The organism is Clostridium drakei (genome assembly GCF_000633595.2).
In the GTDB taxonomy this organism is placed as follows: domain Bacteria; phylum Bacillota; class Clostridia; order Clostridiales; family Clostridiaceae; genus Clostridium_AM; species Clostridium_AM drakei.
In genome coordinates this window covers 1-57,671 of the sequence record NZ_JIBU02000022.1, presented here as the reverse complement: position 1 = coordinate 57,671, position 57,671 = coordinate 1, and the positions used below count along the sequence as shown (strand labels likewise).

At 30.9% G+C, this 57,671-nt stretch carries 40 protein-coding genes and 2 riboswitches (1 of these 42 running past the window's edge); of the genes, 30 read left to right on the top strand and 10 right to left on the bottom strand.

Annotation, left to right across the window (positions count from 1 at the left end):
- From EG57_RS0211675 to EG57_RS0211660, 4 genes are all read left to right on the top strand, one after another.
- On the top strand, window positions 1-267 hold the 3' portion of the coding sequence (locus EG57_RS0211675) for a sigma-70 family RNA polymerase sigma factor (RefSeq protein ID WP_032077394.1). It extends 267 nt beyond the left edge of the window; 267 of the gene's 534 nt are visible here — the last part of the coding sequence; its start codon lies beyond the left edge, outside the window; its stop codon occupies window positions 265-267.
- The gene (locus EG57_RS0211670) at window positions 268-1,503 is read left to right on the top strand and encodes a DUF4179 domain-containing protein (protein ID WP_032077393.1); all 1,236 of its coding nucleotides are present in this window, start codon (window positions 268-270) and stop codon (window positions 1,501-1,503) included.
- Between the two features lie 18 nt (window positions 1,504-1,521).
- A complete protein-coding gene (locus EG57_RS0211665; RefSeq protein WP_029163396.1) occupies window positions 1,522-2,529 on the top strand; it encodes a phosphodiester glycosidase family protein in 1,008 nt (335 codons plus the stop codon).
- A 110-nt stretch (window positions 2,530-2,639) separates the two neighbouring features.
- The gene (locus EG57_RS0211660) at window positions 2,640-3,722 is read left to right on the top strand and encodes an eIF2A-related protein (RefSeq protein WP_032077392.1); all 1,083 of its coding nucleotides are present in this window, start codon (window positions 2,640-2,642) and stop codon (window positions 3,720-3,722) included.
- Between the two features lie 93 nt (window positions 3,723-3,815).
- Here EG57_RS0211660 and EG57_RS0211655 read toward each other — a convergent pair whose 3' ends face one another.
- On the bottom strand, window positions 3,816-5,141 hold the full coding sequence (locus EG57_RS0211655; protein WP_032077391.1) for a glycosyl hydrolase family 18 protein: 1,326 nt from the start codon (window positions 5,139-5,141) through the stop codon (window positions 3,816-3,818).
- Between the two features lie 851 nt (window positions 5,142-5,992).
- Here EG57_RS0211655 and EG57_RS0211650 point away from each other — a divergent pair.
- The gene (locus EG57_RS0211650) at window positions 5,993-7,126 is read left to right on the top strand and encodes an acyltransferase (RefSeq protein WP_032077390.1); all 1,134 of its coding nucleotides are present in this window, start codon (window positions 5,993-5,995) and stop codon (window positions 7,124-7,126) included.
- A 198-nt stretch (window positions 7,127-7,324) separates the two neighbouring features.
- Here EG57_RS0211650 and EG57_RS0211645 read toward each other — a convergent pair whose 3' ends face one another.
- Window positions 7,325-8,467: a toxic anion resistance protein gene (locus EG57_RS0211645; RefSeq protein ID WP_032077389.1), complete on the bottom strand. Its 1,143-nt coding sequence runs from the start codon at window positions 8,465-8,467 to the stop codon at window positions 7,325-7,327.
- 30 nt (window positions 8,468-8,497) lie between these two features.
- Complete coding sequence (locus tag EG57_RS0211640) at window positions 8,498-9,676, bottom strand: 5-bromo-4-chloroindolyl phosphate hydrolysis family protein (RefSeq protein ID WP_032077388.1); 1,179 nt, start codon at window positions 9,674-9,676, stop codon at window positions 8,498-8,500.
- A gap of 1,144 nt (window positions 9,677-10,820) precedes the next feature.
- On the opposite strand from EG57_RS0211640, the gene EG57_RS0211635 reads away from it, so the two are divergent.
- Window positions 10,821-12,203, top strand: coding sequence for a CCA tRNA nucleotidyltransferase (locus tag EG57_RS0211635; RefSeq protein WP_032077387.1), 1,383 nt, complete (start codon window positions 10,821-10,823; stop codon window positions 12,201-12,203).
- A gap of 947 nt (window positions 12,204-13,150) precedes the next feature.
- On the opposite strand, the gene EG57_RS0211630 is transcribed toward EG57_RS0211635, so the two are convergent.
- The gene (locus EG57_RS0211630; RefSeq protein ID WP_032077386.1) at window positions 13,151-14,491 is read right to left on the bottom strand and encodes an aminotransferase-like domain-containing protein; all 1,341 of its coding nucleotides are present in this window, start codon (window positions 14,489-14,491) and stop codon (window positions 13,151-13,153) included.
- Between the two features lie 136 nt (window positions 14,492-14,627).
- On the opposite strand from EG57_RS0211630, the gene EG57_RS0211625 reads away from it, so the two are divergent.
- Window positions 14,628-15,773, top strand: coding sequence for an MFS transporter (locus tag EG57_RS0211625; protein WP_032077385.1), 1,146 nt, complete (start codon window positions 14,628-14,630; stop codon window positions 15,771-15,773).
- A gap of 449 nt (window positions 15,774-16,222) precedes the next feature.
- Here the strand turns inward: EG57_RS0211625 and EG57_RS0211620 are convergent, their stop codons facing one another.
- Window positions 16,223-17,629 (bottom strand): amino acid permease, encoded by a 1,407-nt coding sequence (locus EG57_RS0211620; protein ID WP_032077384.1) that lies wholly within the window; start codon window positions 17,627-17,629, stop codon window positions 16,223-16,225.
- A 596-nt stretch (window positions 17,630-18,225) separates the two neighbouring features.
- Between EG57_RS0211620 and EG57_RS0211615 the strand changes: the two genes are divergently transcribed.
- The 14 genes from EG57_RS0211615 (at window position 18,226) to EG57_RS0211550 (ending at window position 36,507) form a co-directional block, all read left to right on the top strand.
- Complete coding sequence (locus tag EG57_RS0211615) at window positions 18,226-18,945, top strand: lysophospholipid acyltransferase family protein (RefSeq protein WP_032077383.1); 720 nt, start codon at window positions 18,226-18,228, stop codon at window positions 18,943-18,945.
- A 330-nt stretch (window positions 18,946-19,275) separates the two neighbouring features.
- The gene (guaD, locus tag EG57_RS0211610) at window positions 19,276-20,559 is read left to right on the top strand and encodes a guanine deaminase (RefSeq protein WP_032077382.1); all 1,284 of its coding nucleotides are present in this window, start codon (window positions 19,276-19,278) and stop codon (window positions 20,557-20,559) included.
- A 66-nt stretch (window positions 20,560-20,625) separates the two neighbouring features.
- Complete coding sequence (locus EG57_RS0211605) at window positions 20,626-22,050, top strand: NCS2 family permease (protein ID WP_032077381.1); 1,425 nt, start codon at window positions 20,626-20,628, stop codon at window positions 22,048-22,050.
- An 85-nt stretch (window positions 22,051-22,135) separates the two neighbouring features.
- A complete protein-coding gene (gene ade, locus EG57_RS0211600; RefSeq protein ID WP_032077380.1) occupies window positions 22,136-23,845 on the top strand; it encodes an adenine deaminase in 1,710 nt (569 codons plus the stop codon).
- 88 nt (window positions 23,846-23,933) lie between these two features.
- Window positions 23,934-24,521 (top strand): TetR/AcrR family transcriptional regulator, encoded by a 588-nt coding sequence (locus EG57_RS0211595; protein WP_032077379.1) that lies wholly within the window; start codon window positions 23,934-23,936, stop codon window positions 24,519-24,521.
- Between the two features lie 70 nt (window positions 24,522-24,591).
- On the top strand, window positions 24,592-25,524 hold the full coding sequence (locus EG57_RS0211590; protein ID WP_032077378.1) for an NTP transferase domain-containing protein: 933 nt from the start codon (window positions 24,592-24,594) through the stop codon (window positions 25,522-25,524).
- Between the two features lie 126 nt (window positions 25,525-25,650).
- On the top strand, window positions 25,651-28,215 hold the full coding sequence (xdh, locus tag EG57_RS0211585) for a selenium-dependent xanthine dehydrogenase (protein WP_032077377.1): 2,565 nt from the start codon (window positions 25,651-25,653) through the stop codon (window positions 28,213-28,215).
- A gap of 67 nt (window positions 28,216-28,282) precedes the next feature.
- Window positions 28,283-30,397, top strand: coding sequence for a xanthine dehydrogenase family protein molybdopterin-binding subunit (locus tag EG57_RS0211580; RefSeq protein ID WP_032077376.1), 2,115 nt, complete (start codon window positions 28,283-28,285; stop codon window positions 30,395-30,397).
- Between the two features lie 235 nt (window positions 30,398-30,632).
- The gene (locus EG57_RS0211575; RefSeq protein WP_032077375.1) at window positions 30,633-31,724 is read left to right on the top strand and encodes a tyrosine-type recombinase/integrase; all 1,092 of its coding nucleotides are present in this window, start codon (window positions 30,633-30,635) and stop codon (window positions 31,722-31,724) included.
- Entirely contained in the window at window positions 31,714-33,189 is a 1,476-nt protein-coding gene (locus EG57_RS0211570; RefSeq protein WP_032077374.1) for a tyrosine-type recombinase/integrase, read from the top strand. Before EG57_RS0211575 ends, EG57_RS0211570 begins: the two co-directional genes overlap by 11 nt.
- The gene (locus EG57_RS0211565) at window positions 33,176-34,702 is read left to right on the top strand and encodes a tyrosine-type recombinase/integrase (RefSeq protein ID WP_032077373.1); all 1,527 of its coding nucleotides are present in this window, start codon (window positions 33,176-33,178) and stop codon (window positions 34,700-34,702) included. The genes EG57_RS0211570 and EG57_RS0211565 overlap by 14 nt, the downstream gene beginning before the upstream one ends.
- Window positions 34,686-35,108: a DUF6262 family protein gene (locus EG57_RS0211560; protein WP_032077372.1), complete on the top strand. Its 423-nt coding sequence runs from the start codon at window positions 34,686-34,688 to the stop codon at window positions 35,106-35,108. The genes EG57_RS0211565 and EG57_RS0211560 overlap by 17 nt, the downstream gene beginning before the upstream one ends.
- A 119-nt stretch (window positions 35,109-35,227) precedes the next feature.
- Window positions 35,228-35,695, top strand: coding sequence for a (2Fe-2S)-binding protein (locus EG57_RS0211555; RefSeq protein WP_032077371.1), 468 nt, complete (start codon window positions 35,228-35,230; stop codon window positions 35,693-35,695).
- A complete protein-coding gene (locus tag EG57_RS0211550; protein WP_032077370.1) occupies window positions 35,689-36,507 on the top strand; it encodes an FAD binding domain-containing protein in 819 nt (272 codons plus the stop codon). Before EG57_RS0211555 ends, EG57_RS0211550 begins: the two co-directional genes overlap by 7 nt.
- Window positions 36,508-37,490: 983 nt before the next feature.
- On the opposite strand, the gene dpaL is transcribed toward EG57_RS0211550, so the two are convergent.
- Together dpaL and EG57_RS0211540 are read right to left on the bottom strand one after the other, a co-directional pair.
- Complete coding sequence (gene dpaL, locus EG57_RS0211545; protein WP_032077369.1) at window positions 37,491-38,669, bottom strand: diaminopropionate ammonia-lyase; 1,179 nt, start codon at window positions 38,667-38,669, stop codon at window positions 37,491-37,493.
- 173 nt (window positions 38,670-38,842) lie between these two features.
- Complete coding sequence (locus EG57_RS0211540) at window positions 38,843-40,177, bottom strand: nucleobase:cation symporter-2 family protein (RefSeq protein ID WP_032077368.1); 1,335 nt, start codon at window positions 40,175-40,177, stop codon at window positions 38,843-38,845.
- Window positions 40,178-40,486: 309 nt separating this feature from the next.
- Here EG57_RS0211540 and ygeW point away from each other — a divergent pair, with 309 nt between their 5' ends.
- The 6 genes from ygeW to hydA are packed head-to-tail and all read left to right on the top strand — an operon-like array spanning window position 40,487 to window position 49,700.
- Window positions 40,487-41,683, top strand: coding sequence for a knotted carbamoyltransferase YgeW (gene ygeW, locus EG57_RS0211535; protein WP_032077367.1), 1,197 nt, complete (start codon window positions 40,487-40,489; stop codon window positions 41,681-41,683).
- 26 nt (window positions 41,684-41,709) lie between these two features.
- Window positions 41,710-44,727 carry a putative selenate reductase subunit YgfK gene (ygfK, locus tag EG57_RS0211530; protein WP_032077366.1) on the top strand — a complete coding sequence of 1,006 codons (3,018 nt, stop codon included), beginning with the start codon at window positions 41,710-41,712 and terminating at the stop codon, window positions 44,725-44,727.
- Window positions 44,728-44,759: 32 nt separating this feature from the next.
- A complete protein-coding gene (gene ssnA / locus EG57_RS0211525) occupies window positions 44,760-46,088 on the top strand; it encodes a putative aminohydrolase SsnA (RefSeq protein ID WP_032077365.1) in 1,329 nt (442 codons plus the stop codon).
- A 26-nt stretch (window positions 46,089-46,114) separates the two neighbouring features.
- Window positions 46,115-47,335, top strand: coding sequence for a YgeY family selenium metabolism-linked hydrolase (locus tag EG57_RS0211520; RefSeq protein ID WP_032077364.1), 1,221 nt, complete (start codon window positions 46,115-46,117; stop codon window positions 47,333-47,335).
- A 2-nt stretch (window positions 47,336-47,337) separates the two neighbouring features.
- Window positions 47,338-48,288, top strand: a complete 951-nt coding sequence (gene arcC / locus EG57_RS0211515; RefSeq protein WP_032077363.1) for a carbamate kinase — start codon at window positions 47,338-47,340, stop codon at window positions 48,286-48,288.
- A 29-nt stretch (window positions 48,289-48,317) separates the two neighbouring features.
- On the top strand, window positions 48,318-49,700 hold the full coding sequence (gene hydA, locus EG57_RS0211510; RefSeq protein ID WP_032077362.1) for a dihydropyrimidinase: 1,383 nt from the start codon (window positions 48,318-48,320) through the stop codon (window positions 49,698-49,700).
- 425 nt (window positions 49,701-50,125) lie between these two features.
- On the opposite strand, the gene EG57_RS0211505 is transcribed toward hydA, so the two are convergent.
- Entirely contained in the window at window positions 50,126-51,097 is a 972-nt protein-coding gene (locus tag EG57_RS0211505; RefSeq protein WP_032077361.1) for a helix-turn-helix domain-containing protein, read from the bottom strand.
- A 414-nt stretch (window positions 51,098-51,511) separates the two neighbouring features.
- Here EG57_RS0211505 and EG57_RS0211500 point away from each other — a divergent pair, with 414 nt between their 5' ends.
- On the top strand, window positions 51,512-52,699 hold the full coding sequence (locus EG57_RS0211500) for an MFS transporter (RefSeq protein WP_032077360.1): 1,188 nt from the start codon (window positions 51,512-51,514) through the stop codon (window positions 52,697-52,699).
- Window positions 52,700-52,768: 69 nt separating this feature from the next.
- Here the strand turns inward: EG57_RS0211500 and EG57_RS26540 are convergent, their stop codons facing one another.
- Both EG57_RS26540 and EG57_RS0211495 read right to left on the bottom strand, forming a co-directional pair.
- A complete protein-coding gene (locus tag EG57_RS26540; RefSeq protein ID WP_161782711.1) occupies window positions 52,769-52,924 on the bottom strand; it encodes a hypothetical protein in 156 nt (51 codons plus the stop codon).
- 69 nt (window positions 52,925-52,993) lie between these two features.
- Window positions 52,994-54,277 (bottom strand): homocysteine synthase, encoded by a 1,284-nt coding sequence (locus tag EG57_RS0211495; RefSeq protein ID WP_032077359.1) that lies wholly within the window; start codon window positions 54,275-54,277, stop codon window positions 52,994-52,996.
- A gap of 109 nt (window positions 54,278-54,386) precedes the next feature.
- A riboswitch (SAM riboswitch) is annotated at window positions 54,387-54,494 on the bottom strand.
- A 188-nt stretch (window positions 54,495-54,682) separates the two neighbouring features.
- A riboswitch (SAM riboswitch) is annotated at window positions 54,683-54,788 on the top strand.
- Window positions 54,789-55,057: 269 nt separating this feature from the next.
- On the opposite strand from EG57_RS0211495, the gene metK reads away from it, so the two are divergent.
- Together metK and nifB are read left to right on the top strand one after the other, a co-directional pair.
- Window positions 55,058-56,254, top strand: coding sequence for a methionine adenosyltransferase (metK, locus tag EG57_RS0211490; protein ID WP_032077358.1), 1,197 nt, complete (start codon window positions 55,058-55,060; stop codon window positions 56,252-56,254).
- An 87-nt stretch (window positions 56,255-56,341) separates the two neighbouring features.
- A complete protein-coding gene (nifB, locus tag EG57_RS0211485) occupies window positions 56,342-57,619 on the top strand; it encodes a nitrogenase cofactor biosynthesis protein NifB (protein WP_032077357.1) in 1,278 nt (425 codons plus the stop codon).
- The last annotated feature ends 52 nt before the right edge of the window (window positions 57,620-57,671 follow it).

Genomic DNA, 57,671 nt, shown 5'->3' with positions numbered 1-57,671 from the left:
ATTTTAATTGATGAATACGAAAAAATTGAAAATTTTAGCATTAGTAATTTAGATCTAGAAACAGATATACCTAAATGTATTGATCTTTATAATGCTATTGATAGTTTAAATATAAAATCAAAAACTATAATTATTTTAAAGTATTTTCAAGATATGACTATTTCTGAAATATCTAATACGCTTGAAATTCCTGAGGGAACTGTAAAAGTCTATATACACAGAGCTTTAAAAAAATTAAGAATTCAGTTGAGGGAGGAGTTTGTTTAGATGGATTTTAAACCTAAGAATGGTTTTGAACAAATAAAAGTTTCAGAAAAACTTGATGATGTAGTAGCAAAAGCTATTAAAAAAGCGAAAAAAGATAAGAAAAAAAATATAATTAAAACAAAATTAATTAAATATACATTGGCAGCAGCATCAATATCTATTATATTTATGACTAGTGTTAAATTTATACCAGTTTTTGCTGAAGCTATAAATAATGTAACTATTGGACAAGCAATAACTCGCGAACTTCAGTATTACTATGATAAAAATATAGGGAATGCAGTAAAAGAAGGGGCATCTCAATGTATAGATGAATCAAAAATAAATAAAAATATAAAAGTTACTATAAACAATATAGTTGGTGATGATAAAAATTTGTTTATATTCTATACTTTAAATGGCAAAATAAATAAAGAAGAGCTTAAAAATCTTCTTTTACAAAATTTTAAAATAACTGATAATGATGATAATCTACTTTTAGATAGTACTTCTAATTATTATTCCAAACTTCCCGCTAAACTAGATCATAAGGATGGGGATTATTTATTGACATATAATAAGAAATATAGCTGTGTAGTTGCCTCACTTGGTAACAGTTTTAAAAATTATTCGAAAAGTGGAGAAAGCTATGGTTGCATAGAATTGTCAAGTATTAATGGAAGTAAGATACCAAATGAATTGAATTTAGAATTTTTAAGTTTAACTGAGGCTTATAAGATGAGTTATTCAAAAAATAAGTATGAAGATTTTTTTTCAAATTTTAAGAGAGAACCAATAAGTATATCTGGTCAGTGGAAATTTGATATAAATGCTTATCAAAGTTTAAAATATAAAAAACCTGAAGTGTATAACAATATTAAATTCAGGGAAAATAGCACAGATTTTAATATAAAAGCTTTAAAAATATATCCTACACATATTGAAATGAGAATAGAGTTGGGGAAAAATACCATAAATTCAGCACAGTGTTATTCAATAGGACGTCAAATAATAAAAAATGAAAAAATAGATAATAGTAAGTTACCTTATTTAATTGATGAGAAAGGTAATAAATATTTATTTGCAGATAATGATTTAGAAGAAATGGATTCTGATAACTGTTTAAATATGAATTTTCAAAGTTCTTATTTTAGAGATTCCAAGGAACTTTATTTAGTAATAAATCAGCTTAATTATGATAATGATTCACAACAATTTTCGAAAGATATAGAAAGCACAAAGATAAAAATAAAGTAGGAAATGAGGAATATTTTAATGGCAAAACATGAACGTAAACATAAGCATAATGAGCAAAAACATAAATTTTCATTTAAAAAATTTATAGCATTTATTCTCTATATAATCTTTTTTATAGCAATTACTTCACCATTTTACGTATTGTATGGGCCTTTTCAAAATGTAAAAAAGACTTTAGTGGGAATGGTATGGGGCTCAAGACATAGATACTTGGTGGAGATGGTTTTATCAAAGGATAAAATACAGTCGCTGGTTGGCAATACCAAAAGTACTGATACAAAAGCTGATGAAGATATTGATAAAATCAATGTACAGCATAAAAATGATACAGAGATAATTAAATATGAAATAAGTGATAAAAAATTTGATGGTTATCTTTTAGAAATAAAAGATCCTACTAGAATAAAAATTGCATATACTAAGTATTCAGATAGAGGACAAAAAACTAGTGAAATGGCTAAAGAAAGAAATGCTGTTGCTGCTGTTAATGGTGGTTCTTTTGTTGATAAAAATTATGCTGGAGTTGGTTCAACTCCAGGAGGTTTTGTTATTTCTAATGGACAAGTAATATATAAAGACTGCGATGAGGATACCCCATCAAATGTAATAGCTTTCACAAAAGAAGGAAAATTAATAGTAGGTGATCATAGTATAAATGAACTTAAAGCACATAATGTAACTGAGGCAGTATGTTTCTTAGCTCCTACGCTTATTATAGATGGTAAGAAGCAAATAGATGATCCTCAATGTGATGGAGCTAATCCAAGAACAGCAGTAGGTCAAAAAGCTGATGGTACAGTTTTGCTTTTAGTTACAGATGGTAGAAAAAGTTTAGTAAAGCTTGGAGCAAGTCTCTATGATTTACAGAGAATATTATATGATCATGGTGCAATTAATGCAGGAAGGTTAGATGGAGGATACTCAAGTACAATGTATTATGAAGGTGAGGTAATCAATAGTCCAAATGAATGGGATGGAGAAAGAACAGTTCCTACAGCTTTGTATGTGGAACCAGAAAAGCAATAAATTAAGTAAATCATTATTTGAAATATATATTGAATAATAAGAGAATTGAATATGAATTTTACTGTATATTAAAATATATAGTTATATGATTGTATAGGAGTTGTAATATTATGAATTTGTTAAAAAAACTGTTAATTTGGAGCATAATTGCAGCAATAATTGAATCAGGGATGTTCTTTTATTTGGATAAAGCTTATTCTAGAACATCCTCAGATTATAAGGAAACAAAAAGTACTACAAAATCAGAGAAAAAAACATATAATGAAGTCAAAATTCCTGAAAATGCAGAAGATATTCAAGTTTCATTTGATGGAAAGTATATATCATATTGTGAAAATAAGGAATTAAAGATAGTTAATACTCAGGATGAAAAAATTCAAAGTGTAGAGACTAAGGAAAATGCATCTATTTGTTATTTTAAATGGATGCCAGATAGTAATTGGATCTTAATTTGTGAAAAGGATAGTAGAGATAGAATAAATTTTTATAATTACAATCCTATTAAAAATAGTAAGAATCAATTAACAGATCACGATATGAAGCCACTTATAATTGAATTGGACAGCAAAAATGATAAAATAGAGAATATTACATTGTCTACAGCAAGTCATGTAATGTATACAAAAGTTTTACACAAAAGTGGTAAAAGTGATATTTACAGGAGCAATGTTATGAATCAGATTGAAAAAATTAAAACTCCTAATAATGAAATAGGTAATATTTCAATATTAAATCTTGCTTCTGATTTAGTTTATGAAGATAGGGAAGAAGAAGAAATTAAAAATGTAATTGTAACTATAGTTAAAAATAAAAAAGGTGATGAAAAAACATCAACTAATATTTCTAGTATGGATTTTGAGGATAATGGTAAGAAGGTTTTACTAGGTACTGATACTCAAGACAAAGTGTATATAGGAATTTCACAAAGTGGTAAGATAAGCAGTATATTGTTTGGAGATTTGAAAAACTCTACATCTGAGTGGAAAAATTTAAAGTTACCAGAGATAACAGACAAAAGCAATATAGTTATAACTAACAGTGGTAATATATATATAAAAAATCAATCGAAAAATTCTGTTAAAAATGCAGTAACTAATGCAGAAACACAATATACCGGAAACTTTATAGAAATACAAGATAAATATATATATGCACTTTCTAATGGTAAAGTAACTAGAATTGCACTTAAATAGTAATCTATAAAAAAACACTATCAACTTTATTGAATTCAATAAGTGTGATAGTGTTTTTGGCTATGTTTATTTAAACCAAAAATATTTTATTATCTAATTTACGAGTTTTGTTTTTATAGTTGTCCAATAATCCGTATTTTCTAAACCTAATCTCCAAATTGCAATACCTAAAATATTGCTACTATTTACTAAATCTAATTTGTATGAAAGGCTTGTACTATTTTCAAACCATACAACATGTTTTATACCACTAGCGTCTGTATAATTAAAGTAAGGACTTTGTGAAACTGAATCCCACAGTATTTGCGCACCATAATTTGAAGCTAGATTATAAACTCCATTAATACTATATGCTTTAGTTCCATTTGATGACCAATCGTAGCCATAAGCTGCACAACCAAGTAGAATTTTATTTGCAGGAATTACTGTGGATGCGTAGTTTATAACATTTTTAACCCAGTTTATTGAGGCAATTGCTCCTGGTGAGCCGCCTGGATAATGTTCATCGTATGCCATTAAAACTACCTGATCGGAGTAATTTGCTATTTTAGCGTAATCAAAAGCTCCAGTCCAGGAATCAGTAGTGCTGTCATAGGTTTTAGCTGGTACAGAAATTGTAACTGCAAAACCTTGTGGGTGTAGTGTATTATAAAGTTCACTCATAAAAGTAGTGAAGTAACTTCTATCATAGTAGTAAACTCCTTCTAAGTCCACATTAACTCCTTTGTATGAATTAGCTTTTAAAGCATTCAATATGTTATTAATCAAGGTTTGTCTATTAGTTGAACTTTCTAATAATGTTTTAGCTATACTGCCATCGAAATTATTTGTTATCATGGCATAAGGTTTAATGTTATTACTATTAGCATATGATGTTTGACTTGATGGAATTATACCGCTAATGTTTCCTAGGCCATCTGTAGTAAAGGTATCTGTTGCAATTTCATTTATCATAGTAGAATTATTTACCATAGAATTATAGGATGAGCTGTCACCAGAATAATAGTAAGTTGCAAAGCCTAAAACTATTTTACTAGAAGAAGGTACAACTATTTGACTAGTGGTAGCACTTACGTGAGTTGAATCAGCAGAAGTGCCATAAGAGTTATATGCTCTTACAAAATACCAGTACTTAGTTGAAGCACTTAATCCTGTATTTTTGTAAGTATTAGAAGTTAGTGTAGCTATTTGAGTATAATTAGAATCATAGTTAGTTGCTCTAAACAACTTATAGCCTGAAGCACCTGATACAGTATTCCAAGTTAAACTAATTTCAGAAGAAGTTATATTTGTTACTGCAAGACCAGTAGGTGCTGAAGGTGGTGGTTGTGATGATCGAGGCTTTGCTAAAACAATGCTGAAATTAAAAATTGTTAAGAATAGGGCTAAGACTAGTGAAAATACCTTTTTTTGTTTCATTTTCATATACCTCCATTGTTTTCTAATTTGTTATACTAATTTTATTATCGAAAAATGTAAAATTAAATTAAACGGTAATGTTTACCAAGGAAAACTTCTGGAGGTCAAAAGAATTTTAAAGCCTTTAGGAAAAATAATAATAAAAAAAGAGAAGGATCATCAATGTAGTATATTTACTATATTGATGATCCTTCAACTTTTTAGCTGAAATTCATTTTTAAAATTTCAGTGAATCAATAAAGAATATAACAATCTACCTTGCACAATTAGAGATAGTTTATCACCTTATTATGATATTGCCACCATAATAAAGCAAATCACAACCCATAATCATGGTTCGTTCAACCAAACAGAATACTTACTCAACCCTATACAACCTTTCGGCTGTATAGGATCGAAAGGAATAAAGTAAAATTTACAAACTATAGTTAACACCATAATAATGTTATTTTATTTAATCCATCGGCACCCTGAGTGATCTTAACTCGACCTTATAGAATAAATTGGAATCTCATTATAATCAATTGATCGATGTCGACTATAATAAAACTTTTCTCCACCCTATAAAATCTTCCCTCTGACTGTATAACAGCCATTTTGACCATTATATAATCGTTGGTCGACCTATATACACCCAGTTTAATGAGCATATATAAGTCTTCGCTCAACTGTTATGTCCCTTATGCTATTAATATGTGCAGTTTTTTTGAAAAAATACAAGGAAAAAAGAGGAAATTTATTAAATTAAATGTAAAAATTATTTTAAAAGTGCAATGTTTTATGATGCTTTTTAGAAGCTTGTGCTATAATGCAATATGGACAAACAGTTAAATTAGGCAGGGGGAAATGACTTGAAAAATGATAGATTAAAGGAATTAGATGTTTTAAGAGCTTTTGCTTTTATCTTTGTAGTAGAACAACATACTATGGGTGGGTATTTTAATATAAAAGGTATCAGTTATTTTTACTATGAAATATTTAAATTTATGTATACTTTAGCAAAGCCAGCAGTGGCAACTTTTCTTTGTATTAGTGGAATAGTAATTTCTTATTCATCTATAAAAAAATTTGTAATAAAAAAATATTATATAAAAAAAGCAGTATACATATTTATACCATATGTATTATGGTCAATTGTATATATGCACTATTTTAAGAAAAATATTAATATTCCTGATTTATGTATGCAGGTATTATCAGGAGATGCTGGTTATCATTTATGGTATATGGGAATGGCAGTGAGATTATTTATATACCTACCGTTGATTTTATGGATTTTAAAAAAAGTACATGTTCAAAATTTTATTTTAAGGTTTTTTGTTTTTGTTAGTATAACTTTATCATATTATGAAGTATCAAAATATGAAAATGTAATTTCAGATAAGGTAATACATTTTATATTCAATAATCCAACAGCAGTTCAAATGAAAATTATAAATATATCACCTTTTTTCTGGTTTTTATATTTTGTAATGGGAATATATATAGCATTGAATTATGAGGTTTTTAAAAGAACAGTTTTAAAATTTAAAGTTTTAATAATTATAATATACATAGGTTTATTTACATATGCATATTTAGATGAGATGAATATGGTACCATTTGTCAGATCAATATATTTGCTTTATTTTGTTTTTTCTATTTTGGCTTGGTATATAATTTCTGTTATGCTATCTAATAGAGCTGTAATATATAGTATATTTAATTTCTTTGGAAAGTATTCCTTTGGAAGCTATTTATCCCATGTTTTATTGATTCAATCAATCTTAAAGATAATAATGTTTAAATATGGCATAAGAGATTGGTTAGCCGTAGGAACAGTTTTATGGATTTCTTCCTGTATAGTAAATACTATTTTAATCAAAGCTATTAGTCATATTCCTTATGGATACTTTATAACAGGAAATAAAGAAAAATCTTATATAGAAATGATTAAAAGTATAAATATTAAAAGAGTGGTTCAAACTGTTAAAAGTAGTTTTTAGGATTTAGAGCTCAAATAATATCTAAAGATAAATTAAAAAAACTAAATATAAAAAAGGTCATTTTAATGGTATATTTACCATTAAGATGACCTCTTGATTTTAAATATGAGTATTTTGAGTAGAAAACAATCTTAGCCTTGCTAGTTATAATTTACAAATGTAAGCTAAAGTTAAACATATAAAAAGATGATTCATTATCTATCTAAGCTTTAAAAGCCTATTTTTTAATTGTTCTTCAATGCTTTGTAATTCTGCTTCAGCTTCTTTGCGCTTTTGGCGTCCTTCTGTTTGTATACGAAGTACTTCATCAAGAGTAGAAATTAATGATTCATTTGTTTGACGAAGAGTATCGATATCAACAATTCCACGTTCAGCTTCTTTGGCTACTTCTATAGTTGACATTTTAAGTGTTTCTGCATTCTTACGTAGAAGTTCATTTGTCATATTGGTTACTTCGTTTTGAACCTTAGCTGCATTACTAGAATGAGCAACTCCAAGAGCTAATACTATCTGACTCTTCCATAGTGGAATTGTATTAACAATGGTAGATTGTATTTTTTCAGACATTAAAGAATCATTATTTTGAACTAAGCGAATTTGTGGAGCCATTTGAAGAGAAATCATTCTGGTCAGTTCAAGATCATGAATCTTTTTCTCAAAGCGGTTACAAAGAGATACAAAATCATTTGTTGCTTGTGCATCTTCAGGAAGTCCGCTAATTCTTGCTCTTTCTGCTAGTATAGGAAGTTCTTCTTTTTCTAGCTTTGAAAGCTTCTTTCTTCCAGCTAAAATGTACATGCAAAGTTCCTTAAAGTATACCTTATTTATTTCATACATTTTATCAAGCATAGCAATGTCTTTTAAAAGTTGTATTTGATGTTTTTCAAGAGTATTACAAATTTTATTTATATTTCCCTCAACTTTGTCATATTTTGCTTTCATGTGATCAATTTTTTCTGAAGTTTTTTTGAAAAAACTAAAAAATCCTTTTTTTTCTTCTGAAGTATCGAAATTTTTTAGTTCAACTACCACATTAGAAAGCATGTCGCCTATTTCTCCTAAGTCCTTAGTTTTTACGTTATTTAAGGCAGTTTCAGAAAAATCTGCAATCTTTTTTTGAGCACCTACTCCATATTGAAGGATTGAATTTGTATTACTTATATCGATTTTATCAACAAATTCATCAACTAATTTTTTTTCTTCTTCTGTTAAATAGCTATCATCAAGAACATCTGGTTGATTATTTTCCTCTTTTACTTTAGTAATTGGAAGCTCATCTTGAAAAGGCTCAAAGTTTAAGCTTGGTTTCATATCAACATTTTCCTTAAATTCATTATTCAATTTTAATTTACCTCCTTTGTTTTTTAGCTGTTACTTTTTAAAATCCTCTTTAGTCAGTCCTTCCTGTGTAAATAGTGTTTCAAGTACAGAAATATCTGTAGAAATATCTAAAGCTACCTCACCAAATAGGTCATCTAACAGTTTTTCGAAGGCAGTATTTATAATATCTATACTTCTTTCAATTTCATTTTTTGCATTTTTTATGTTAGTACCTTGAACTGGCTGTTCATTTAGCTCTTTATAAGAATTAACTAGCTTTAATGTAATTGGAAGATAGTGATTGGTAAATTTATTAACTTCATTAAGCTTTTGAGGATTATTTTCTAAATGATTAAATATTTGGATTACAACATTTTCAAGTCTACACAATTTTATCGAAAATTCTTCTTTGTTAATAGCTGTATTTGCACTTCTTATCTGTTGAATATAGTTTTTTCCTAGTTCAATTACATCTCTCAATTCTTTTTTTTCTGGATTGTTTAATTCTTCTTGTCTTTTTAATTCAGCTTCATTACGGCGCTTAAGAGCTTTTTGTGAATCTAAGTAATTTTCATAAACTTCATCATTTAACATGAAATATGATTTTTTATCATCAATATGTGCCTGTGGAAACATATTTAAATCAATCATTTTTCTTAAATCTTTAATAACAAATTTAGTATTTCTTTTAGAATCAGATGCTAAGTCTTCTATTGAACAATAATCAAGACCATTGAGTGTATTTACGTAGCTTTTAAAACGCTTTATCCTTTTTCTTAAACTAATACCTCTTAAAGTTAAAGCTATACTTGCAATAAAAAAAGAAAATAAAAGTCCCAAAGTGATAAAGTTAACTGTTGAAAGTATATGTATAAAAGAAATGAATATAGAGTATGAAATCAGCGTAACACATAAAGCTATGCTGCCAACAAACCCAAGGATTGTATAAAGTATTCCTGATACGCGTCCAACTGGTTTTTTAGCAATATAGATTTGTTTATTATTTGTGTCCTTGTAAGTCATACTTTTGTTTCTATAATGTCTTTTGCCTTTTATTTTTCCATTAAAGTATTGAGAACTATCTTTTAACTTTGCTTTAACTTCATTTAAAGAATTTTCAGTTCTATTGTCAATATCATCTTTTAATCCAGCAAAGTCTATAGCATCAAATGTATTTTTCAACGTATCTCTGATTTGATCTTCAAAATCAGAAAAATCCTTTCTTCTCATTTTGGTAGCCTCCAAATTATTTTCATATAACTTAATTAATTAAAATAATATTTCGCATATATTATATATCATTCTTATATAAATTACAATTTGTAACAACTTCCTCGTGTAAGCTTTTGCATAAAATAAGTAAGAATAATTATTACTTTTTTTCAAGATGTTTTATTTAAAATAAATATAAAAAAGGCCATTTTAATAGTATATTTACCATTAAGATGACCTCTTCTATTTTTAACTGGAATCTATTATAAAATTCCAGAATTACATATAAAGAATATAACAATCTACCTTGCACAATTATAGATAGCTTATCACCCTATTATGATATTGCCACCATAATAGAGCAAATCACAACCTATAATCATGGTTCGTTCAACTAAACAAGATACCTACTTAACCATATACAACCTTTCGGCTGCATAGAATCAACAGGAATAAAGTAAAACTTACAAAATTATGGGTAAGGCCATAATGAATTGTGCTTTATTTAATCCGTCGGCACCCTGAGTAGTCTTAACTCGACCTTATAGAATAAATTGGAATCTCATTATAATCAATTGATCGATGTCGACTATAATAAAACTTTTCTCCACCCTATAAGATCTTCCCTCTGACTATATAACAGCCATTTTTAATGACCATTATATAGTCTTTGGTCGACCTGTATATACCCCGCTTAAAGGAGCCTATAGAAGTCTGCGTTCAACTGTTATGTCCCTTATGCTATTAATATGTGCAATTATTTTAAAAAAATACGATAATAAAAAATGTAAATTTTGTAAAAAATCATGTGACATTAAAGTGCAGTGGAAGTTTTGATTTTAACTTTAGGTATACACATTTAATTACATTGCCATAATTAATTTTAGTAAGTTAAAATTTTGTATGTGCTAAAGTTGAAATATATAAAGCTAATAAAGATATTATAATACTAATATAAGGCATAAGTAGGTTTGTTGAATTAAAGTAATTGTTTATGGAATTAAAACTGAAAGGCAGTATAGAATATGTAATGAAAAATATTTTAGCCAGATTAGTATGATATAATTTAATGGTTAATGGCTCAACTTTTGCAGTTTGAAAATATTGTATATGCGAAAGTTAAGCTATAACAATGAAAATTAACATAGGAGTACAATAAACAATGGATGATCATAAGATTTTTATACCACAGGATGCAAAACATATAATGAAAATTTTAAAAAATAGAGGATATGAGAGTTATGTTGTAGGTGGATGTGTAAGAGATAGTTTAATAAATAGGAAACCCAATGATTGGGATTTAACTACAAATGCACTACCAGAGCAGACTTTAGAGATATTTAAGACTGAAGGATTTAGAGTTATAGAAACAGGAATAAAACATGGAACAGTAACTATTGTCATGAATGACAATCCTTATGAAGTTACAACTTATAGAGTAGATGGAGAATATTTGGACAACAGGCATCCTGATAATGTTACTTTTACAACTTCGTTAAAAGAGGATCTATCACGCAGGGATTTTACAATTAACTCAATGGCTTATAATGAAGATAAAGGTTTAATTGATTATTTCAATGGAGTTTCTGATTTAAATAGCAAGATTATTAGATGTGTTGGAAATGCTGATGAGAGATTTAATGAAGATGCATTAAGAATGCTTAGGGCGGTGAGATTTTCTTCCGAACTTGAATTTGAATTGGATTTTGAAGGAACCTTTATTGCTATTAAAAAGAATTGTAATCTAATAAAAAATATAAGTGTAGAACGTATCAGGGAAGAATTTTGCAAAATTTTAATATCACATAAACCCAGTAATGGAATTTTAGCTTTAAAGGAAGCTAATCTTTTGAAATATATTTTACCAGAGATAATTCCTTGTATTGGATTTAATCAGCATAATGTACATCATGATAAAGATATTTTTTATCATACGTTATCAGTACTAGATAATGCTCCTAATAACATTAAGATTAGATTAGCAGCACTGCTTCATGATATAGGAAAACCAGAATGCTTTACAATGGATGATAAAAGTATAGGACATTTTTATGGACATAATAAAGTAAGTGCTGAAATTGCAAAAAAAATATTGACAAGGTTAAAGTTTGATAACAAAACTATAGATACAGTTTATATATTGATTTATGAGCATATGAGCAAGTTCGATAAAATAAAAACTTACAGCATTAAGAAATTTATGAACAGAGTAAAAATTGAAAATTTGGAGGGTTTATTTAAACTTCAAATAGCAGATATTGAAGGTTTAGCAGAAGAGTATCATGATTATAGCAAAATTTTATCACTCAAAGCTAAATGTGAAACTATAATTAAGGAAAAGCAGCCGTTAAATATGAAGGAATTAAATATTAATGGAAGTGATTTAATAAATTTAGGTATAAAACAGGGAAAGCAAATAGGAGAAATACTTCAAGCTCTTTTGGATAGAGTTCTACAAAATCCTGAGCTTAATAATAAAGAGAAACTTTCAAACATAGTTTGTAATGAGTATATAAATAAAGACGAAGAAGGAAAAAAGTTATAAAATAAGCACTATGCGACACAACTTTTTAGGTGGAGTCCGCATTGAATATATGGTGTATAAAAGCCAACCGTTCATTAAGGAGCTCTAATGCCCAAAATTTAAAAAATTCCTACCCGCTCAAATGTCCCATCCTTGGGACTTTCGCGGCTTGAATCGTCCTGATTCAAATTACGGAATTTTTTAAATTTTAGACATAAGAGCTCCTAAATTCTCTCAAAAGCTTTTATACACCATATATTCAAAGCTCCCTCCACCTAAAAAGCTGTGTAGTAACTATTGTAATTCTAATATAAAAAATTGCTTATGATACATTATAATTATAGCTCTTTACAAAAAGCGTAGCTTTCATAATACTTGTTATTTGGTTTATATATATTTTAGCTATTTTAATAATATCCTATGGCGCAGCCTGAAAAAATAGTAAGTTAGTTGATTATTAAATGCATTTGAAATATTTGTATGTTTTAGCCTTATATTTTTCAATCACATAAATAATAAGTCTCTTTTAAGACATTTCAATAGAATAGAAAGCAGCTGCTTTTTAAACTAAATATATTAACCTAAAACAGCAGGCTCCGCCTTAATCTCTAGGTGTTGTAGGTTATAGTTATAAATATAATTTGGCTTATTAAAACTACTTATAACAATGTAATTAAGTGCATACACTGAACTTGCTAGTTTGAATTTTAACTTTTAGGTAGTGATATATGCTAAGTGTGTCATCACATTAGCTAAATTGTTTTAGTATTATTTTTAGCACAAAATTTTTGAAAGCCTTAGAACTTTAGTCTTGTTTGAGGGAACCGAGTTTGACAAAGTTCTTAGGCTTTCAAAAATTTCGAGCTTTAGAATAATTAAAACATTTAGCCGTGATGACACACTTAGCATATATCACGGACTAAAAGTTAAAATCCAAACTTCCATTGCACCCTTGTGTCACATTATTTTTAAATTACATTAGCATTTATTTCCTCTAAAATCATAGAAACCCCTTTTTTTATTTCAGCATCAGTTACATTACTGATACTCAATCTAGCTAATTTATTATTACTGTAATTTTTTAAGAATGAATCTTCTGTATCTCTAAGTAGTACATTTTTTGAATGTAAATTTTTGATTAGATCTTTGATATTCATATCATTAGTAATTTGAAAATTTGCGAAAAAACCTGAATCCGGAATATACCATTTTACATTGGGATTACTTAAATTCTTTGTCAATTCTTTAAGGTATTTCATTCTTTCGGAATATACGCTTTTAAGTTTTTCCTTATGAGAATCAAACAAACCGCTTCTGATGTAAATTTCCAAAGCTCCTTGAGATAGAATAGGTGTGTTTAAGTCATCCCAGATCTTATATTTTTTGAAAGTGTCTAATAATAATTCTGGAAGTACAACAGCAGAAACTCTTAATCCGGGAAGTAATATTTTAGAATAACTTTTTAAATATATTACTCTTGAAGATGAATCTAAGGCATACATTGGATCTGATTTTTTATTGATTTCTAAATCAGCAAGATAATCATCTTCAACTATATAAACATTGTATTTTTCACAAAGATTAAGTATTTGCTTTTTTTCTTCATTGGAATAGGAGAAGCCAGTTGGATTATGAAATCTTGGGATAACATAAAAAAATTTTATATTATTGTACTTAAAATTTTTTTCTAATTCATCAAGGTCTATTCCATTAAAATCTCTTTTTATACCAAAAGCAGTTATATTATTAAGAACTATAGATTGTATGATGCCATGGTAGGTAGGCTGCTCTATAAGCACATTCTTTTGATTATTTGGAAAGTCCATTTTGGTTAATATGTTAATAGCTTGTTGTGAACCTGTAGTTATAAAAATACATTGCTTTTTAGCAAAAACTTGATAGTTTTGAAGCTGCTTCACTATAGCAAGAATTAAATTTTCAAAGCCTTGAGTATTATTGTTGGAGAAAAGATTTTTCTTGTATAAATCCATTGCGGAATTTATACAATGCTGAAATTCTTCGTAGGGTAAAATTGAACTATCAGGTGCAGCTGTGGAAAAATCTATTTTTTTAGTAATAATATCATTGCTTGAAGTTAAATGGTTTTTGATAAGATAATGTCCACTTTTAGGCATACAATATATCATATGTTCTTTTTCAAGTAAATCATATGCCTTAACTACAGTTACCTTACTACATTGAAATTGTACGCAAATTTTCCTTATGGAGGGCAGTTTTTTACCTGGTTTTATAGTACCCTTTGATATTTCGCTTTTTATATAATTTATAATAGCTTCATATTTTGTCAAAATTATTCCCCCTGTACTATCCCACATAACAAAATCTATCATTGATTCAACCATATATATATTTTACACTTTAAATATACTACAAATATTGATTAAGATAAATATCAAGTGATTCTTAGAAAGGATAAATATAATCATGAAGAATAAAAATGATATATTAGTTTTGATTTTAGGTATGGCAGGTTTTGTTTCAGCTGCAGATAACTGGCTTATTTCTCCAATACTTCCCGCAATATCATCTGGATTTGGTGCTTCAATTGCAAAAACTGGAATTATAATTACAGCATATATGATACCTTATGGAATGATGCAGCCCGTATATGGGTTTTTTAGTGATAATTGGGGAAAAACTAAAGTATTGCGCTGGATTGTGTGTGGTCTTGCACTTGGTACTTTTGGATGTGCATTTGCAACTTCTTTATGGATATTATGCATTTTTAGAATAATTACAGGTTGTTTTGCAGCTGGAATTATTGCTGTATCTTTAGCCTTGATTGGTGATAGTGTGCCTTTAGAAAAACGTCAATTTTATGTGGGCAAGTTTATGGGAATTGTTTTTTTAGGACAAGGACTAAGTGTTGGTCTAGGAGGAATATTTGCTAATTATATTACATGGAGAATAGCATTTGTTTTTTTTGCAATAATATCAATCTGTGTAGTATTTGCATTAAGAAAAATTCCTGAAAATGGTATAGTAACTGTAGGTAATAACTTTTTTTGTGAATTAAAAAAGGTAGTGTTTTCTGAAAAGGGAAGAGTTATATTTCCATTAGCTTTGGCAGCAGGATTTTTGTTACTTGGATTATATAGTTATTTAGGAGCATATTTACATGATAATGTAGGTTTAAATTATTTACAAGTTGGAGCAGTTGTAATGTTTTACGGATTTGCTTGCCTAGCGGCAGGTTCTAAGGTAGGAAATGTAAGTAAAAGATTTGGATATAAAAAGACAATTATATTTGGAGGCTGCCTTGCTTTAATTTCAGCTTTACTTTTAGCAAATTTACCTTATCTACAAACATCATGGATATCTGTGATTACCTTAGGTTTTGGATATATATTTATACAATCAACCTTAGCTACTTTGGCTTTTGATGTAGCAGCTGAAGCAAAGGGTCTGCCTTCAGCACTAATAGGATTAGGCCTATTTGGAGGTGGAGGATTAGGTTCTCAATTTAGCAGCTTTATACTTGTTTACGGAACTTATAAAACACTTTGGATAACTTTTTCTATTGGAATTATGTTGTTTACTTTTGTAGTATACAAATTAAAATTTCATTAATTAAGTTTATACTACAATGAAAATTATGCGATACAAGGATGCAGTGGAAGTTTGAATTTTAACTTTTACTCCGTGATATATGATAAGTGTGTCATCACGGCTAAATGTTTTAATTATTCTAAAGCTCGAAGTTTTTGAAAGCCTAAGAACTTTGTCAAACTCGGTTTCCTCAGACAGGACTAAAGTTCTAAGGCTTTCAAAAACTTCGAGCTAAGAATAATACTAAAACAATTTAGCTAATGTGATAACACACTTATCATATATCACTGCATAAAAGTTAAAATTCAAACTAGTAACTTCAAGTGTACGCATATAATTAAATTTTTATAAGTCGCTTTAGTAATTGAAAATTGTATTTAACCATAATTTATAACACTTAAAACTAAGGCTACACCATATATTCAATGCGGACTCCACCTAAAAAGTTGTGTTATATTGTACTAATTATATTAAACAGCATCCATTTCTGTATCTTCATTGTCAGCATTTTGAACAACACTATGATTCTTACCATAAGTGAAGTAAACAATTAAGCCTAATGCCAACCAAACACAGAAACCTATCCAAGTCTTTGCTTTCATATTGATTAATAAGTAAACGCAAGCTATTACAGTTACTATAGGAGTAAAAGGTACCCCTGGACATTTGAATTTTCTTTCAAAATCAGGCATAGTTTTTCTAAGTACTATAACTGATATGGATACACATATAAAGCTTAATAATGTTCCAATACTTAAAAATTGTACGATAATGTCAAGTGGTAATAAACCAGCTATTAATGCTGCTGTAATACCAGTTAGTGCTGTAGAAATATATGGAGTTTTATGTTTTGAGTGTACCCTTGAAAACATCTTAGGAATTAAGCCGTCTCTTGACATAACCATAAATACTCTGACTTGTCCATAAAGTACTGCCATGATTGTAGAGATCATTCCAAGAATTGCACCAACTCCTACTAAGGCGGAACCCCAAGTTATTCCTACTCTCGAAAGTGCACCAGGTACTGCATTTTCAGCTATTATTTCTTTAAAAGGAACCATTCCCGTAAGTACAAAAGCAACTGAAATATATAGTAAACTAACTATTACTAAACATGCTATAAGACCACGTGGAATATCTTTTTTTGGATTTTCAGCTTCTTCTGCTGAAGTTGAAATTGCATCAAATCCTATGTAAGAAAAGAATATTGTAGATGCTCCTGCAGCAACACCCTTCCATCCAAATGGAAAAAGAGGAACGTAGTTAGATGGTTGTATATGTCTTACACCTAAAAATATAAATAAAAGAATTATAAATACCTTAATACCAACAATAATGTTATTTATTCTAGCACTTTCCTGCATTCCATAATATAAAAGATATGTTATAGCTAAAACTATCAAAATTGCTGGTAAATCTACCAATCCACCTTTGCTTGGTGATGCGATAATAGCGTTAGGTAATGAAATGTTAAATGTTTTTAATATACCAACAAAAGTTCCAGACCAACCAGAAGCAACAGCACTTGCTGCAACCAAATACTCAGCTGTTAAACACCAGCCTATTAACATTGCAATGAATTCACCAAAAGTAATATAGGCATAAGAATAAGTACTTCCTGACACAGGAAACATTGTTGCAAGCTCTATATAGCATAGGCCACAAAGAGTTGCTACCATACCAGCAATAAGAAATGAAATAATAATTCCTGGGCCTGCCATGTGAGCGCCTTCACCTGTAGCAACAAAAATTCCTACACCCACTACTGCACCAACACCAAGGGCTGCGATATCCTTGGCTTTAAGATTTTTCTTTAAACCAGTTTTTTTTACCCCATCCATTAACTGTTCTAAAGATTTCTTTTTGAAAATTTTCATAAAAAAGCCCCCTTAAAAAATTTAGTTAAATATTAAATTGTCAATGTACAATTTAAAAGTATTAAATTATTCATATTACAGTTTAGCAATATACAGTTTAATAGTATACAGTGCGGCAATGAATAATATTTATATTATATAAAACTTTTAAGAAAAATGAAAGTTTAAATTTTATTATTTTTTTAAAATAAATTAAAAATAATCATTATATCTTTATAATATTAATGTTTTTGACTATATAATTTTTAAAACTTTTAAAATAATATATTAAAATATAAGAAATTTCAGTATATTATAAGGTTTTTTACATAATGTAAGTTTAGTTTGTATGTGAATGAATAAATGCTGTATAAATATAATAATAAAATTCAAAAAGAAATATAAAATTCTAACTAGTAATAAAAATGAAATAAATAAATTATTAATATTCAATTAGTTATATAATTGTCCTTATGCAAATTTAAAAATTAATAGTGAAAAATACCTAGTAAAAGTTTTTTTCTTAATATATAGTTTGTAAGACAAAAATTATGGTAAAATAGCAACTGGGAAAACTTTATCAACGAATGATATTAAAAATAAGGAGAAAATAAGAAATGATAAAATTATTTTGGTATAGTTATTTTGGGATTTATCTTCTAATTAAGAGTATTGTAACTAAGATAGATTTGCTATTTTTAACAGAAAAATCACAAGAAGCAATTGATGAATGTGTATATAAAAGATCAAAGGAAATATCTGATCACCTTTTAAAGAAGTCTAAAACTATTAGTATTGTGAAGGGAAAAGAAAATATTCCACAAGGACCTTGTGTTTTTGTATCTAATCATCAAGCAATTTTTGATTGTTTTCTCATATATTCAAATGTATGTAGATTATCAGGATTTATTGCTAAAAAGGAAATAAAAAAATATCCTTTAGTTAGTAACTGGTTAAATGTAATGCATTCCGTATATATTGATAGAAAAAATGTTAGAGAAGGAATGAAAGCTATTAATAAAGGAATAGAAAATTTAAAAAGTGGATATTCAATAATTATTTTTCCAGAGGGTACAAGAAGTTTAGAATCAAAAATGGGTCAATTTAAAAAGGGAAGTATGAAATTAGCTATTAAAGCTAATGTACCTATTGTACCAATTACTGTAGATGGTACTTATAAGGTTTTGGAAGTTGGAAATAAGGTAAGAGGAAATGAAGTTAAAATAATGATTCATGAACCCATATATATAGATAAGCTATCAGAAGAAGAAAAGAAGAACTTATCAAATATATTACATGATATTGTTGAAAATGGTCTTAAGGATTTAATAGTTTAAAGTAGATATATTATTTAGTGATATTGTATATAACTTATTAAAATAATAAAGTTCTAGCGGCAAGTATTTTGCCATAGAGCTTTATTATTTTAATAAGTAATATTATAGATTGATTAACATATATTTACATAAATATAATTAGGGATTATAATAGAAATGGACTAACTAGTTAGTATAAGATAAATAATATTGCTAAATTATATATTTTTATATACTATATCATTTCTAATTATCATAATTCATAATCATTTTTAATAGTAACATATTGTTTAAATATTTATTTGTAACCTTTGAATGCAAAATTGTAATAACTTAAAGGAGGCAGCCTTTATGGAAGAAATATATATTGTTAAAGGAAATATTATTTTTACTAAAATCTTTGGAAAATTTGAAGTGCTTGAAAATGGTTACATTGTAGTTGAAGGAAAGTACATTAAAGGTGTGTACAAAAACCTTCCAAGTAAGTTTGAAAAAGTAAGAATAATAGACTATGGAAATTCACTTATAATACCTGGATTTGTTGATTTGCATTTGCATGCATCACAATATGGAAATATAGGTTTAGGAATTGATAAGGAGCTTATGCCATGGCTCCAAGAATACACTTTTCCTGAAGAAGCAAAGTACGCTGATATCAATTATGCAAAAAAGGTATACTCAGCATTAATAAAAGATCTATGGAGAGTTGGTACTACTAGAGCATGTGTTTTTGCAACTATTCATAAGAAATCAACAGAACTTTTAATGGATTTGCTTGCTAAGTCGGGTTTATCTGCATATGTTGGAAAAGTGAACATGAATAGAAACTCACCAGAATACTTAGTAGAGAGTACAGAAAGTTCAGTTTATGATACAGAACAAATACTACAAGAATACTCTACAAAATATGAACTTGTAAAGCCTATAATTACACCTAGATTTGTTCCAAGCTGCAGTATGGAGTTGTTGAAGAAATTAGGAAACTTAGCTAAGAAGTATAATACTCCAATACAGTCGCATTTATGTGAGAATTATGATGAAGTTAGCTTTGTAAAAAAACTACATCCGGAATTAAAAAATTATGCAAGAGTATATGATGGTGCTGGATTGTTTGGCGATGTGCCTACTATTATGGCTCATTGTATTTTGGTAGATGAAGATGAAATTGAATTAATGAAAAGAAAAAATGTGTTTGTTGCACACAGCCCTCACTCAAATTGTAATTTATCAAGTGGAATTGCACCTGTTAGAAGGTTTATTGAAAAAGGTATTGCAGTAGGACTTGGTAGTGATATATCTGCAGGACACAGCTTGTCAATAGCAAACGTAATTGTAAGTAGTGGTCAGGTGGCAAATTTAAAATGGCTTGAAAGTAGTAAAGTAGATAAGCCTTTTAATACTGCAGAATTATTTTATATGGCAACAAAAGGTGGAGGAAAATTTTTTGGTAAAGTAGGAAGCTTTGAAAAGGGTTATGAGTTTGATTCTCTAGTTATTGATGATAATAGTTTGTCTATATTTAAACCATTGTCCATAGAAGAAAGATTGCAAAAATTTATTTACACTGGAGACGATAGAAATATCAAAGAAAGATATGTAGCTGGCAAAAAAGTAGAAGAGCCTAAGTGTTATTAAAAATAAAGTTCTTCAACTTAACTAGTCTAGAGAACTTTAAATAAATTTTATAATGGGGGTTAATTTATGGAAAGTGGAACCAGTGGACAGAAAAATTCATTTCTAGAATCATTTTTTAAGTTGAAAGACAATAACACAAATGTAAAAACAGAAATTCTTGCAGGAGTCACTACTTTTATTACTATGGCTTATATAATATTTGTTAATCCAAGTGTGCTCAGAATAGCGGGGATGAATTCAGCAGGTGTAGTTGGGGATGCAGCTTCAAAATTCAACGTAGGTTCTGATCCAATTGTATCAGCGGTATTTGTTGCTACTTGTCTAGCTGCTGCTGTTGGAACATTTATAATGGGGTTTTATGCAAATTTACCTTTTGCTCAAGCTCCTGGTATGGGGCTTAATGCATTTTTTACTTATACTGTATGTTTGACATTGGGATTCAATTGGCATCAAGCTCTTACGGCAGTGCTAACTTCAGGTATTTTGTTTATAATTATTACAGTTACATCTATACGAGAAAAGATTGTTGATGCTATACCTCAAAATTTAAAATATGCTATGTCTGGTGGTATAGGGCTTTTTATTGCTCTTATTGGTTTAAAGAGCGGCGGAATAATAGTTTCAAATAAGTCAACACTTGTAGGTTTTGGTAATTTTGCAGATCCAGGGACGCTGCTTACTATAATAGGGGTATTAATAATTGGAGTACTTATGGCAAGAAATGTTACAGGATCTATTCTTATAGGTATCATTTTAACTACACTTATAGGTATACCGCTTAAAGTTACTTCTCTTGCAAACTTACACATTTTTAGTGCACCACCTTCTCTAGCACCTACTTTTGCAGCTTTTGATTTTTCTGGTCTTTTTTCAAAGGGAGGAACTTCTGTAGCTGGTGCAATTTTGAGTTTTGTTATGGTTGTTATAACAATTTGTTTGGTTGATCTTTTTGATACTATTGGAACACTTGTTGGAACTGCCACAAAAGCAGGAATGGTAGATGAAAATGGTAAAGTTTTAAGGCTAAAAAAAGCTCTTATCTGCGATGCAGTAGCAACAACTGCAGGATCATTTTTTGGAACAAGTACTATTAATACCTATGTTGAATCAACTTCTGGTGTTACAGCAGGAGGAAGAACTGGCCTTACAGCTGTGACTGTAGGCATATTATTTATACTTTCATTGTTTTTTTCAGGACTTGTTGGAGTAGTTCCTTCACAAGCTACAGCACCAGCACTTATTATAGTAGGTGCTTTAATGATGGGAGTAATTAGAAATATAGACTTTAGTGATTTTACAGAAGCATTACCATGTTTCTTTGCCATTTCATTAATGGCTTTTAGTTATAGCATAGCAAATGGTATTGCAGTTGCAATGATTATTTATCCTATAGTAAAAATAGCTACTGGAAGGCATAAGGAACTTAGTCCAATAGTTTATGTTCTTGCCATACTGTTTGTGTTAAGATATTTACTACTTCCGTTTGAGTAAATAATGTTATATTTCATAATTTTAGAGGAAGTGCAATAGCTCTTCCTCTAAGAATCACTTGATTAATAGATTGGAGAAATAGTGAATGAATAAATTGTTAGATAAAATTAATGCTGCTATGGGTAAGGTAAAAGCGGAACTTGTACTGAAAGATGCTTTTATAATAAATGTATTTACCCAGACTATTGAGAAGAAAGATGTTGCAATAAATGATGATGTAATTGTAGGAATAGGTAAGTATGAAGGCAACCAAGAAATTGATTGTAAAGGTTTGTTTGTAGCACCAGGATTTATAGATTCTCATGTTCATATAGAATCTTCTATGGTAACTCCAGAAATATTTTCTGATTTAGTAATCAAAAAAGGTGTTACTACAATTGTTGCAGATCCTCATGAAATAGCTAATGTTTTAGGAGAAAAGGGTATAGAATTTATGCTGCAAAATAGTAAAAAGGGTGATATAGACACATTTTTTATGCTTCCATCCTGTGTTCCAGCAGTAGATTTTGAAGATAACGGAGCAGTACTTGAAGCAGATAATTTAGAAAAGTTTATTAATCATCCTAAAGTTTTAGGATTGGGAGAAGTGATGGATGTTAATGCAGTTACTTCGGGAAAGAAAAATATGTTGAAAAAAATTTTAATGGTAAATAATCAAAACAAAAGTATAGATGGACATTGTCCTAAAATTAATGAAAAAGAGCTAAATGCTTATTTATGTGCTAATGTTAGAACAGATCACGAATGTACAAATTATGAGGAAGCTCTACAAAAGGTAGCAAATGGGATGTATGTGATGCTTAGGGAAGGTTCTGCTGCTAGGGATTTGAAAAAACTATTGCCTGCAGTAAATGACAAAAATTATAGCAGATTTATATTTTGTACTGATGACAGACATATTGAGGATTTAGTAGATGAAGGTAGTATTGATAATTGTATACGAATTGCTATAGATGAAGGAATGGATCCTGTGAAAGCATACACAATAGCTTCTTTCAATGCAGCTAATTGCTATGGGTTAAAGGATAGAGGTGCTATTTCACCTGGAATGAAGGCTGATTTGGTAATATTTGAAGATATAAAAAAATTAAAGATAAAAAATGTAATTAAGAACGGTAAAATATATAAAGATAATCACATATATGAGGATGTTTTTGCCAAACCTTCAGTAAATGTAGATTGCATAAAAGAAGATCTATTTCATATTGAGTCTAAAGGAAAATTTGTAAATGTAATAAAAGTTCATCCAGGGTTATTAGTAACTAAAAAAGAAGAAAGAGAAGTAAAAGTAAATAGAGGGTTAGTTCAATGTGTTGAAGGTAAAGGGGAAATTGTAAACAAAATAGCTGTAATAGAAAGACACAAAAATAGTGGAAAACATAGTGTTGGATTCATAGAAGGATTAGGACTAAAAAAAGCTGCTATAGCTCAGACAATTGCACATGATTCTCATAACATAATTGTATTAGGTGATAATGATAAAGATATGGAAATAGCAGTGAATAATATTATACACAATAATGGAGGTATTGCATTTGTATCTCAGGGCAGAATGCTAGAGTGTTTAGAATTGCCAATAGGTGGACTTATGACATCTCAGAATCCAGATTTGGTCATGGATAAAATTAGAAAGTTGAATTTGCTTGCAGTGAAGTTTGGTATTAAGAAAGAAGTTGATCCATTTTTAACACTTGCTTTTATGGCGCTTCCAGTGATTCCAGATATAAAAATAACTTCAAGAGGATTGTTTGATTATTCTAAATTTGATTTTATAGATTTATTTACAGATGCTTAATCATAGATTATGGATATTTTGCGTAAAATTTAAATTCGAGGTATAATTTTATAATAAAGTATAATTTTTACTAGAAAGAGGTTATGATATGTCAAAAGATGCAAAGAAGAATATATTAGATGCAGCTATGAAGGTAATTGCTAGGGAAAAAATAAGCGGTACTCGTATGCATATGATTGCAAAAGAAACGGATAGAAGTCAAGCTAATTTACACTACTATTTTCCAACTAAAAATGATATAATGATAGCCCTTTTAGATGATATACAAAAGCAATTTTCAGAGAATCGTAAGCGATACATTGATTTAGACAATAAAGGTGTTTTTCAAAATATAAGAGGTTTTTTTGAACAAAAGGAAGATGATATCTTAAATAATAAAGAACTAGATTATGTACAACTTGATTACTGGGTTCAAGGTACGGTAAATAAGGAAATAAAAGAAAAGTTTCAAAAAACCTTTAATATATGGCGCAGTGGTATTAAGGATGTTTTAAGTAAAGGAAAGTTTAAAGATGGTGTAGATGATGACTATAAAGATATGCTGACATATATAATGGTATCTTTAATGTTAGGAGCATCACTACAGTATCTTATTGATGAAGGTAAATTTGATTTGAAAAAATATTTTGATATAGCTGAAGGACTTATTAGTCAGTGTTTAAAAGAAGAAAGTTAGTTATTTATGGGCAAGGATAATACCATTTTAATCATATATTTATGAAAATTGTAACTATGGGAGTAAAAGTATGAAAAGAGAGAGGAAAATAACAGGAGGTATAATTGTTGCAGCAGGAAAGACATCAGAAGAAAATGAAACATGGCCATTACGTAAGATCGGTTCTATTACTATAATAAAGAGAATTGTTTTAACTCTTCAAAAGGCTGGAATTTCTAATATTGTGGTAGTTACTGGGTATAGGTCTCAGGAAGTTGAACACAATTTAGCTTACTATGGAGTAATATTCCTTTATAATCCAAAGTATGAAGATTCACAGATGATTGATTCAATAAAAATAGGATTGAATTTCTTAAAAAATAAATGTGATCAGGTAATAGTTAATCCAATAAATGTTCCTTTATTCACACCAGAAACCATCCAAAAAATGATGGAATACGATAAAGAGTTGATTTCACCATGTTATCATTCTAAAATTGGACATCCTATTTTGATATCTTCTGAATTAATTCCTGAAATTTTAAAATACAATGGTGATAAAGGCATGGAGGGAGCCATCCAAAATATTGGAAGTTTAAGGTACTTGATGGATGTAGATGATGAAGGTATTTTAAATGGTATAGGAGATCATTGCAGGTTAGAAAAACTTTTAAGAAAACATAATCAGCGTATTTTACATCCATTTGTTAAAATAAGCATTGAAAAGGAAAGAATGTTTTTTAATTCAAGAACAAAATTGCTTTTGATCCTAATTCAAAATACACATTCTGTAAGAAATGCATGTAAACATATGGCACTTTCTTATAGTAAAGCATGGAATATGTTAAATCAATTGGAAGGAGAATTAGGTTACACAGTAGTTAAAAGAAAACATGGTGGTAGAAATGGTGGGAAAACTTATTTAACAAAAGAAGGGGAAAAATTTTTAAAGAAATATGATCAATTTGAACACAATGTTCGTCAGTATGCAAAGAATGAGTTCCATAGATTGTTTCAGGAATAAATAGAATTTTTGCATTTTATTAATAGAATAGGCAAGTTCTTTTTATAAAGAATTTGATAAAGATTAACTTCCATTTTATAATAGTTATAACAATAATTGTTAAAAATTATAAATAGGAGGTTATTTATGTTTAGACTAAATATTAACGGTAAGGATGTAATTTGTGATACTGATAAACCCCTATTGCGTTTTTTAAGAAATGATTTGAAAATTACTTCTGCAAAAGACGGCTGCAGCGAAGGTGCATGTGGAACATGCACTATTTTAGTAGATGGAAAGGCAATAAAAGCTTGTATGCAAAAAGTATCAAGATTTGTTGACAAGAAAATTTTAACTGTTGAGGGGGTAAGCAAGATAGAAAAAGAAGTTTATCAATATTGTTTTGGAGAAGCAGGTGCAGTGCAGTGTGGTTTTTGTATCCCTGGAATGGTAATTTGTGCAAAAGCCCTCTTAGATACTAATCTTAATCCAACAAAGTTAGATGTGAAGAAAGCAATTAGGGGAAATATTTGCCGTTGTACTGGATATAAGAAAATAGAAGATGCAATTTTGATGGCAGCAAGATATTTTAGGGACAATCTTCAGATACCAGCACCTGTTAATAAATTGGAAATGAATCAAAAGTTTAAACGTGTGGATGTAGATGAAAAGGTAAATGGGACAGGTATTTTTGTGGATGATATTGAACTACCAGAAATGATTTATGCTAAAGCAGTTCGGTCTAAATATCCAAGGGCTATTGTAAATGAAATTCATATCAGTAAAGCACAGGCGCATCCTGATTGTGTAAAAGTTTTGTTGGCAAAGGATGTTCCACATAATATTATTGGACATATAAAACAAGATTGGGATGTAATGATCCCAGAAGGTGGAACAACTAGGTATATAGGAGATTGTTTGGCATTAGTAGCAACTTATCATAGGGACAAGTTAGATGAAGTATGTAAATTGGTTGAGGTAGAATACACAGAATTGCAGCCAATCACTTCTCCAGAAGATGCTCTGAGAGCAGATACACCTCTAATCCACGCAGATGGTAATATTATGAGCCGTTCTATTATACAGCGTGGAAATGCAGATGAAGCAATTAAAAATTCTAAATATGTGGTAACAAGAAAATATAAAACACCATTTCAGGAACATGGATTTATGGAACCAGAGTGTGCAATTGCAGCACCTGAAGGAAAAGATGGTATTTTGCTGTATTCAGGTTCACAATCTGTTTATGATGAGCAGCGTGAAATTTCAAATATGCTTCAAATTCCAAAAGAAAAAGTACATTGTCATTCCCAGCTTGTTGGAGGTGGCTTTGGTGGTAAGGAAGATATGAGTGTTCAACATCTCGCGGCATTAATGGCATGGCATACAAAAAAACCAGTAAAAGTAAAGTTTTCGAGACAGGAAAGCTTAAATTATCATGTTAAACGACATGCAATGGAAATGGAATTTACAACAGCTTGTGATGAAAACGGATATTTAACTGCTATGAAAGGCGTAATTATTGCAGATACAGGTGCCTATGCATCTTTAGGGGGGCCTGTATTACAAAGAGCGTGTACTCATGCCGCAGGACCATATAATTATCAGAATATTGACATTTTAGGCATGTCAGTTTATACAAATAATGTTGTTGCTGGGGCATTTCGTGGTTTTGGAGTGACACAAAGCTGCTTTTCTGCTGAAAACAATATTAATCTACTAGCAGATATGGTTGGTATATCACCTTGGGAAATGCGTTATCGTAATGCAATTCGTCCAGGACAGGTGCTTCCAAATGGTCAAATAGCAGATGATAGTGTTGCAATGTCAAAATGTTTGGAAGCTGTTAAAGATGTATACGAATCGAACCCTTATGCAGGAATTGCTATAGCCTTTAAAAATAGTGGAACTGGAGTGGGAAATAGAGATATTGGTCGTTGTATTTTATCTGTGAAAAATGGAAAAGTCCATATTAGAACCTCTGCAGCTTGTATGGGACAAGGAATTGCAACAATGTGTACTACTATATTTTGTGAAGCAACTGGTTTAAATCCAGCACTTGCTATTCATGAAAGAGCAGATACTATATATACACCTGATTCTGGGACTAGTACTGCATCTAGACAAACTGTTGTAACAGGAGAAGCTGTAAGACGGGCATCTGAAAAACTAAAAGTGGAATTAAACAAAGGGTTAAGTCTTTATGATTTAGAAGGAAAGGAATTTTATGGGGAATATTTTGCAAAGACAGATCCAATGGGATCTCTAAAGGAAAATCCAGTAAGTCATGTAAGCTACAGTTATGGGGCTCAAGTTGTTATTCTTAATGAGAAGGGAAAGGTTGAAAAGGTAGTTGCAGCATATGATGTTGGAACACCTGTTAATATTCAAGCTGTTGAGGGACAGATTGAAGGTGGAATTGTTATGGGACTTGGATATGCTTTGACAGAAGAATTTAAAGTTGAGGGTGGATATCCTAAGACCAAATTAGGAACACTGGGACTTATGAGGTCAACAGATGTTCCAGAACTTGAAGTTATTCTTGTACAGGGCAATGGAAAAATACCTGAAGCTTATGGAGCGAAAGGTTGCGGAGAATTATGTTTGATTCCAACAGCACCAGCTTGTGCTCATGCATATTACAAATTAGATGGCAAATTTCGTAATCAACTGCCACTGAAAGATACATTTTATAAGAAGACGAAAAAATAAAAAGTTAATTTATTATATAAGCTGTGACTTTTTTCAAAGTTTTATGAATTATACATGGGGGGATTGTATGAAAAATATTAGTAAGTCTGTAAAGAAAAAAGATCATGAGCTAAAGATGAGTGGTCATGCTATTTATGTAGATGATTGTACAATGGATAATATGATCTATGGTAAGCTATTACATTCCACAAAGGCAAAAGCTAAGATTACAGATATTCGTATTCCCAAATTGACTGAAGGATATTTTGTAGTTGATAAAAATGATGTGACAGGTGTAAACCGTGTTGCAATAGTAGAGAATGATACACCTGTTTATGTCGAAAATACTGTAGAGTATGTTGGGGAGCCTATTTTAATGGTTGTGGGACCTGATCTTAAGGAAGTTAAGAGAATTTTAGGTGAAATTGTTATAGTATATGAAGAGCAAATTCCTGTCTTGGACATGAAAAAATCCAATACTGTTTTTTTTCATTATAAATGTGAAAAAGGGGATATTTATAAAGCTTTAAAAGAAGCTGATGAAGTCTTTGTTGAAACCTTTGAAACGGGTTATCAGGAACAAGCATATCTTGAAACTCAGGGAATAATTGCTTATCCACATGATGGGCGAATGACCATACGTGGTTCTATGCAGTGTCCCTATTATGTATATGGTGCAGTTTCCAAAGCTCTAGGATATGCTGAAAAGGATATTCAAATTATTCAGGATGTTACTGGAGGAGGCTTTGGAGGTAAAGAAGATTTTCCTTCTATACTTGCATGTCAGACTGCAGTGGCAGCTAAAAAAGCTAATAGGCCTGTAAAAGTAATATTTGACAGGCGGGAAGATATGGAATTCACTTCAAAGCGCCATCCATCTATTTGTACCTATAAAGTGGCAGTTAGAAATGGCATAATTACAGGTATGGATATTGATGTGCTGTTCAATAGTGGTGCATATACTACCCTTTCTCCTGTTGTTTTACAACGTGGGGTAATTTGTGCAAGTGGTGTGTATAGAGTAGAAAATTTGCATATTGAAGGACGTGCAGTTAAGACAAATACAGTACCTTGTGGTGCATACCGCGGCTTTGGTGCTCCACAGACTTTCTTTGCAGTAGAGATGATCATGAATCATATTGCAAAGAAAATGGGTGTAGATTCTCTTGAGCTAAAGGAAAAATATATGGTGAAACAGGGTGACTCTACTTCTACAAGTGGAAAGTATCATTTTCATGTACCTCTGCCTGAAATGATCAAGAGAGTTGATGAGCTTTCTAGCTATCGTAAAAAGCGTAAGATGTATAAGAATCAAAAGGGCAGGTATCGAAAAGGTATTGGCATGTCATTATTTTTTCATGGTTGTGGTTTCACAGGAAGTGGAGAACGTGATCTGATAAAGGCTGTTGTAAAAATAAGAAAAAACATTGATGACACAGCAGAACTTTTAGTAAGTAACTCAGATATAGGACAGGGCATTAAAACCACCTTTTGCAAAATTGTTGCAGATACTCTTGGTATTTCTTATGATAGAGTAATTGTAAATAATCCAGATACAGATAGTGTACCTGATTCAGGGCCTACTGTAGCAAGCCGTTCCTTAATGGTAGTTGGAGAATTGCTTAGACGTGCAGCAGAAAAACTTAAGAAAGAATGGAAGAGTGGAAAAGAACAAATTGTAGAGGAACATTTTGTGGAGCCTGACTTTATGATTCCATTCAATCTGGAAAAATTCAAAGGGGATGCGTATCCAACCTTTTCCTGGTCTGTAAATGTAATAGAAGTGGAGGTGGATACACTCACTGCTATTACAAAGGTAACTGGAGCATGGGGGATTTTTGATGTAGGTGTTCCTATAGACATGAATATTATACAGGGACAGATGCAGGGAGGTTTTTTACAAGGGATTGGATATGCTTCTATGGAACATATGGAATGTAATGATAAAGGTGTAATTCGTAATAATAGCTATAGTGACTATATTATTCCAACAGCAGTAGATGTACCAAATCTTGTAACCGAAATAGTAGATAATCCGTATAGTTATGGTCCATATGGAGCAAAAGGTGCAGGTGAACTTCCGCTTGTTGGTGCAGCTCCAGCTTATGTGGAAGCTATGGAAAATGCACTTGATGTAAATTTAAACAAAGCTCCATTTACTCAAGAAGATACTATGAAGGTTTTACAGGAGGTGCTTAAGTAATGTTATCTTTAGTGATTATAGTATAGATAGTAAAATAATAATGTAACTATATAGAATAGTATTATTATACAGGGATAAGAGAGTATAGAAAGAGAGTTTATAAGAGAGAGTAAGTACCATACTTGATATAAATATTAATAAGTTTATATTATCATTGATATAGGTTATATATCAGTGATAATATAATAGTATTAACTTATTAGATATATAAAAGAAGTATGGAGGAACAGAAGAAATGGAATTACACACGATAAGATATAAAGAAAAAGATATTGTTGTTTTGTTAGATAACAGTATGAGGTTGGTTAAGCCAGTATATGACTACTTGAAATACCTTAGACAAAAAGATAGAGCATTTAATACACTAAAGGCTAATGGGACAGACTTAAAGATATATTGGGAGTTTTTGAATAGAGAGCATTATCAATATGATGAAGTAATACCTAATATTATAGGAGAGTTTATAGAATACCTTAGAGAGCCTAATGCTACCAATAACATAGTTAGTGTATATGCAGAGAGTAAGCGTACAGGTAAAACAATCAATAGAATACTTAGTACAGTTTATAACTTCTATAAGTATTGTGGAATGGTTAGAGAAATAAATAATCCTATCATAATGGAAAATGTAAATAGACCATTCGATATGTTTAAAAGTCTACTACATCACGCAAGAAGTAATAATAAAACTAAGCAATCTATATTCAAGGTAAAGGAAAGTAAAACTACTTTTAAGTTAGTATCAGATGATGAGGCTGAAACATTTTTAAATGCTTTAACTACTTGGAGAGATAAATTAATCTTCAAGATAATGTACCTTACAGGTGCGAGAATTGGTGAGGTTTTAGACCTTCAAATTGAGGATATACCATATCCCGATACTTCCAAAAAAATTGGAATGTTAGAAAATATAAAGTCTAAAGGTAAGAGAAGGCATTTATATATTTCAATGACTTTATTAGAAGAAATAGATAATTTCATAATGGAAGAAAGAAATAATATTGATACAGAGCATAGTTATATCTTTGTATCACAACAGAAACAAAATTTAGGTAAGCCACTAACGTATAGAGCAATCTATGAAGTATTTGATGTAATAAAAAAGAAAACTGGAATACAACTAAATTTTCACGATTTAAGACATACTTGTGCAACTGCTTTAGTCCAAAGTGGTGTGGATATTAGTGTGGTTAAGATAATCTTAGGGCATGAGCATATCACAACCACCCAACAATATACTCATATTTCAAATCAGTATCTTGAAGATAATTTAAGTAGATATTGGAATAAGAGTTCTTTAATTGGAGGTGGAGCAAATGGCAAGTAAAATGCCTAACGAAGATAGGTGGGAATTAATAGATAATGACAGTAACTCACAACATTATAGAAAGAAGTTTAAGTTTGATTTTTCATATATCGAGAGCGATAGTATTAAAAATGTGGTTAAGGCTTATGCTTGGAGAACTTATAGAAAAAATAATTTAACATTAAACAGTTTATATGGATATATAAATTCACATTTTACCAAGGTTATTGATTTTTTTAATCAGCAACAAATTACTACTTTAAAAGAATTAACTAATAATGATGTAGATATGCTTGTTTCTTATTTAAATACTTTAATATCTCCTAAAGGTAAAAGTTATTCTATAAATAGCAAAAAGATAGTTATTGATACTTTAAAAAACATTATTCGTTGGGGACAATTATATATGTCTAATGAAGTACCTAAAATAGAGATATTTACAGGGAATGAATATATAGGAGTTAATAAAAAACTTAAAATAGATTTTATTCCTGATGAAGTTTTAGAGAAGATAAATAAAGCCTTGGTAAATGAAAAAAATCCTTATGTTAAATATGGAATAATCATTCTACAATCAACAGGGATGAGAATTGGAGATATGCTTAAATTAACTACCGATAGCGTTAAGCCACATTTAATTAGTGGGTATACTTTAACGTGGTATGACCATAAAAACCGTAAGGAACGTCAACCAATGCCTATTCCTAATGAGTGTGCTATTGCAGTCGAAAAGTTAATAGAGCATACAAAAGAATTAAAAGAACTGGCTGACTGTAAAACTAAAGATTATTTATTTATTCATAAAGTATTAAATGGCAAAAGTGTTGGAAAAGTTATGCGAATAAATGAAGGAAGATACGGTGTTTGGCTTAATGGACATATAGTTAATGGTAATTTAAAAGTAAAAGGATTTGTTCATAATCATAACATTTTAGATACCAATAGTCAGTATTACAATCTTACAGCACACCAATTCAGAAGAACACTTGCTACAGATATGTTATCTAAAGGAACTGATTTAAAGGTTATACAAGAAGTTTTAGGGCATTCTTCTCCTATGACTACTAAACAGAGTTATGCTGACGTTAAAGATAAAGAAAGAGCCATAGTATTTAAGAATATAGGTATTATTGGCAATATCAACAAAATTGATGAAACAGTTATATCAAACAAGAAAGATTTGATTTGGTTCAAAGAAAACAAGGATAAAGGAGCAAGATTGTGTGATGGTTATTGCACTAAGCCATTTAATGATAAAAATGAAATTTGTGGTAGAATTTTAAAAAGGCAGAAATGCTATACTTGTAGCAGATATATCACTACTCCAGAGTATTTACAGGCTCATAAAAATCATTTAGTAGAGTTAGAAAAGCAATTAGAAGGAAATATCTATGGCGACCATTATGCAGAGCATTTCCTCCCTACTATTGAAATTCTAAGAGAGATTGTAAAGAGATTGGAGGAAATGCAAGATGGCAATAACTAAGTTAAATTTACAACCAATAATTACGGAAAGTGATTATAATAATATAACTATTGGAAACTCTAAATTTACTGATGATGTATGGGATTTAGCACCTTTTATAACCACTAAAACAACTAAAGATAGTCATAAGAAAATAAACTTTGATTTTATAAAAAATGAAAATATGAAACTTACTGTAAAACTTTATTCTTATTATAAAATAGGACAAATTAAACCTAAAAGTGTACAAATTTATATAAATGGGTGTTTACCTTTATTCATTGAATATTGTAATTTAAATAATATTGATAGTTTTAATGAAATAACTAAAGAAGTATTTTTAAATTACTCTTTATGGCTTAAAGAAGATAAAAAGGTTGCTAATCAAAGTGGTTATATGTCATCAAAAATAGTTGAAGAAATTATTAAAATAGGTCAAATAAAAGATTGGGATGTATCTAAAACTAACATTTTTGTAGATTTCACTTCTAATGATTTATGGGCATTAAAAAAGAGTTTAAAAGAGAATAAAACTAAGCCTATTCCAGAGGGTATATTTGACAAAATACTTCAATGCGCATTAAAAGAAAAAAATATCTTAACTAAAACAGGGATAATAATTCAAAGCCAAACTGGACTTAGAATTAACGAAGTATTATCTATTCGACAAGGTTGTGTTCATACAACAAATGATGGATATGATTATATGGAAGTTACTCTTGGTAAAACAGAAAGAAGTGAACCAATAATTCATAAAGTTTTTATTAATGAATTAGTTAAAAATACAGTTGCAGAACTTGAAGAATATACTAAAGATTTAAGGGAAGAAAGTGGATTAAAGGAATTATTCTTAGTAAATAATTGGGGAATAAGAGTTTTGAATGTTGATAAATGGACTCAAAAAAGGTTACCTAATTTTATTAAAAGATGGGATATAAGAGATAGCAAAGGTAATTTATATTCATTAAAATCTCATCAATTTAGAGCAACATTTGTCAGAGAACTAATAAAGAAGAAAGTGCCAATAGCACATATTATGAAGCAATTTAATCATGTGTCTATTGAAATGACGGCACATTATTTAACTTTAGAACATGAAGAAGTTAAAGAAATATATTCAGATATGATACTTGGCAAAGATTCAAAGATTGCTGGACTTAGAGCAAAAGAAATTAAAAGAAAACTTGATGAACAGTTTAGAGGTAAGACAGAGCAAGAGATTGATGATATAGTATCTAATTTATCTAAATCTATGAGTTTTAATCCTTTGCCAACAGGTGTATGTCTTTATGATTTTAGAAGGGGTAACTGCTCTGATGGTGATAGCTGTTTCTTCTATAACTGTCCTAACTATATTACCGAGGTTAAGTTCTATCCTATTTTAAAACAAGAATTAAACCTTATGAGAAAAGAAATGACAAGACTTGAAAAGTTAGAACAGAAAAGAGCATTGGATGTACAAAGATTTAAATATAAGTATCTAAAACCATTAGTAGATAGTTTGGAGGTGCAAATGAATGATAAAGAAGACTAATAGAAACACTAAAGGATTAAAAGAATTTGCTGAAAAGAAAAACCAAGAAACTATCGAAAAGGTTAATAAGGTAATTGATAAATTAAAGCGTTCTAAAACAAAGAAAATAAACTTTAAAACAGTAGCTGAGGAGGCAGGAGTATCCAAGGCTACTCTATATAATAATGATATTCTAAAAGAACGTATACTAAGCCTAAGAGCCATTGAGAAAGGTATTCCTGATGATAGTATAGTTGCTACACCTAAAGATAAAATAAAGGCTAAAGATGATAAAATTAAGCAACTATATAAGGAAATTAAGAAACTTAAAGAAGATAAGCAAAACTTAATTATCCAGTTGGTTGAAATGGAAGAACTTAAAGATGAAAATAAAAGATTAAGAGAACAATTAGAAAAAATTAAATAAATATAAAGATATTCACAAAGTTATTAATATGTTATACACAGAAAAAATCTAAAAAGAAAGGAAGTGAATTTTAGTGAGGGGTTGGTACTTGTTGTACACTCTCTCACTAAAGATAAAAGATGATAAAATTTATGCTTAATGGGAAAGAAGTTAGGTCTTCTGCAAGGGGAAATGAGCGTTTACTTGATATACTTAGAAATGAATTTAATATTACTGGTGTAAAATGTGGCTGCAAGGAAGGAGAATGTGGCGCTTGTTCTGTTATACTTGATGGAAGACTAGTTAACTCCTGTTTGGTAGCAGTAGGAAGTATATATGGAAGTAATGTTATGACTATTGAAGGATATCGTGAAACCAAACGATTTGAAGTTCTTGATAAGGCATATGCCTCTGTTAGTGCAGTACAGTGTGGTTTTTGCATTCCTGGTATGGTGCTTGCATCTGAATGTATACTTTCAAAAAATCCAAATCCTACAGAAAAAGAAATTAGAGAAGGCATTTCTGGAAATCTTTGTAGGTGTACTGGATATAATGCAATTGTTAAAGCTATTGGTATTGCAGCAAAGGAGGGAAAAGGTTTATGGTAGATAGTTATAGGGCATTATCTTTAAAGAAAGCACTGCATGTTCTTGCAAAAGAAGATGTTATCCCTTATGCAGGAGGAACGGATTTAATGATTAAGGCAAATGAAGATGCCAGATATTTATTTTTAAATAAGATAACTGAGATGAAGAATATAGTAGAAGATGAAAAATACATTCGTATTGGTGCAGGTGTTACTTTTTCAGATGTTATTAAAAATAAATTAATTCCTACTATTTTAAAAGAAGCAGTATCACAGATTGCAGCACCTGCAATTCGGAACTTGGGTACCCTTGGAGGAAATATATGCAATGGCTCACCTAAAGCAGATAGTGCACTTATCTTTTTTGTTACAGATTCTAAATTACGTCTTATGAGCAGTAATGGGGAGAGAGTTATTTCCATTAATGAATTTTATCTTGGAAGAAAAAAGACTTCCCTCAAAAAGGATGAATTACTTGTTGAGATTCTTATGAGTAAAGAAGGCTTTAATAACTATTATTATAAGAAGGTAGGAGCAAGAAATGCCTTAGCAATTTCCAGAGTATCCTTTGCAGGTATTTTTAATATAAAAAACAATAAAATCTCCAATTGTAGTACAGCTTTTGGTGCAGTTAGCGATGTTATTATAAGGCGTCCGGATATTGATAAAATGCTCATTGGCAAGACTATTGAAGAGGCAAAAACTTTAAAAAAGGATTATCTTGCAGAATATGATAAGATCATTGTTCCTATAAAAGGCAGGATCTCAGCAGAATATAGGAAGACTGTATGTATGAACTTACTTAGAGATTTCCTTGAAAGCAATGGAATTTAAATATACAAAGTTTTAACTTAATATAAGCACATTACGAGGTAAGCGAAGTAACTTTCAACTGTATTCCGGCTGATATATGCTGTGAAGGAAAACTCACTTCATTAAGAAGTTCTAATGCTTGAGATATTGAAAAATTTCTACCTCCTCAAATGCGACGTCCTGTCGCTTTCGGAGCTTTTGCCGTCCTGGCAAAAATTACGAAATTTTTCAATATCTCAAGCAAAGAACTTCTAAAATTCGTTCGAATCTTCCTTCACAGCATATATCAGTCTCCATACAGTTAAAAGTTACTTCTTAGTGCATTACTTGTACACATAATTAATACATTATGATATGATTCTAAATAAAAAGCGTAGCTTTCATAATACTTATTACCCAAGTTATGTATATTTCAGCTGTTTTAATAATATCTTGAGGCGTAGCCTGCAAAAATAGTAAGTTGGTTGATTATTAACTACATTTCAAATGCTTGTATATTTTTCAACAATCTTAAATAATAAATCACTTTTAAGTTATTTCTATAAAACGAAAAACAACTGATTTTTAAACTAAATATATTAGCCCAACAGCAACTTCCAACCTAATTTTTAAGAGTTATAAACTATAATTATAAATATGATTGTGGCTTAGTAAAATTACCTATAACAATGTAATTAGGTGTGTACACTTGGAAGTTATTAGTTTGGATTTTAACTTTTATGCAGTGATATATGATAAGGGTGTCATCACATTAGCTAAATTGTTTTAGTATTATTCTTAGCTCAAAATTTTTGAAAGCCTTAGAACTTTAGTCCTGTCTGAGGGAACCGAGTTTGACAAAGTTCTTAGGCTTTCAAAAATTTTGAGCTTTAGAATAATTAAAACATTTAGCCGTGATGACACCCTTATCATATATCACGGAATGAAAGTTAAAATCCAAACTTCCACTGCACCTTTACGTCGCATAATTTTTAAATTGCAAGATTTGAGTTATCAATTCTTAACTAGAGACTTTGATAATCACCGTTCCAAACTATGTTCCTATATATTTGTGGATCAGTATCTCCTTCTGTGCTAATTAGTAAAACTTTGGAATTTCTATCAAGTTTTAATGTTTCACGTAAGTCTTTATATTTGGTGTCGGATAAAATTGATAAAAGTCCTGCTGTTACAGCTCCTGATTCACCAGATATTATTCTATTGTCGCCTTTAAGAGGATTTCCTAAGACGCGCATTCCTCTTGCTGTTACCCAATCAGGAGCTGATACGAATACATCTGCACAGCATTTCAAAATGTCCCAGCCAACAGGGTTAGGTTCACCACAGGCAAGGCCAGCCATTATTGTATTCATTTCTCCTGTGACAGCTTCAATTTTGCCTGCTTTACAGGATTTATAAAAACAATCAGCCTTTTCAGGTTCTACGATAACGATCTTTGGTGGATTTTTTTCAAATGTGGAAACAAATATACTTGCTATAACGGAAGCAAAGGCTCCTACACCTGCTTGTAAAAATACATGAGTTGGAATGGTTCCATGTAATTGTTCAATAGCTTCTTGAGCTAAAGTAGAATATCCTTTCATGATCCATGTAGGAACTTCAGTATATCCTTCCCAAGCTGTATCCTGAATAACTTCCCATCCATTCTTAGAAGCTTGCTCAGCTGTAAAACGTACTGTATCGTCATAATTCCAATCAGTTACACTGACATTTGCATCAAATTCAGCTATATTGTTTACTCTATTTTGGGTGCTTCCATTAGGCATATATACAATGCATTTATATCCAAGTTGCTTTGCCATCCAGGCAACTCCTCTTCCATGATTACCATCTGTAGTTGTAGCAAAAATAAGATTTCCAAGTTCACTTTTTACTTTTTTAGATTTTAATGCTGAAAATGGAAGCTCAGATATGTCTTTACCTAATTTTTGTGATAGGTGTTTACCAATAGCATAGGAAGCACCTAATACTTTAAATGCATTTAATCCAAAGCGAAGAGATTCATCTTTTACAAAGATATTAGATAGTCCTAAGAAATTTGCTAATTGATCTAACTTGACGAGAGGAGTTTGTTTATATTGTTCAAAACTTTCATGGAAGCTTTTAACTTCATATAAGTCACTTTTATTTAATAAAGGTTTATGTTCATTAATATCTTTTTTACTATTAACAATACATTTCAACAATAAGCCACCCCCGAAAAAATTATAGATTTTTAATATCAATTTTATTTTAAATACTACTAACCAGTTAATCCACTTTTATTATAATTCTCAATCATTTTTGTGTCAATATATTAACATAAATGGTTTTCAGTGGTAAAGGGATTTTTTGATGATAGTTATTTATATTTTTCTTAGTGGTATTTAGAAGAGGTTTCAATATTAGTGACACTTTTTTCACCATGATTTAAAAATGCATTGAGAATTATTGCAACTACAGAAGCAGAAACTATACCACTGCCGAAGATTGATTTAAAAAATTGAGGAGTATGATCAAGTATACCAGGGATGATGGTAACTCCAAGGCCTACACCAATGGAACATGCAACTACTAGCATATTTGAATTTTTATCAAAATCTACACTTGAAAGCATTTGTATGCCGGCTACGGCTACCATTGCAAACATTATAGTTGTAGCTCCACCTATAACTGGTTGAGGAATTATGGTAGCTAAGGCTGCAAATTTAGGAATTAATCCAAGGCATATGAGTATGATTCCAGAAACAATTACAACAAAACGGCTTTTTACTTTACTTAGAGCTAAAAGTCCTAAATTTTGATTAAAAGTTGTATAAGGAAAGGAATTGAATATACCACCTAAAATTGTTGCAATTCCTTCAGCTCTAAGGCCTCGTACAATATCATTTTCTGTAATCTTTTTTTCGCAAATTCTACCTATGCCAAGATATGTGCCTGTAGATTCAATCATTACTGTAAGCATGACAAAAGTCATCATAATTATAGAAGCAGCATTGAATTTAGGTATACCAAAATTTAATGGACTAACAAAACTTACCCATTTTGCATTTACAACTACTGAAAAATCTACTTTTCCCATGAATGCAGCAACTATTGTGCCTAAAATAATTCCATTTAAAACAGAGATTGCTTGAAAAAATCCTTTAAAGAATTTATTTGATAATATGACAACTATCATTACGAAAGTACCAAGTAAAAGATTAGAGATACTTCCAAAATCTTTAGCTCCTGAACCACCACCTAGACTACTAATACCAACATTGATTAGAGAGAGACCTATTATTGTTACTACAGTACCTGTTACTACTGTTGGAAAAAACTTTAACACTTTTCCGTATATTGGTGCAATCAATACCACGATAAGTGCTGCCACTATTATGGCACCATAGGCTGTTGCCATTCCATAACTTTTACCGATAATAATGATAGGGCCAACAGCAGCAAAGGTACATCCTAAAATTGCAGGTAATTTAATACCAACATAAGGTCCTATACCAATTGCTTGAATTAAAGTTGCTATACCACAAGTAAACAAATCTGCAGCTACTAAAATTTCCAGCTGTCTGGGTGTCAAACCTACGGAAGAGGCGATGAGTATAGGAACAGCTACAGCACCTGCATACATTGCAAGCACATGTTGAAGTCCTAAAGTAAAAAGTTTTGGAAGAGGAAGCATTTCATTTACCTTGTTTACGGATTGTTCTGACATTGTAAAACCTCCTATTAATAAGTTTACATCAAAGTAATGCAATTTAAGGTTGGATTTACTAGTTAGTATATTTTATTTTAATAATATTAATAATGTTTTATCAATATTACAATTAACAAAAATCTAATGGCATTATAAAATATTTTGAATTTAAGTAAAATTAATTTAATATTGACAAAAATATACTAATATTATAAAATTTAGTTATATTAACTAGTTAATCCAATTTTTGAATTACATCATATCTAAGACAAAATATATTTTCATTAAAATATTTTATTCAATCATTACAATTAGGAGGCATATCTTATGGAAAAATTGAAAGAACTTATCGAAAATTTAAGAAAACTAAATTACAAAAATATGTATAATAATGATTTCTTTTTAACTTGGGAAAAAACAGATGAGGAGCTTAAGGCAGTTTTTACAGTAGCTGATATTTTACGTGAAATGAGAGAAAATAATATATCACCACGTATATTTGATAGTGGACTAGCAATTTCATTGTTCCGTGATAATTCCACAAGAACAAGATTTAGTTTTGCAAGTGCATGCAATTTGCTTGGACTTAAAGTTCAGGACCTTGATGAGGGAAAATCGCAGATTGCCCATGGTGAAACTGTTCGTGAAACAGCAAATATGATTTCTTTTATGGCAGATGTTATAGGAATTAGAGATGATATGTTTATAGGGAGAGGAAACAAGTATATGCATAAAGTTTCTGAATCAGTTCAAGAAGGATATAAAGCAGGAATTCTTGGACAACGTCCTACTCTTGTAAATCTTCAAAGTGACATAGATCATCCAACTCAATGTATGGCTGATTTACTTCAATTAATTCATTATTTTGGCGGAGTAGAAAAACTTAGAGGCAAAAAAATGGCTATGACATGGGCTTACTCTCCATCTTATGGTAAACCACTATCTGTACCTCAAGGAATTATTGGTTTGATGACTAGAATGGGTATGGAAGTTGTACTTGCACATCCTGATGAATATGACATATTGCCAGAAATAGAAGATGTTGCGAGAAATAATGCTAAGAAAAGTGGTGGCAAATTTGTTAAAACTAACTTCATGAAAGAAGCTTTTGAAAATGCAGATATAGTGTATCCAAAGAGCTGGGCTCCATTTGCTGCTATGGAAAAACGTACTGAATTGTATGGAGAAGGCAAATTTGATGAAATAAAAGTACTTGAAAAGGAACTTTTAAATCAAAATGCCAATTACAAAGATTGGGAATGTACAGAAGAAATGATGAAGCTTACTAAAAATTCTAAAGCATTATACATGCATTGTTTACCTGCTGATATTACAGGAGTAAGTTGTAAACAGGGTGAAGTAGCTGCTTCTGTGTTTGATAGATATCGAGAAGAACTTTATAAACAGGCAGGATATAAGCCATATATTGTTGCTTCAATGATTTTCTTGAGTAAGGTAAAAGATCCCATAAAAACATTTACAGAAATTATTGAAGCGAAACCACTGAGGTTTTCAGCAAAGTAAAATATATTGTAAATGGGGGAATATAAATGAGTGATAGGATGCGGCCTATTTCTTTTGAAAAAATACTTCTTTGGATTACAAGAGAAGTAAAAGAAAAGGAATCTATTTTTGGAATTCATAAAAATAAATTTTATAAAAATGAAAGTGGGAAATCAATTGAAGTATTTGGTGAAAAGCTATCTTCACCCCTCGGACCTGCTGCTGGACCAAATACTCAATTAACTCAGAACATTGTTTCTGCCTATTTAACTGGAAGCCGATTTATTGAATTGAAAACAGTTCAGGTTATTGATGGTGAAGACTTACCAGTAGCTAAACCTTGCATACATGCACAGGATGAAGGCTATAATGTGGAATGGTCTACAGAATTAAAAGTATCCGATGCTTTTAATGAATATATAAAAGCTTGGTTTTTGCTTCATATTTTAATGAGAGAACTTAATTTAAGCAAGCAAAGAGATTTTATGTTTAACATGAGTGTAGGCTATGATTTAAATGGAATTAAATCACCTAAAATAGATAACTATATTGAAGGAATGAGGAATGCCTCAAATACAAAAGTATGGAATGAATGTAAAAAAGTAATTACTTCTAATATGAATTTATTTGATAATTTCAATGAAAAAGATTTAGAAAAAATCTCTCCAGTTATTTGTTCATCTATTACAGTATCTACATTACATGGATGCCCTCCAGAAGAAATAGAAAAGATATCTAATTATTTACTCAGAGAAAAGAAATTAAACACTTTTATAAAGATGAATCCAACTCTTTTAGGAGAAAAGTTTGTTAGAAATACACTCAACACAATGGGATATGTTTATATAACCTTAAATGAAGATCATTTTAAAAATGATTTGCAGTATGGGGATGCAGTAGCAATGCTACAGCGTTTGAAAGATGCAGCAAGGAAAATGAATTTGGAAATAGGAGTTAAGCTTACAAATACCTTGCCAGTTAAAATTCAAAACAGTGAATTACCTGGAGAGGAAATGTATATGTCAGGACGTTCTCTTTTTTCACTTACAATTTCATTAGCAAGTAAATTAGCCAAAGAATTTGAAGGCGATTTGCAGATATCTTATTCAGGTGGTGCAGATTTTTTTAATGTTGATAAAATTTTAGCTGTAGGAATTCAACCAGTTACATTTGCAACTACTATTTTAAAGCCAGGTGGATATGAAAGGATAACTCAAATGGCTCAAAAGCTAGAGAAAAAGCTTAAGGGTGCCTTCTCACAAATTGATACAGATATGTTATCAAAATTATTATTGGAAGCTTTAAATGACAAACATTATCTTAAAAATTCAAGAACTGTGGAGAGTAAAAAACTTTCTATAGAACTTCCTATTTATGATTGTGCAGCAGCACCTTGCAGCATAGGGTGTCCTATAAACCAACAAATTCCTGAATATATAGCTTTGGCTGGAAAAAAGAAATATTATGAAGCTTTTTCTATAATTGCTAAAGATAATGCTTCACCAGCAATTACAGCAGCTATATGCAACCACAACTGTCAGTTTAAATGTACCAGATTAGACTATGATTCATCCATATTAATTAGGGATATGAAGAAAGTTGTTGTTTTAAATGCTGAGAAAAAATACATTGAAAATATCAAACCAGCAGATATAAAAAGTAATAAAAAGGTAGTAGTTATAGGTGCAGGTCCTGCAGGACTTTCCACAGCTCTCTTTTTGAGAAGAAATGGTATGGATGTAACTGTAATGGAGCAAAAAGAAAAATCTTATGGTGCAGTAAGATATGCAATTCCTGATTTTAGAATTCCATATGAAATGATTGATCAGGATTTTGAGCTTATAAAAAAGCAGGGAGTAAAATTTAAATTTGGCATTAATGAAGACTTTAATATAGATGAATTAAAAGAGAAATACGACTATATTATCCTTGCAATAGGTGCCTGGAAACCGGGAAGAGTACCTTTAAAAGAAGGCAGTGAAAAAGCTGTCAATGCTATTGCATTTCTTGAAAGATATAAATCAGAAAAAGAAAACATCAATTTGGGAAATCAGGTTTGTGTTATTGGTGGTGGAAATGTAGCAATGGATGCAGCAAGAGCAGCTAAGAGGATAGCTGGAGTGGAAAATGTTTCTGTTGTATATAGAAGAACTAGAGAATATATGCCTGCAGATTCTGAAGAATTAGATTTAGCTGTTTCTGAGGGTGTTGTATTTAGAGAACTTCTTGCACCAATGGGTATTAGGGAAAATAAATTGATTTGCCAAGAGATGACTTTAGGAGAAAGAGATGCTTCAGGCAGGAGAAGTCCTGTTCCAAGCGGTAAAGAGGTTATTTTAGATGTGGATACTGTTATTGCTGCTGTAGGAGAAAAAGTAAATAGTGATTTATTGAAAAGAAATGCAATAGAATTAGATTCTAAAGGTTTCCCTAAATTAAATACAGCTTGTGAGAGCAGCATTTCCAATGTATATATTCCAGGAGATGCAAAAAAAGGACCAGCTACAATTGTAAAGGCAATAGCAGATGGAAAGGCAGTTGCAAAAGATATATTGTCAAAAGAAGGCTTGAATAATGATTTTGAGAAAAAAGTTATCCCTATAGATGAAAAAGAAATATATAGTAGGAAGGGTGTATTAAGAGATTCTGAAAGTTGTGAAGAAGAATCTGAAAGATGTCTTTCTTGTAGTAACATTTGTGAATTGTGCGTTGATGTTTGTCCTAATAGAGCCAATGCAGTTATTAATGTAGAAGGAGGATTTTCTTCTTCTCATCAGATTATACATTTAGATGGTATGTGTAACGAATGTGGTAATTGTGGGATTTTCTGCCCATATAAAGGGAATCCATATAAAGATAAGGTGACAGTTTTCTGGAATGAAAATGACTTTGAAAATAGCAAGAACAAGGGCTTTTATATTATTGATATTAAAAAAAGTATTTGTAAAGTTAGAAGAGAAGATGACAAAGTTGTTATGTACACCATTGGTGAGAAAGACATTGTATCAAAAGAGATGGAATATATAATTAGAAGCTGTATAGATAAATATAGTTACATGCTGTAATTTAACATTTAAAACAAATGGAGGGAAAATATATGTTATTAATAGGAAATGGCAGGCTTATTACTAGAGATGACGCTAGACCAATTATTGATGATGGATGTATTGCTATAAAGGAAAATAAAATTGTTGAAATTGGTTCAACTGAAGCATTAAAGAAAAAATATAAAGATGCAAGATTTATTGATGCAAAGAATAAGCTTATTATGCCAGGATTTATCAATACTCATATGCACTATTACAGCACTTTTGCCAGAGGAATGGCAAATGACAGTCCTCCAGCAAAAAATCTTATGGATATACTTACAGGACTATGGTGGAGACTTGACAAGGTATTAACTCCAGAGGACATATATTATAGTGCTATTGTACCAATGATTGATGAAGTTAAAAATGGTGTTACAACTGCTTTTGATCATCATGCAAGTGCTTATTCAGTTAAAGGAAGTTTATTTAAAATAGCTGAAGCTGCAGAAAAGATAGGTATCCGCAGCAGTTTATGTTATGAAACTTCAGATAGAGATGGAGAAAAAATTGCTGATGAAGGTATTGCTGAAAATGTAGAATTTATCAAGTATTGTAATGATAAAAAAGACGACATGATTAAAGGTATGTTTGGACTTCATGCTTCTATGACAATTTCGGATAAAACCTTGAAAAAATGCATGGATGCTATTGAAAATTTAAATACTGGTTTTCACGTTCATACAGGGGAAGGTATACAGGATTTGCAGATTACTAAAGAAAAGTATGGCAAAGGTATTGTGCAGAGATGGTATGATGCAGGAGCACTTTCAGATAAGACAATTTTAGTCCACTGTATTCATATTTCAGATGAGGAAATGGACCTGATTAAAGAAAAAAATACAATAGTGGTTCACAATCCTGAATCCAATATGGGCAATGCTGTAGGTGTATCTCCTGTACTAAAAATGTACAAGAAGGGAATTTTATTGGGTCTTGGTACAGATGGTTATACTACAGATATGATGGAATCTTACAAAGTAGCAAATATTATTCACAAACATGCTTTTGAAGATTCTACTGTAGCTTGGACTGAAATTCCACAAATGTTTTTCTATAGTAATAGAAACATTGTCGAAAGATTTATTGATGGAAAAATTGGAATTTTAAAAGAAGGAGCACTGGCAGATATAATTATTGCAGATTATAATTCGCCTACACCAATAAACGAAAGCAATATTAATTCGCATTTATTATTTGGTATTAATGGACGTTGTGTAGATACAACCATTATAAATGGTAAAGTTATTATGGAAGATAGGAAACTTGTAGGTATTGATGAAGAAAGAATTATGGCAAGAAGCAGGGAATTGGCACAAGATCTGTGGAAGCGTTTTTAAATATAGTCAAAATGGGGGGATTTTAAATGACATTAGATTTAAATAAACAAAAAGTATTGGAGCTGGCAGAAAAATATAAACCTGAAATATCAAAGTTTTTAAGGGATATGGCTGCAATTCCAAGTGAAAGCTGCGGCGAGGAAAAAGTTATACTTAGAATAAAAGAGGAAATGGAAAAAGTAGGTTTTGACAAGGTAGAAATAGATCTAATGGGTAATGTACTTGGATATATAGGACATGGGAAACACCTTATTGCCATGGATGCTCATATAGACACAGTAGGTATAGGGGATAGAAATCTGTGGAAATATGATCCTTATGAAGGCTATGAGGATGATGAAGTGATTTTAGGAAGGGGTGTGTCAGATCAGGAAGGTGGAATGGCTTCCATGGTCTATGCAGGCAAGATAATTAAAGAGCTTGGTCTTGAGGAAGATTATACATTAGTAGTAACAGGTACTATTCAAGAAGAGGATTGTGATGGACTTTGCTGGCAGTATATAATCAATGAAGACAAGGTAAGGCCAGAATTTGTAGTTATCACAGAACCAACTTCATTGAATATATATAGAGGACATAGAGGAAGAATGGAAATAAAAGTTACAACTCATGGTGTTAGCTGTCATGGATCTGCACCAGAAAGAGGTGATAATGCAATTTTTAAAATGGCACCTATATTAAAGGAATTAAAGGAATTAAATGAAAGGTTGATTGATGATAAGTTTTTAGGAAAAGGCACATTGACTGTATCTGAAATCTTTTTTTCATCACCTTCAAGATGTGCTGTAGCAGATGGATGCAGTATTTCCATTGACAGAAGGCTTACTGATGGTGAAAGCTGGGAATATGCAATTGAACAAATTAAAAATTTATCATCTGTTAAAGCTGTAGGAGCTGAGGTTGAAATGTACACTTATGAAAGACCTTCCTATACAGGATTAAAATATCCTACAGAATGTTTCTTTCCAACCTGGGTACTACCTGAAGATCATAAAGTGTGCCAAAATGTTATAAGCTGTTATAAAGATTTATTTAAGAGTGAACCAAAGGTAGATAAATGGACATTTTCTACAAATGCAGTTTCTATTATGGGAAGATATAAAATACCATGTATAGGCTTTGGGCCAGGCCACGAAGACCAAGCGCATGCACCCAATGAAAAGACCTGGAAAAATGAATTAGTCAAATGTGCAGCAATGTATGCACTTATTCCATTATCTTATGTAACTAATTATGTGGGGGAATAATAATGGGATTTTGTAAACTTGTTATAGCATTAGGTGGAAATGCACTACAAGAACCTAATACTGCAGCTACAGCTGGGGCACAACTAAAAGTTATAAAAAAAACTTGTGAATATATTGCAGATATAAGCTGTAAGGGGTATGAACTTTTAATAGTTCATGGAAATGGTCCTCAAGTGGGAAGAATTTTACTTGCTTCTGAGGTTGCTAATAGTGTCACACCAGTTATGCCTCTTGATGTATGTAGTGCTATGAGTCAGGGATATATAGGATATCATATTCAGCAGTCACTGAGAAAGGCACTGGATAAGAGAAAAAAGAAAGTGCCTGTAGTAACTCTTATAACCCAGGCAGTAGTTGACAAAAATGACCTTGCATTTAAAAATCCAACTAAACCCATAGGCACTTTTTATAGTGAAGAAGAGGCGGAAAAGATAAAAAAGGAAAAAGGTTATGTAATGAAAGAGGATTCTGGAAGAGGATGGAGGAGAGTAGTAGCATCACCTTCTCCAAAGAAAATAGTTGAACTCCCAGTAATTAAAGTATTGTGGGATTCTACTATTTGCATAGCAGCTGGAGGGGGCAGTATTCCTGTTGTTAAAAAAGAAGATGGATCATTAGAAGGTGTTGCAGCAGTTATAGATAAAGATCTTGCAGCTGAAAGACTTGCAGAAGATGTTAATGCAGATATTTTTATGATATTAACAGAAGTTGAAAAAGTATCACTTAACTTTAAAAAAGCCAATCAAATTGATCTTGACCATATTACAGTAGCAGAAGCAGAAAAGTATATTGAAGAAGGTCATTTTGCTCCAGGGTCAATGCTTCCAAAAATGAAAGCAGCACTTATGTTTGCAAAGGCAAACTCTTCTCATAAATCCATAATTACATCACTTTATAAAGGCGAAGATGCCTTAGAAGGTAAAACGGGGACAGTTATTACTTTAAATGGATAACGAAGTATATTTTAGGGGAGGTTTTGCTCATGGGAATAGTACTCGAAGGTGGGAAAATTGTAACTGCAGTAGATTCTTATTGTTCAGATGTAAGAATAGAAGGCGAAAAAGTTGTTTCAATAGGAAAAAGTTTAAAAAGACCTGGAGATGAAGTCATATCTGTAGAGGGATGTTATGTTTTACCTGGTGGTATAGATACTCATACCCACTTTGATCTTGAAAGTGGTTCTATAGTAACTGCAGACAATTTTGGAACGGGGACAAAGGCAGCCTTAGTGGGAGGTACTACTACAATATTGGATTATGCAACACAAAATAAGGGAGAAACATTAAAAGAGGCTTTAAAAAAGCAGCATAAAAAGTCAGATGGACTCTGTTATTGTGATTATGGATTTCATATGGGTATTACGGATTGGAATGATGAAACATGTTATGAAATGAAAGATATGATTGAAGAAGGAGTAACTTCGTTTAAATTATACATGGCCTATAAGAATACACTTCAGGTAGATGACGGTGTAATATTTAAAGCCTTAAAAAGAAGTAAAGAGCTAAAAGGAATTATAACTTTCCATTGTGAAAATGGTGATATTATAGAGGAACTTATTAATGAAGCTAAATCAAAGGGAAATAAATCTCCTTATTATCATCCACTGACAAGACCGGCACAGGTTGAAAAAGAGGCAATTGTAAGGTTACTCAATATTGCAGAAATTGTAGATGTACCAGTGTATATTGTGCATTTAAGCACAAGAGAAGGATTATTAAGTATTTTAGATGCTAAAAAGAGAGGAATAAAGGTTTATGCAGAAACATGTCCTCAATATTTACTCTTAGATGATTCTTTCTATGGAGATAAGGATAGTAATAGTTTTGAAGGAGCAAAATATGTAATGTCACCTCCACTTAGAAAAGCATATGATAATGATGCATTGTGGAAAGGAGTAAGTTCTGGAGAGATAATGACTATAGGAACAGATCATTGTTCATTCAACTATAAAGAACAAAAAGAGGTTGGCAGGGATGATTTTAGCAAGATTCCAAATGGAGCTCCAGGGGTAGAGCATAGAATTGGATTAATGTACACTTATGGAGTATTAAAAAATAGGATAAGTATGAATGAAATGGTTGCACTTACTTCAACTAATGCAGCTAAATTATTTGGACTTTTTCCACAAAAAGGGACTATTGCAGTTGGAAGTGATGCTGATATTGTAGTATGGAGCCCTGATTTTTCTACATCTATAAGTGCCAAAAATCAAATGCAAAATGTAGATTATACACCTTATGAAGGCTTTGAGCAGCATGGTAGAGTGATACATGCCTTTTTAAGAGGAAATAAGGTCATATACAGTGGAAAGCTTATTGAAGATAAGCCTATTGGAAAATATTTACATAGGAAGACGCGGTGAACTAAAGGGGCTCAAAGGCCTCTTTTTTTATTTATTCATCAAATAAATTTCTTCTTATTAAGTATTTCCTAAGTAATGTGATAGCATTTCTAGCTTCACAATGTAATTTCATATGATAGTTAATAATGCTTTTATCAAAGATATCGATTAAGTTTAGTGTATAGAAGAACTTGTGCTGGCCTTGAATATAGCCATAGTTAATAGCATCACCTCCAATGGATTTTATAATAAACTCTTTAATTTGCTCATCGCATATTTTTTTATATCCTGTTTCATGTACGACCACCTCCTCGATTATAGTTAGATTAGACTAACCATAGCTTAAAAAAGGAACGATTCACAGCACTCTCAAGCTATCCGCTCTCACAGATAAGAGTTTATATAATTATTATTTATTATGATACTCTGAAAAGGCCAATTCACCTCTATTTGGACAAATTCTTTCTATATTTGGATGGCAGTTTTCTAAATTCTTTTTTAAAGGCCTCTGAAAATTTACTGGGGTTATCATAGCCCATTTTCATGGCAATCTCTGTAACGCTTTTTGTTGTATCCCTTAATAAAATTATGCTCGCTTGCATACGGTAGGATTTCATATAAGAATAAATAGAGCAACCGTAAACACCTTTAAAACACACTTTCATAGAGGTAAGAGGAATGTGAAATTTTTTTGATAGCTCTTGCAAGGTGTAATGCTTTTGTAAGTCAGCGATCATGTATGACTGCATTTGTTTTACCACTTGAACCTGATTCTTTGAAAAGTATCGACGTTCTTCCTGATATTCAGCAACTTGGACATCATTCAGAAACATGAGCAATTCTAATACTTTAACTTTTAAATAGTGCGCTATCATTTTTGGAGTAACCCTATACAGCTCGGAAAAAATATGTTCAATATTGTTATGGCTTCGCAGAATAAAACAAGTATCTTTTCTGCAAAGTCGCTCCGCTATCTGACATAAATCAATATGCAGTTCGCCCAATACATTTTCAATTTGCTTCATTGTGGTTACTGCTTCATTCAAATCAATCGTAATGGAAATTCCATGATAGTGTGATAATGGGAAAGCGGTCGATGTAGTTTCATTTGTTAGGCGATTAATTGCAAGGTCACCTGCTCCAACATATTGGCAATCACCATTACTAAAAACGCACTCAAATCGACCTTCTCTACAATGATTGATTTCAAGTACATCAGGGTGGGACAGTTTATTTTGATTTTGTCCATCTCTCATATGAAAATCATTATAAAATAGTTCAATGCCAGGCAATATTTCGTATCGTGTAATAATGCCTTCACCAGTTTCATTTTGAATCTTGTATACAGAACAGCCGTCTTCACTCGCTGGCTTTTGTGCCTCTGGATCAAAAAAATCTGCTATTTGTTTATCATTCATATTTCACCTTATCCTTTATTAAAGTTATTTTAACGCATAATTTTATTCCAAATTGCTAAAAAATAAGATTCTATGTGTTTAAGTCAGCAATATTTTTTCGGTAGGTTAGCTATATCTAACTAAAGAATTATAGCACACATATTATATTATTTCTACCTTAATAATCAAACCTAAAGTTATAACAAAAATAACTATTTCCACTTGATGTAATAGAAATTTATCGTCCAAACAGATGGAATTTTAACTTTTCAGAGTGGTACGAAGGATAAGGAGCTGGTAATCTATTAAATGATTGATGCAATTCTCAATGAAAACTTTATATAAACACACATGAAGAGATTAATAAAACCCTAAATGTCTTGGTGATTTTCCAAATCTCAAAATATGAATTACATAAAGAAGGAGTGAATTTTTATGAATAACAAAAACACAGAACAAAATGTTGATTTTTGGCTATTTTCCTTAACTGGACTGTTGCTGGTACTAACAACCAGCGGATTTGCCCGTATGGCCTACGGTGCTGTTTTACCTTACATGCAAGCGTCAATGAACCTTTCTATTTCACAAACAGGCTTGGTTGGTACTGTAATGTTTTTGGGGTATTTGCTGACAGTAGGTTTATCAGGTGTGCTTGCCTTACGTTGGGGTGCAAAGGCGGTATTGTTAAACGGAGGCTTTTTGGTTCTTGTAGCAATGATAGGAAATTCGGTTTCTTCCTATTTCTGGATGATCTGCTTGTTCATGTTTCTTTCTGGTGCAGGTAGTTCTCTTGTTTTTACTCCGCTTATGTCCATTGTAATCGGAAGATTTCCACAGAAAAGAGGTATGGCGCTTGGAATTCTGCTAAGTGGAGCAGGAATAGGAATGCTTTTAAGTGGATTTATGATTCCTTTGTTAATTAAACACTTTCCTAGCTTGGGGTGGAGAGCTGTGTGGATGTTTTTTTCAGTCGTATCTTTAATTGTTTTGATAATTGCATCAGTTGTTCTGAAAAATCCGGATGTTATGCAGAAATCAAAAATTGAGAAAAAACCTCAATGGTTAGAAAATAAGGAGCTTATAAAAATAGCCGTTTTATACTTTTTCCTTGGATTAGCTTATTTAATACCAAACCTGTATCAAACAAGTTTTATGCTAAATAAAGGCTTTTCTAATGAAGTGGCAGGACTTGTTTATGCAATAGCAGGAATATTTAGTATTGTTGGAGGACCATTGTGGGGAATTATTTCAGATAAAATTGGAGCACAGAAGACTCTTTTGCTTGCCTGGTGTTTTGCTGTAGTTGGTGATCTCTTACCTATTGTGCTTACAAATATAACAGGCTTTATTATATCTTCAATTATTTGGGGATCATCCATTGGAGGAATTGTAACACTGATTCAAGTAAAAGGATCTGAACAAGTACCACCCAAATATGTTTCGGCAGCAATTGGTTTTATTTCTATATTCTACGCAATAGGGCAAGCTTTAGGGCCAGGAGTATCTGGCTGGATCATTGATCATATTGGAAACTTTGCTGGTGCATATGGATTTGGAGCCATTGTGTATTTTCTTGGAATTTTGTTGACGTTGAAGTTAAAAAATAAAGAAGCAAGTAGGTAAGCAAGGTAATAAAAAATCCAAAATAAATAATATTTTTTTCAGATAGCAACATGTCATACCACGTTCTGGTTATGTAGAAGAACATGGTATGATATTGTCTTTTAATACATCAGAAGCTACTTTTAAAAGAAATGTACTGTCTACTCCGCCTGAAAAAGCAATGATAAGTTTATTCATGCTTTCAATATTAGACTTTAGATTTTGTAGTTTAGTTTGTATATCCATAATTGCCTCCCTAAAAAAATACATCACCTCTACAGAAAAACTGCAAAGGAGATGTATACTAGTTTTTATTTAAGCTTGTTCAAGAGCCTGATTTAGATCATATATAAGATCATCTACACCTTCAACTCCAATTGAAAGTCTTATAAGATCAGGTGTAACTCCAGCAGCTTTTTGTTCTTCTTCTGTAAGTTCAGCATGAGTTGTACTTGCAGGATGAATCACAAGTGATTTTGCATCTGCTACATTTGCAAGCAATGAGAATAATTTTACGCTGTTTATAAATTTCTTACCTGCGTCAAGTCCTCCTTTTATTCCAAATGTAAATATTGAACCTGCCCCTTTTGGCAAATATTTTTTAGCTAAATCTTTATATGGACTTCCCTCTAATTCAGGATAGTTAATCCATGCAACTTTTGGATGTTTGCTTAGAAATTCAACAATTTTTCTTGTATTAGATACATGTCTTTCAACTCTAAGTGAGAGAGATTCCAATCCTTGAAGGAAATAAAATGCACTTTGAGGACTTAAAGTTGCACCAGTGTTTCTCAAAAGTTGTACTCTAGCCTTTAAAGCAAATGCAGGAGCACCTAGATCAGCATATACTAATCCATTATAACTTTTATCAGGTGTTGTAAAGTCAGGGAACTTTCCACTTGTTTTCCAATCAAAGTTTCCTCCATCAACTATAATTCCACCAATTGTAGTTCCGTGTCCACCTATAAATTTAGTTGCAGAATGAACTACTACATCTGCACCGTATTCTATTGGTCTCACAAGATATGGAGTACCAAAAGTATTGTCTATGATCAATGGTATTTTATTTTCATGGGCAATATTTGCAACAGCTTCTATATCAAGAACATTTATTCTTGGATTACCTATAGTTTCAGCGTAAACTGCTTTGGTTTTATCTGTAATTGCTTTTCTGAAGTTTTCAGGATCATCTGGATTTACAAATACAACTTTTATTCCAAGTTTCTTTAAAGTTACTCCAAATAATTCATAAGTTCCACCGTATAATGTGCTTGCAGCAACTACTTCATCACCAGCACTTGCAACATTAAGTATTGAATATAAAATTGCTGCTAATCCTGAAGCTGTTGCAAGACCAGCAACTCCACCTTCTAGTTCAGCAACTCTCTTTTCAAATACATCTGTTGTAGGATTCATAATTCTTGAATATACATTTCCAGGCTCTTTTAATTGAAATAGATTTGCAGCATGGTCTGCATTTTTAAATACATAAGAACTTGTTTGATAAATTGGCACAGCTCTTGATCCTGTTGTTGGATCTGGCTCCTGACCTGCATGTACTTGTAATGTTTCAAAGGATAATTTTCTTTCTTCACTCATTTTTTGTTCCTCCTAAATAATAAATATATTTAAAAACGAAACTTCCATAACCTGGCAAAATAAAAAAATCTTCTTGTAAGATAAGTTACAAGAAGAGTTCTCTTCATGCTTCTCATCTTTCAGGTTTTACCTGCTGGAATTAACACCATGCATTCAAATGAAAAATGCTGGTTGTCGGGCTTCATAGGGCCAGTCCCTCCGCCACTCTGGATAAGAAGTTCCGTATTTTATTTTAAACAATAATTCTCAAATTTATAAGTAACTAGCATTGTTTGCTTTCGTTGTTACAAAGTATACAGCCTTTAAATTTGCTTGTCAATAGTTAATTTTAAAAAAATTAGATAAAAAATTTTTGTTGACAAAGAAATTTAAAAACTGTATTATGTGTATAAATCAAATAAAAAATTCTTATCAAGAGAGATGGAGGGACTGGCCCGATGAAATCCAACAACCTGAATAATTATTTTATTTAAGGTGTTAATTCCAGCAGGATTAACCTGGAAGATGAGAAACAAGAGAATTTAACTTTCTGTGTTTCTTACAGAAAGTTTTTTATTTTAAGCAATCAAATTAAGTTTAAATTTTTAACTTAACAATTGTGTATACTCTTTTGAACACTCATCTGATTTAAAAATATTATATTGATTTCTATTGATTGACTGGATAAACCAGAGGTCAAGTTTTACTTATCTACATAGATAGGTGAGGCTTGGCCTTTTCTAATTTCAATTGTTAATGGATTGAAATATAATTAATCAAATTCATTGGAGGGTGATAAAAATGGCAAGATTATTTACATCAGAATCAGTTACAGAAGGACATCCAGATAAAATTTGCGATCAAATATCGGATGCAATATTAGATACTATTATTGAAAAGGACAAATATGGTCGTGTAGCTTGCGAGACAGTTGTAAATACTGGTTTAGTGGTCTTAGTAGGTGAAATATCAACTACATCATATGTAGATATACCAAAAGTAGTTAGAAAAACTATTAGTGAAATAGGATATAAGGATTCAAAATTTGGATTCGATGCAAAAAGTTGTGCTGTACTAACGTCTATAGATGAACAATCTCATGATATTGCTATCGGAGTTAATGAATCTTTAGAATTAAGAAAAGGAGAAGAAGATAATATTGAGTCTATCGGTGCAGGAGATCAAGGAATGGTATTTGGATTTGCAACAAATGAAACACCAGAATATTTGCCACTTCCTATAGCACTTGCGCATAAGTTATCAAGAAAGCTTTCACAAGTAAGAAAAAATGGTGTAATTCCATATTTAGGACCAGATGGTAAAACTCAAGTTACAGTTGAATATGATGGTGAAAAAATTGTAAGAGTTGATACTGTTTTAATATCTTCTCAACATGAAGAAAATATAGATCACAATAAGATTGAGGAAGATATAATAAATTTTGTTGTTAAAGATGTAATACCAGAAAAGTTTATTGATTCAAATACAAAATATCTTGTAAATCCTACAGGCAGGTTCGTAAAAGGAGGGCCTGAAGCTGATTCAGGACTTACAGGAAGAAAGATAATAGTTGATACTTATGGAGGATATGGAAGACATGGGGGTGGTGCATTTTCAGGAAAGGATCCAACAAAAGTTGATAGATCAGGAGCTTATGCTGCAAGATGGGTAGCAAAGAACTTAATAGCAGCAGGAGTTGCAGATAAAATAGAAGTGCAGATTGCCTATGCAATAGGAGTTGCAAGGCCTGTATCAATTAGCGTAGATACTTTTGGAACAGAAAAAGTTAGTAAAGATAACATATTAGAAATTATAAATAAACTTTTTGATTTAAGACCTGCAGCAATTATAAGAGATTTGGATTTAAGAAGACCTATATATAGAAAGACAGCTGCATATGGACATTTTGGGAGAACTGATATAGATCTTCCATGGGAAAAACTTAATAAGGTTGATGAAATGAAGAAGGAATTAGATAATATTTTGGTTTATTCATAATAATTTAGTTGATCAGAAAACTGAAGGCTAAAGTAACTTTGAAGTTATTTTAGCCTTTAATTGTATTTAGAAAAGGGGAAAATAAGTATGAGTGTAAATGTGTCTGCAAGAACTATAGAAGAAAAAACATTTATGCATCCATGTTATAACTGCATTGCTCATAAATATGCAAGAATGCATATACCAGTAGCTCCTAAGTGTAATGTTAGTTGTAATTTTTGTAATAGAAAATATGATTGTGTAAATGAAACCAGACCTGGAGTAACAAGTGAAGTTTTAACACCTGAAGAGGCCAAAGATAAATTTAAAATAGTAAAGGATAAGGTTAGAAATTTAACTGTGGTTGGTATAGCAGGACCTGGTGATCCACTTGCAAATTTTGATGAAACAAAAAAATCTATAGAATTAATAAAAAATGAATCAAAAGATATTACATTTTGTCTTTCAACTAATGGTTTAATGCTTCCTTTTTACGTAGATAAATTGATAGAATTAGGGGTTACACATTTAACTATAACCATAAATGCAGTTGATCCTAAAATAGGTGGGGAAATATATAAATTTGTAAACTACTTGGGAGATGTGCTTGTTGGAGAAGAAGCAGGGAGAGTGTTATTGAGCAATCAATTATCAGGACTTAAATATGCTGCACAAAAGGGAATAGTATGTAAAGTTAATATAGTTATGATAAAAGGAATCAATGATGTTCATGTTCCTGAAATAGTAAGGAAAGTTAAAGAATGTGGAGCATATATGGCAAATATTATGCCCCTGATACCTGTTAAGGGAAGTGAATTTGAAAATAACCCTACAGTAACCGAAGTTGAATTGAATGACATGAGGAAAAGCTGCGATTCAATATTGAAACAGATGTATCATTGCAAGCAGTGTAGGGCAGATGCTATTGGAACTTTAGAGAATGATATATCAAGTCAATTTAGAGAAAATAATATTGCAAAGGAATCAAATGATAATGAAAATAAATTAGAAGATAAAAATGTCATTGAATTGAAACATCATAAGTACAGATTTGCCATTGCAAGTAAATCAGGTGTAAGTATTGATGAACATTTTGGCCATGCGTCAGAATTTTATATATACGACATGATAAATGATGAAATTAAATTTCGAGAGAAGAGAAAAGTAAATAAGTACTGTAATGGAGTATATGATTGTGGAGAACATGAGGACAAAATAGAAAATATAATAAAAAATGTAATTGATTGTAATGCAGTGCTTGTGGTCAGAGCAGGATTTGAGCCTATGGATAGGCTCTATGAAAAAGGGATAAGAGTGTTTGAAATGTACCAGGAAATTAATAAAGGTATAAGAAAAGCTGTTGAATTACTTAAAAAAAATCACTAGTGTTTAATTAATGGATTGAAAATCCTATTGACAAAATTTCTATGTAATAAGT

Bases quoted from the DNA above. Each gene is read 5' to 3' on its own strand.
- EG57_RS0211555 (WP_032077371.1), top strand. From the start codon at position 35,228: ATGATAAAATTTATGCTTAATGGGAAAGAAGTTAGGTCTTCTGCAAGG.
- EG57_RS0211540 (WP_032077368.1), bottom strand. From the start codon at position 40,177: ATGTCAGAACAATCCGTAAACAAGGTAAATGAAATGCTTCCTCTTCCA.
- EG57_RS0211605 (WP_032077381.1), top strand. From the start codon at position 20,626: ATGGAAAGTGGAACCAGTGGACAGAAAAATTCATTTCTAGAATCATTT.
- EG57_RS0211595 (WP_032077379.1), top strand. From the start codon at position 23,934: ATGTCAAAAGATGCAAAGAAGAATATATTAGATGCAGCTATGAAGGTA.
- ssnA (WP_032077365.1), top strand. From the start codon at position 44,760: ATGTTATTAATAGGAAATGGCAGGCTTATTACTAGAGATGACGCTAGA.
- EG57_RS0211520 (WP_032077364.1), top strand. From the start codon at position 46,115: ATGACATTAGATTTAAATAAACAAAAAGTATTGGAGCTGGCAGAAAAA.
- ygfK (WP_032077366.1), top strand. From the start codon at position 41,710: ATGAGTGATAGGATGCGGCCTATTTCTTTTGAAAAAATACTTCTTTGG.
- EG57_RS0211550 (WP_032077370.1), top strand. From the start codon at position 35,689: ATGGTAGATAGTTATAGGGCATTATCTTTAAAGAAAGCACTGCATGTT.
- EG57_RS0211590 (WP_032077378.1), top strand. From the start codon at position 24,592: ATGAAAAGAGAGAGGAAAATAACAGGAGGTATAATTGTTGCAGCAGGA.
- EG57_RS0211660 (WP_032077392.1), top strand. From the start codon at position 2,640: ATGAATTTGTTAAAAAAACTGTTAATTTGGAGCATAATTGCAGCAATA.
- EG57_RS0211665 (WP_029163396.1), top strand. From the start codon at position 1,522: ATGGCAAAACATGAACGTAAACATAAGCATAATGAGCAAAAACATAAA.
- EG57_RS0211640 (WP_032077388.1), bottom strand. From the start codon at position 9,676: ATGAGAAGAAAGGATTTTTCTGATTTTGAAGATCAAATCAGAGATACG.
- EG57_RS0211615 (WP_032077383.1), top strand. From the start codon at position 18,226: ATGATAAAATTATTTTGGTATAGTTATTTTGGGATTTATCTTCTAATT.
- ygeW (WP_032077367.1), top strand. From the start codon at position 40,487: ATGGAAAAATTGAAAGAACTTATCGAAAATTTAAGAAAACTAAATTAC.
- EG57_RS0211570 (WP_032077374.1), top strand. From the start codon at position 31,714: ATGGCAAGTAAAATGCCTAACGAAGATAGGTGGGAATTAATAGATAAT.
- EG57_RS26540 (WP_161782711.1), bottom strand. From the start codon at position 52,924: ATGGATATACAAACTAAACTACAAAATCTAAAGTCTAATATTGAAAGC.
- EG57_RS0211670 (WP_032077393.1), top strand. From the start codon at position 268: ATGGATTTTAAACCTAAGAATGGTTTTGAACAAATAAAAGTTTCAGAA.
- ade (WP_032077380.1), top strand. From the start codon at position 22,136: ATGAATAAATTGTTAGATAAAATTAATGCTGCTATGGGTAAGGTAAAA.
- nifB (WP_032077357.1), top strand. From the start codon at position 56,342: ATGAGTGTAAATGTGTCTGCAAGAACTATAGAAGAAAAAACATTTATG.
- EG57_RS0211560 (WP_032077372.1), top strand. From the start codon at position 34,686: ATGATAAAGAAGACTAATAGAAACACTAAAGGATTAAAAGAATTTGCT.
- EG57_RS0211635 (WP_032077387.1), top strand. From the start codon at position 10,821: ATGGATGATCATAAGATTTTTATACCACAGGATGCAAAACATATAATG.
- xdh (WP_032077377.1), top strand. From the start codon at position 25,651: ATGTTTAGACTAAATATTAACGGTAAGGATGTAATTTGTGATACTGAT.
- metK (WP_032077358.1), top strand. From the start codon at position 55,058: ATGGCAAGATTATTTACATCAGAATCAGTTACAGAAGGACATCCAGAT.
- EG57_RS0211655 (WP_032077391.1), bottom strand. From the start codon at position 5,141: ATGAAACAAAAAAAGGTATTTTCACTAGTCTTAGCCCTATTCTTAACA.
- EG57_RS0211625 (WP_032077385.1), top strand. From the start codon at position 14,628: ATGAAGAATAAAAATGATATATTAGTTTTGATTTTAGGTATGGCAGGT.
- EG57_RS0211580 (WP_032077376.1), top strand. From the start codon at position 28,283: ATGAAAAATATTAGTAAGTCTGTAAAGAAAAAAGATCATGAGCTAAAG.
- hydA (WP_032077362.1), top strand. From the start codon at position 48,318: ATGGGAATAGTACTCGAAGGTGGGAAAATTGTAACTGCAGTAGATTCT.
- arcC (WP_032077363.1), top strand. From the start codon at position 47,338: ATGGGATTTTGTAAACTTGTTATAGCATTAGGTGGAAATGCACTACAA.
- EG57_RS0211495 (WP_032077359.1), bottom strand. From the start codon at position 54,277: ATGAGTGAAGAAAGAAAATTATCCTTTGAAACATTACAAGTACATGCA.
- EG57_RS0211500 (WP_032077360.1), top strand. From the start codon at position 51,512: ATGAATAACAAAAACACAGAACAAAATGTTGATTTTTGGCTATTTTCC.
- EG57_RS0211565 (WP_032077373.1), top strand. From the start codon at position 33,176: ATGGCAATAACTAAGTTAAATTTACAACCAATAATTACGGAAAGTGAT.
- EG57_RS0211620 (WP_032077384.1), bottom strand. From the start codon at position 17,629: ATGAAAATTTTCAAAAAGAAATCTTTAGAACAGTTAATGGATGGGGTA.
- guaD (WP_032077382.1), top strand. From the start codon at position 19,276: ATGGAAGAAATATATATTGTTAAAGGAAATATTATTTTTACTAAAATC.
- EG57_RS0211505 (WP_032077361.1), bottom strand. From the start codon at position 51,097: ATGAATGATAAACAAATAGCAGATTTTTTTGATCCAGAGGCACAAAAG.
- EG57_RS0211575 (WP_032077375.1), top strand. From the start codon at position 30,633: ATGGAATTACACACGATAAGATATAAAGAAAAAGATATTGTTGTTTTG.